This window comes from Pseudomonas sp. SB113, from assembly GCF_040754745.1.
Classification (GTDB): domain Bacteria; phylum Pseudomonadota; class Gammaproteobacteria; order Pseudomonadales; family Pseudomonadaceae; genus Aquipseudomonas; species Aquipseudomonas grimontii.
The window spans coordinates 57,672-115,342 of sequence record NZ_JBFMHW010000020.1; the positions used below are offsets into that span (position 1 = coordinate 57,672).

A 57,671-nucleotide genomic window follows, 5' to 3' on the forward strand; every position below is an offset into this window, starting at 1 on the left:
GGACCTGTTGCTCAGCGAAACCGGGTTACTGGCCGACCTGCCGCTGCCGCAAGGGCTGGCCCGCCTGGACTTCACCGCCTCCGGTACAGAGCTGGCCGGCTACCCTGCCAGCAACCCACTCACCCACGCTGCGGCTGCCGATCTGGCGTACGTGATCTACACCTCGGGTTCCACCGGCCAACCCAAGGGCGTGGCCATCGACCATGCGGCCCTCGGCCAATTCTGCGACAGCGCCGAGGTCTACAGCCAACTGTGTGCAGAGGACCGCGTGCTGCAGTTCGCGACCTTCAGTTTCGACGGCTTTGTCGAGCAGTGCTACCCGCCGCTGTGTGTAGGCGCCGCATTGATCATGCGTGGCGATGAACTGTGGGATGCCGGCCAATTGGCGCGGGAAATTGTCGAGCAGGGCGTGACCCTGGCTGACTTGCCGGCGGCCTACTGGTACCTGCTGGCCAAGGAGTGCGCGGCCGATGGTCGCGCCCTGGGCAACCTGCGCCAGGTGCATGTGGGCGGCGAGGCCATGTCGGTGGAAGGGCTGCGCGCCTGGCACGCAGCCGGCCTGGGCGGCGTGCGCCTGGTCAACACCTACGGGCCGACCGAGGCCACCGTGGTGTCCAGCGTGCATGACTGCCAACTGGCGGATGCCAGTGATGCGTTCGGCGTGCCGATTGGCCGGGCGATCGCTGGCCGCTCGCTGTACGTACTCGACAGCGGCTTCGAGCTGTTAGCCACCGAGGGCGTTGGCGAACTGTGCATCGGCGCCGAGTTCGGCCTGGCCCAGCGTTACTTCGACCGCCCGGCGTTGACCGCCGAGCGCTTCCTCCCGGACCCGTTTTCGGCGGTGCCCGGTGCGCGGCTCTACCGCAGTGGCGACCTGGCCCGTTACAACGAGGCGGGCGCCCTGGAGTACGTGGGGCGTATCGACCATCAGGTGAAGATCCGCGGGTTCCGTATCGAAATGGGCGAAATCGAGGCCAGCCTGCAAGCCCTGCCGGGGGTGCGCGAAGCTGCCGTCGTTGCGCAGCCGAGCGCCACCGGCACGCAGTTGGTGGCGTACGTGGTCGCGGCCCACGGCCAGCCACTGGATACCCAGGCGCTGGCGGCGGCCTTGCGCGAGTCCTTGCCGGACTACATGGTGCCGGGTCATTGGCTGGTGCTCGATGCCTTGCCGTTGAACAACAACGGCAAGCTTGACCGCCGCGCGCTGCCGCTGCCGGACCTGAGCCAGGCGCGGCAGGCCTACCGCGCTCCGCAAAGCCCGCTGCACATGCAGTTGGCGGCGATCTGGCAAGCGGTATTGCACGTCGAGCAGGTGGGGCTCGATGACCATTTCTTCGAGCGCGGCGGGCATTCGTTGCTGGCCACTCAGGTGATCTCCCGCGTGCGTCACGACCTCCAGCTGGAAGTGCCGTTGCGAGCGTTGTTCGAGCAACCGACGCTGGAAGCGTTCGCGGCGGCCTGCGCAGGTGTGCAGGCCGGCACTGCAAGGCCGATGGTGGCGGTGGGGCGTGATCGGCCACTGGTACTGTCCTTCGCCCAGGAACGCCAATGGTTCCTTTGGCAACTGGACCCCGGCAGCGCCGCCTATCACGTACCCACCGCATTGCACCTGCGCGGTGAGCTGGATATCCCGGCACTGGAGCACGCGTTCCAGGCCCTGGTGCAACGCCATGAACCATTGCGGACCACCTTCGTGGAAGAGGCTGAGCACACCTGGCAGGTCATCCAGCCAAGCCTGACGATGCTGATCCAACGCCAGCAGGTGCATGACTCGGCCATCGAGCAGGCGGTCGCGCAAGAAATCCAACGCCCGTTCGACCTGCTCAACGGCCCGCTGATGCGCGTCATGCTGCTGGAGATCACGGCCGCGCACCATGTGCTGGTGATCACCCAGCACCACATCATCTCCGACGGCTGGTCGATGCAAGTGATGGTCGATGAGTTGCTGGCGCTGTATCAAGGCCAGGCGCCGTTGCCGGCATTACCGATCCAGTACGCCGACTATGCCGTGTGGCAACGCGATTGGATGGCGGCCGGGGAGAAACAACGCCAACTCGATTACTGGCGTGCACGCCTGGGCACCGAACACGCGGTGCTGGAACTGCCCCTGGACCACCCGCGCCCGGCGGTGCAAAGCCATCGGGGTGCGCGTCGGCGGGTACACCTGGACAACGCCCTGGTGGCCGAACTCAAGGCGCTCGCCCAGCGCCAGGACGTGACTTTGTTCATGCTCCTGCTGGCGTCGTTCCTGACTTTGCTACACCGCTACAGCGGCCAGGCCGAGATCCGTGTCGGGGTGCCGATCGCCAACCGTAATCGCCTGGAAACCGAGCGTCTGGTTGGCTTCTTCGTCAACACCCAGGTGCTCCAGGCCGACCTGCACGGGCAGATGCCCTTCGAGCAGTTGCTGGCCCAGGTCAAGCAGCGTGCCCTGGAGGCCCAGGCCCATCAGGACTTGCCGTTCGAACAACTGGTGGAAGCGCTGCAACCGGAACGCAGCCTCAGCCATAACCCGTTGTTCCAGGTGATGTTCAATCACCAGGACAACCTGCGCGCCGGTCCGGTGCAACTGCCTGGCCTGGATCTGCAGCCGGTGGATTGGGCCGGTCACACGACCCAGTTCGACCTCAACCTGGAAACCGAGGAGTCCGTCGACGGCCTTTGGGCATCCCTGACCTACGCCACCGACCTGTTCGACGCCGCCACCCTGGAGCGCCTGGCCGTGCACTGGCAGAACCTGCTGCGCGCAGTGGTCAACGATGCCTCCCAGGCCCTGGACGAGCTGGCGATGCTCAGCACGACGCAATGGCAGCAGATGGTCGAAGACTGGAACCACACGACCGTCGATTACCCGCGCGAGTGCTGTGTTCACCAGTTGTTCGAAGCGCAAGCCCTGGTACAGCCGCACGCCATCGCGCTGCACTTCAACGGCGAGGTCGTGAGCTACAGCGAACTCAATCGCCGCGCCAACCGCCTGGCCCATCGCCTGATCGCGGCGGGCGTCGGCCCGGACGTGCGGGTGGCGGTGCATGTGGAGCGTTCCCTGCACATGGTGGTCGGCCTGCTTGCGACCCTCAAGGCCGGTGGCGCCTACGTGCCGCTGGACCCGCAATTCCCGGCGGATCGCCTGGCGTTCATGCTCGAAGACAGCCGCGCCCAGGTGCTGTTGACTCAGTCGCCGCTGATCGGGCGCCTGGTGCAACCGCAAGGCCTGCAGGTGCTTTTGGTCGAGGACACCGGCGGTGACGAACGCAATCCGCAGGTCAGCGTCACGCCACAACACCTGGCCTATGTGATCTACACCTCCGGCTCCACCGGCAAGCCCAAGGGCGTGATGGTGCCGCACCAGGCGCTGTGCAGCTTTACCTGCGGCATGGCCGGCACCCTGGACATCGGCGCGCAGGCGCGGGTGCTGTCGCTGACGACATTCTCGTTCGACATCTTTGCCCTGGAGCTGTACGTGCCGCTGACAGTTGGCGCCACGGTGCTGCTGAGCGGCCAGGAACTGGCGCTCGACCCGGAGGCGATAATCGACCTGGTCGTCGCCCAATCCGCCAGCGTGCTGCAAGCCACGCCGTCCACCTGGCGCATGCTGCTGGAAAGCCCGCGTGCCGACCTGCTGCGCGGCATCAAGTGCCTGTGTGGCGGCGAAGCGCTGCCAGCCGACCTGGCCCAGCGCATGCTCGACCTGCAAGGCCCGGTGTGGAACCTCTATGGTCCCACCGAAACCACCATTTGGTCGGCGGCTCATCGTCTGCTGGAGGCGCAACCTTTGGTCGGGCGACCGATCGCCAACACCGCGTTGTTCATCCTCAATGCCGGGCTCAGCCCATGCCCGTTGGGCGCGGCCGGTGAACTGCTGATCGGCGGCGTCGGCCTGGCGCGCGGCTACCATGCGCGTCCAGCCCTCACCGCCGAACGTTTCGTGCCCAACCCTTACGGCGCGCCGGGCGAGCGCCTGTACCGCAGCGGCGACTTGGCACGCTACCGTGCCGACGGCGTGGTGGAGTACATCGGCCGGGTCGACCATCAGGTCAAGGTGCGCGGTTTCCGTATCGAGCTGGGCGAAATCGAAGCCTGCCTGCGCGAGCATGAAGGCGTTCGCGAAGCCGTGGTGCTGGCCGACAACGACCGCTTGATCGCCTACCTGGTGACGTCTGCGGCACAGCCGGCGCAAGCCTACACAGCGGCCTTGCGTGAGCGTCTGCCGGACTACATGGTGCCGGCGCACCTGATGTTCCTCGATAGCCTGCCCTTGACCCCCAACGGCAAGCTCGACCGCAAGGCCTTGCCCAAGGTCGATACCCGCCTGTTGCTGAAAAGCCATGTGGCCGCCGTCACCCCGCGCGAACAACAGGTCGCGGCGATCTGGTCCGAGGTGCTGGGCGTACCCCAGGTCGGCCTCGACGACCACTTCTTCGAGCTGGGCGGGCATTCGCTGCTGGCCACGCGGGTGGTGTCGCGGGTACGCCAGGCACTGGCGCTTGAAGTGGCGCTCAAGACCCTGTTTGAACACCCGTTGCTGGGTGACTTCGTGGTGGCCCTGGGCGAGGAGGGCGTGGTCGCGCCGGCGCTGCTCAAGGCCGATCGCAGCCAGCCGTTGCCGCTGTCGTATGCCCAGGAACGCCAATGGTTCCTGTGGCAACTCGACCCGCAAAGCGCCGCGTACCACATCCCCAGCGCCCTGCGTTTGACAGGCCCGTTGGACCTGGCGGCGCTGCAGCGCAGCTTCGACACCTTGCTGGCACGCCATGAAAGCCTGCGCACCCATGTGCGCCAGGACGCCGCCGGTACGGTCCAAGTGATTGAAGACTCGGGCCTGATTGAAATCGATCTGGTCGACACCGATGAAGCCGGCCTCAAGGCACGGGTGGCTGACATCGTTGCGCAGCCATTCGACCTGCTGCGCGGGCCGTTGCTGCGCGCCCAGCTGCTGCGCCTGGCCGAGGATGAGCATGTGCTGGTGCTGGTGCAGCACCACATCGTCTCCGATGGCTGGTCGATGCAACTGATGGTCGAGGAGCTGGTGCAACTGTACGCCGCCTTCAGCCACGGGCAGACGCCAGCCCTGCCGGCCTTGCCGATCCAGTACGCCGACTATGCCGTGTGGCAGCGCCAATGGATGGAGGCGGGAGAGAAGGCCCGTCAACTGGCCTACTGGCGTGAACAGTTGGGTGGCGTGCAGCCGGTGCTGGAATTGCCGTTCGACTACCTGCGCCCGGCCCTGCAAAGCCATCGTGGCGCACGCCTGGGTATCGAGTTGCAACCGCAGCTCCTGGCCGGTTTGCGGCGCCTGGCGCAGGGCGCGGGAGTGACGTTGCCGATGGTACTGCTGGCGTCCTACCAGGCGTTGCTGCACCGCTACAGCGGCCAGGAAGACGTGCGCATCGGGGTGCCGATTGCCAACCGCAATCGCCTGGAAACCGAGGGGCTGATCGGTTTCTTCGTCAATACCCAGGTGCTCAAGGCCGATATCCATGGGCAGATGAGCGTTGTGCAACTGCTGCAACAGGTACGCCAACGTTCCCTGGAAGCCCAGGCCCACCAGGACCTGCCGTTCGAGCAACTGGTAGAAGCGTTGCAGCCCGAGCGCAGCATGAGCCTGAGCCCACTGTTCCAGGTGATGTTCAACCATCGCGTGACCTCGGCCGCCAATCACCTGCAGCGCCTCACCGAATTGGACGTCGAGGTGCTGAGCTGGGATGAAGGCGTGGCCCAGTTCGACCTGGCACTGGATGTGGAGGAAAGCCAGGCGACCCTGCGTGCATCCCTGGGCTACGCCACCGATCTGTTTGCCCCAGCCACTATTGAGCGCATGGCCGGCCACTGGCAAAACCTGTTGCAGGCGATGGTTGCCGACCAACAGCAACCCATCAGCCAACTCAACCTGCTGGGCCAGGATGAGCAACGACACATCCAGCAGCTGTGGAACCAGACCGATGCGGGCTTCTCGGCCGAGCGCCTGGTGCACGAGCGGGTCGCCGACCGTGCCCGGGAAAACCCGCATGCTGTGGCCGTTAAATTCGACGCGCAAACCCTCAGCTACGGCGAGCTGGACCGCCAGGCCAACCGCCTGGCCCATGCCCTGATCGCCCGTGGCGTCGGCCCGGAAGTGCGTGTGGCGATCGCCATGCCGCGCAGCGCCGAGAGCATGGTGGCGTTCCTGGCGGTGATGAAGGCCGGTGGCGTGTATGTGCCTCTGGATATCGAGTACCCGCGTGATCGCCTGCTGTACATGATGCAGGACAGCCGCGCGCAGTTGCTGCTGACCCACACCAGTGCCTTGCAGCAACTGCCGATCCCCGAAGGCCTGGACAGCCTGGCGATTGATCGCACCGAGCAATGGGCCGATTACGGCGACACTGCGCCGGATGTAAAACTGGACGGCGACAACCTCGCCTACGTGATCTACACCTCGGGCTCCACCGGCCTGCCCAAGGGCGTGGCCGTCTCTCACGGCCCGTTGGTGGCGCACATCATCGCCACCGGCGAGCGCTATGAAACGTCGCCGGCCGATTGCGAACTGCACTTCATGTCGTTCGCCTTCGACGGCGCCCACGAAGGCTGGATGCACCCGCTGATCAATGGCGCCAGTGTGCTGATCCGTGACGACAGCCTGTGGCTGCCCGAGTACACCTACGAACAGATGCACCGTCACAACGTGACCATGGCGGTGTTCCCTCCGGTGTACCTGCAACAGCTGGCCGAGCATGCCGAGCGTGACGGCAACCCGCCGAACGTGCGGGTGTACTGCTTTGGCGGCGATGCGGTGGCGCAAGCCAGCTACGACCTGGCCTGGCGCGCGCTCAAGCCGACCTACCTGTTCAACGGCTACGGCCCGACCGAAACCGTGGTCACGCCGCTGCTGTGGAAAGCCCGTCGAGGCGATCCCTGCGGTGCCGTCTACGCGCCAATCGGTACGTTGTTGGGCAACCGCAGCGGCTACGTGCTGGACGCGCAACTCAACCTGCAACCCATCGGCGTCGCCGGCGAGTTGTACTTGGGCGGCGAGGGCGTGGCCCGCGGTTACCTGGAACGCCCGGCACTGACCGCCGAACGCTTCGTGCCGGACCCGTTCGGTAAACCGGGCAGCCGCGTGTATCGCAGCGGCGACCTGACCCGTGGCCGCCCGGATGGCGTGGTGGATTACCTCGGTCGCGTCGACCATCAGGTGAAAATCCGTGGCTTCCGTATCGAACTGGGTGAGATCGAAGCGCGCTTGCGCGAGCAGGACAACGTCGGTGAAACCGTGGTGGTGGCCCAGGAAGGCCCGACCGGCAAGCAACTGGTGGCCTACGTGGTGCCGGCGGATGCGAGCCAGGTCAACGAAGCCGAGTTGCGCGACCACCTGCGCCGTGCCCTGAAAACCCGCCTGCCGGATTACATGGTGCCGACGTACTTCATGTTCCTCGCGCAAATGCCGCTGACCCCCAACGGCAAGCTCGACCGCAAGGGTCTGCCGCAACCGGACGCCAGCCTGCTGCAACAGGCCTATGTGGCCCCTGAAACCGAGCTTGAACAGAAGATTGCCGCGATCTGGGCCGAGGTATTGCGCCTGCCGCAAGTGGGCCTGAACGACAACTTCTTCGAAGTCGGCGGCCACTCGTTGCTGGCGATCCAGATCACCACGCGGGTCCAGGCCGAACTGGGCCTGGAAGTGCCGTTGGTGGAAGTGTTCCAGACCGAAACGCTGCGCGCCTATGTCCAGGCCGCTGCCACCTTCCGCGCAGGCACTGCGGAAGATTTTGATGACCTTCGTGACTTTTTGAGCGAACTAGAGGCGATTTGACCCATGCTTTCCAACCCTAATATCGATCTGGTTTCGCGCTTTCTTCGTCTGCCTCTGGAACAGCGCCAGCAGTTTTACCAGCGCCTGCAAAGCCGGGGCATGAGCTTCGCCCAGCTGCCGATTGCCTCGATCCGCGAGGACGGCCAGATGCTGCCGTTGTCCTACGCCCAGGAGCGCCAGTGGTTTCTCTGGCAACTGGACCCGGACAGTGCCGCCTATCACGTGCCGGGCGCCCTGCGCCTGAGCGGGCGCCTGGACAAGGTTGCCCTGCAAAAGAGCTTCGACACCCTCGCGGCGCGCCATGAAAGCCTGCGCACGCGCCTGCACCTGGATGATGAGCAGCGCTCCCAGGAAGTGCTGGCTCACGGCGTAATCGAGATCGCTGAAAGCTCGGTCGACGAAGCCCGGCTCAAGGCCCGCGTCGAAGCCGAAATCGCCCGTCCGTTCGACTTGCAGCAAGGCCCGCTACTGCGAGTCAGCCTGCTTACCCTCGGTGAAGACGAGCACGTGCTGGTGCTGGTGCAGCACCATATCGTCTCCGATGGCTGGTCGATGGGCGTGATGGTGCAGGAGCTGATGCAGCTCTACGCCGCCTACAGCCGGGGCCAGGACTGCGTGCTGGCACCTTTGCCGATCCAGTACGCTGACTACGCACTGTGGCAACGCAGATGGATGGAAGCGGGGGAGAAGGCCCGTCAACTGGACTACTGGCGTGAACTGCTCAGCGGCACGCAGCCGGTGCTGGAGCTGCCATTCGACCAGCCGCGCCCGGCGCAACAGAGCTACCGTGGCGCGCGCCGGGAGATCGTACTGGAGCCCGCACTGGTGAGCGGTTTGAAGGCTCTGGCCCAGCGCGAAGGCGTGACGATGTTCATGTTGCTGCTGGCCTCCTTCCAGGCATTTCTGTACCGCTACAGCGGCCAGCAGGATATTCGCGTCGGCGTGCCGATTGCCAACCGCAACCGCGTCGAGACCGAATCGCTGATCGGCTTCTTCGTCAATACACAAGTGCTCAAGGCTGACCTCGATGGCCAGATGAGCTTCGCCCACTTACTGCAGCAGACCAAGCGCCGTGCGCTGGAAGCCCAGGCCCATCAGGACTTGCCGTTCGAGCAGCTGGTCGAAGCGCTGCAACCGGAGCGCAGCCTGAGCCATAACCCGCTGTTCCAGGTGATGTTCAACCACCAGGCCAATTCCCCAGCCGCCGCGCCGCAATTGCCGGGCCTGCGCGTGGCCAATTTGGAATGGGACAGCCACAGCGCCCAGTTCGACCTGAGCCTGGACACCCAGGAAAGCGGCGACGCGATCTGGGCGTCCCTGACCTACGCCACCGACCTGTTTGGCGCCGCCACCGTCGCGCGCATGGCCGAACATTGGCTGAGCCTGTTGCGGGCGGCCGTGGCGAATCCTGCATTGCCCTTGCACGACCTGGCGACACTCAACGCCGCTGAGCGCGAGCAAATGCTCTCTCAATGGAACGCCACCGAACGCGACTACCCGCAAGGGCAGTGGGTGCATCATTTGATCGAAGCCCAGGCGCTGGCACAGCCGGATGCGCCGGCGCTGCGCTTCAACGAACTGTCCCTGAGCTATGCCGAACTGAACCGCCGCGCCAACCGCCTGGCCCATCGCCTGATCGAAGCCGGCGTAGGGCCGGACGTGCTGGTGGGCCTGGCGGTGGAGCGTTCCATCGAAATGGTCGTCGGCCTGCTCGCGGTGCTCAAGGCCGGTGGCGCCTATGTGCCGCTGGACCCGGAATACCCCCGCGAACGCCTGGCCTACATGCTGGACGACAGTGGGGTGAAACTGCTGCTGACCCAGGCGCATTTGCGTGAGCAGTTGCCGATTCCCCAGGGCCTGGAAACCCTGGTGCTGGGCGAGTCGGCCTTCGAAGGCTACAGCGACGCCAACCCAGGGATCGCCCTGGACGGCGAAAACCTCGCCTACGTGATCTACACCTCGGGTTCCACCGGTCAGCCCAAAGGCGCCGGCAACCGTCATTCGGCATTGCTGAACCGCCTGCAATGGATGCAGGAAGCTTACGCCCTGGACGGCAGCGACACGGTGCTGCAAAAGACCCCGTTCAGCTTCGACGTGTCAGTGTGGGAGTTCTTCTGGCCGCTGATGAGCGGTTCGCGCCTGGTGGTCGCCGCACCCGGTGATCACCGTGATCCGGTCAGGCTGATCAACCTGATCAATCAACAGCAGGTCACTACGCTGCACTTCGTGCCATCGATGTTGCAGGCGTTCTTGCAGGATCCGACGGTGTCGACCTGCCAAAGCCTGCAGCGCATCGTGTGCAGCGGCGAGGCCTTGCCGGTGGATGCCCAGCAACAGGTCTTCGCCAAGCTGCCCCAGGCCGGTCTCTACAACCTGTATGGCCCGACCGAAGCCGCTATCGACGTGACCCACTGGACCTGCGTGGACGAAGGCCGCGATGCGGTGCCGATTGGCCGCCCGATTGCCAACCTCGGCTGCTACATCCTCGACAGTAACTTCGAGCCGACCCCGGTTGGCGTCCTCGGCGAGCTGTACCTGGGCGGCGTGGGCCTGGCGCGTGGTTATCACCGCCGTCCGGCACTCACCGCCGAACGTTTTGTCGCCCATCCATTCATCCAGGGCGAGCGCCTGTACCGGAGCGGCGACCTGGCGCGCTACCGCGCAGACGGCGTGATCGAGTACGCGGGGCGTATCGACCATCAGGTCAAGCTGCGCGGCCTGCGCATCGAACTGGGGGAAATCGAAGCGCGCCTGCTGGAGCACGAATGGGTTCGCGAGACTGCCGTGCTGGCGGTCGACGGCAAATACCTGGCGGGCTACCTGGTGCTGCAAGACGCCGGCGACGATTGGCGCGATGTACTCAGCGCCCACCTGGCGCAACACCTGCCGGACTACATGGTCCCGGCACAGTGGATGCTGCTGGAACAGATGCCCCTGAGCCCTAACGGCAAGCTCGACCGCAAGGCGCTGCCCAAACCCGAAGCCACCCACCACTACGAAGCTCCGCAAAGTCTGCTGGAGCAGCAGATCGCGGCGATCTGGGCCGAGGTGCTGGGCGTCGAACAGGTGGGTTTGAATGACAACTTCTTCGAGCGCGGCGGTGACTCGATCATCTCCATTCAAGTGGTCAGCCGCGCCCGGGCCGCCGGTATCCATTTCACCGCCAAGGCGCTGTTCCAGCATCAGACCGTGCGCAGCCTCGCCCGTGTGGCGCAGTTGCAGACAGCGCAGGTGATCGACCAAGGCCCGGTGCAGGGCGAGACGCCGTTGCTGCCGTTCCAGCAGTTGTTCTTCGAGATGGACCTGCCGGACCGCCACCACTGGAACCAGTCCTTGCTGCTGGTGCCACGCGAGCCGGTCCGGGCAGGTCGACTGCAAGCGGCTTTGCACGCCATCGTCCAACACCACGATGTGCTGCGCCTGAGCTTCAGCCAGCACGCCGAAGGGTGGCAGGCTGAGCATGCAGTCGCCACCCCTGAAGTGCTGTGGCAAGCCACGGTGAAGGATGCCGACGAACTGGCCGTGCTGTGCGAAAAAGCCCAGCGCAGCCTCGACCTGCAACAGGGGCCCTTACTGCGTGCGGTCCTTGCCGAACTGGCCGATGGTTCCCAGCGCCTGCTGCTGGTCATGCACCACCTGGTGGTGGACGGCGTGTCCTGGCGGGTGTTCCTTGAGGACCTGCAACGCCTGTACCGCCAACAGCCGTTGCCGGCCAAGACCTCGTCGTTCAAGGCCTGGGCCGAGCGTTTGCAGGCCCATGCCCGCAGCGAAGCGGTACAGCCGCAGAAGCACTTCTGGCTGCAACAACTCCAGGGCGTGCCGACCGATCTGCCATGCCGTGATCCGCAAGGCGCGCGTCCTGTCCGCCTGGCGCAGACAGTGGTCAGCCAGCTGGACGCCGAGCACACCCGGCAATTACTGCAACAGGCGCCTGCGGCCTATCGCACCCAGATCAACGATCTACTGCTGACCGCCCTGGCGCGCGTCATCTGCCAGTGGACGGGGCAGGCTTCCAGCTTGATCCAGCTGGAAGGCCACGGCCGCGAAGACCTGTTCGACGATATCGACCTGACCCGCACCCTGGGTTGGTTCACCAGCCTGTTTCCGGTGCGCCTGACCCCGGCCGAATCCCTTGGCGCTTCTATCAAGCAGATCAAGGAGCAACTGCGCGCCGTGCCGGACAAGGGCCTGGGCTTCGGCGCGCTGCGCTACCTCGGCGACGAGGCCACGCGCCAGGCGTTCAGCGCATTGCCGGTGCCGCGTATCACCTTCAATTACCTGGGCCAGATCGACGGCAGCTTTGACCAGCCGGACGGTTTGTTCGCGCTGGCCGCAGAAAGCGCCGGTGCCGAGCAGAGCCCGGAGGCGCCGCTGGGCAACTGGTTGACACTCAACGGCCAAGTGTTCGGCGGTGAACTGCACCTGGGTTGGACTTTCAGCCCGCTGATGTTCGAGGCGTCGCAGGTCGAAGCCTTGAGCCAGGCCTTCAGTCGTGAACTGACGGCGTTGGTGGAACATTGCTGCACCCCTGGCAACCACGGCGTGACGGCGTCGGACTTCCCCTTGTCCCGCCTGAACCAGCAGCAGCTTGAATCCTTGCCGCTGGCGGCTGATGGGATTGAAGACATCTACACCTTGTCGCCCATGCAGCAGGGCATGCTGTTCCACACCCTGTACGAACAAGCCGTCGGCGACTACATCAACCAGATCCGCGTGACGGTCGAGGGCCTGGATGTGGCGCGGTTCCAGCAGGCCTGGGATGTCACCGTGCAAGCCCACGACGTGCTGCGCAGCGGCTTCTTCTGGGAAGGCCAGCTGGAATGGCCGTGCCAGGTGGTGTATCGCGAGGCCCGGTTGCCGATCGAACACCTCGATTGGCGCGCCATGCCGGAGCGTGATCTGGCGTTGCAAAACCTGCAGGAAACCCAGCGTCGCCAGGGCTTTGACCTGGCCAAGGCGCCCCTTGTCCGTCTGGTGCTGGTGCGCACCGACGAGCAGTGCCATGAGCTGATCTACACGCACCATCACATCCTGATGGACGGTTGGAGCAATTCGCGCCTGTTCGGCGAAGTGCTGCAACGTTACGCCGGTGTGGCGGTGCCTGAAGCGGCGGGTCGTTATCGCGATTACATCGGCTGGTTACAGCAGCGGGATGCCGGTGCGACCGAAACCTTCTGGCGCGAGCAGTTGAGTGCACTGCAAGCGCCGACCCGCCTGGGCAGCAGCCAGCCCAGCGCGGCGAATGGGCATGGCGAGCACCAACTGAGCCTGGATCGCTCGCTGACAGGGCGCCTTGAAGCCTTTGCGCGTAGCAATAAGGTCACGCTCAACACCCTGGTCCAGGCGGCGTGGCTGGTCCTGTTGCAGCGCCATAGCGGGCAGGCCGTGGTGTCGTTCGGCGCCACCGTGGCCGGGCGCCCGGCAGACCTCGTGGGGGTGGAGCAGCAGATCGGCCTGTTCATCAATACCTTACCGGTGATCTGCGCAGTGGATGGCCAGCAAACCGTGGCTGACTGGTTGCAAGCGGTGCAGGCGCAGAACCTGGCCTTGCGCGAGCATGAACATACCGGGCTGTACGATATCCAGCGTTGGGCCGGGCAGGGCGGTGAAGCCTTGTTCGATAACATCCTGGTGTTCGAAAACTACCCGGTGTCTAAGGCCCTGAAGCAGAGTGGCGGCAGCGGTATCCGTTTTGGCCTGCCGGATTCCCGCGAGCAAACCAGCTTCCCGCTGACGGTGCTGGTGGACGTGGGTGACACGCTGTCGGTGCAGTTCAGCTTTGCACGTGCGCATTTCGACGCACACACGGTACAAGCCTATGGCCGCCATCTGCTTAATCTGCTGCAAGCCATGCTTGAGAGCGGCCAGCAACGTCTGGGTGACCTGGCCATGCTCGATGTGGCTGAACGTCAGCAGGTGGTACAGGACTGGAACGCCACGGCGCGTGACTACCCGCAAGGGCAGTGGGTGCATCATTTGATCGAAGCCCAGGCGCTGGCACAGCCGGATGTGCCGGCGCTGCGCTTCAACGACCTGTCCCTGAGCTATGCCGAACTGAACCGCCGCGCCAACCGCCTGGCCTATCGCTTGATCGAGGCTGGCGTGGGGCCGGACGTGCTGGTGGGCCTGGCGGTGGAGCGCTCCATCGAAATGGTCGTCGGCCTGCTCGCGGTGCTCAAGGCCGGTGGCGCCTATGTGCCGCTGGACCCGGAATACCCGCGTGAGCGCCTGGCCTACATGCTGGACGACAGTGGGGTGAAACTGCTGCTGACCCAGGCGCATTTGCGTGAGCAGTTGCCGATTCCCCAGGGCCTGGAAACCCTGGTGCTGGGCGAGTCGGCCTTCGAAGGCTACAGCGACGCCAACCCAGGGATCGCCCTGGACGGCGAAAACCTCGCCTACGTGATCTACACCTCGGGTTCCACCGGTCAGCCCAAAGGTGCCGGCAACCGTCATTCGGCATTGTTGAACCGCCTGCAATGGATGCAGGAAGCCTATGGCCTGGACGCCAGCGACACGGTGCTGCAAAAGACCCCGTTCAGCTTCGACGTGTCGGTGTGGGAGTTCTTCTGGCCGTTGATGACCGGTGCGCGCCTGGTGGTCGCCGCACCCGGTGATCACCGTGATCCGGCCAGGCTGATCAACCTGATCAATCAACAGCAGGTCACTACGCTGCACTTCGTGCCATCGATGTTGCAGGCGTTCTTGCAGGATCCGACGGTGTCGACCTGCCAAAGCCTGCAGCGCATCGTGTGCAGCGGCGAGGCCTTGCCGGTGGATGCCCAGCAACAGGTCTTCGCCAAGCTGCCGCAAGCCGGGCTCTACAACCTGTATGGCCCGACCGAAGCCGCCATCGACGTGACCCACTGGACCTGCGTGGACGAAGGCCGCGACGCGGTGCCGATTGGCCGCCCGATTGCCAGCCTCGGCTGCTACATCCTCGACAGTAACTTCGAGCCGACCCCGGTTGGCGTCCTCGGCGAGCTGTACCTGGGTGGCATGGGCCTGGCGCGTGGTTATCACCGCCGTCCGGCACTCACCGCCGAACGTTTTGTCGCCCATCCATTCATCCAGGGCGAGCGCCTGTACCGGAGCGGCGACCTGGCGCGCTACCGCGCAGACGGCGTGATCGAGTACGCGGGGCGTATCGACCATCAGGTCAAGCTGCGCGGCCTGCGCATCGAACTGGGGGAAATCGAAGCGCGCCTGCTGGAGCACGAGTGGGTTCGCGAGACTGCCGTGCTGGCGGTCGACGGCAAATACCTGGCGGGCTACCTGGTGCTGCAAGACGCCGGCGACGATTGGCGCGATGTACTCAGCGCCCACCTGGCGCAACACCTGCCGAACTACATGGTCCCGGCACAGTGGATGCTGCTGGAACAGATGCCCCTGAGCCCTAACGGCAAGCTCGACCGCAAGGCGCTGCCCAAGGCGGACGCCAGCTTGCAAGCGCGGGAGTATGTCGCGCCGCAGAGCGAGCTGGAGCAGCAGATCGCCGCGATCTGGGCCGAAGTCCTGGAGGTACCGCGCGTGGGTTTGAACGACAACTTCTTCGAGCTGGGCGGGCACTCGCTGCTGGCAACCCAGGTGGTGGTGCGCCTGCGTGAGCAGTTGCACGCCGAATTCGACGTCAAATCGATCTTCACCACCCCGACCCTGGCCGACTTCAGCGCCTATGTGGCAGGCCAGCAGACAAATAATTCGCCGGTGCAGGACGCATTGGCTAAATCCTTGGAGGCCCTCAAACGTCTATCAGCAGAAGATTTGGATAAATTGATTTCCTGAGGGGCGTGGCGTGCAAGCATTAATCGAGTCGGTAGGGTCACTTTCAGCGCAACAAAAGAAAGCGTTGGCGGTAATGCTCAAGCAGCAAGGCATCAACCTGTTTGAGATTGCCCCGGTTTTCAAGCGCCAGGAAGGTGAGCCCCTTCGACTCTCTTATGCCCAGGAACGGCAGTGGTTCCTGTGGCAGTTGGAGCCGCAGAGCACTGCTTATCACGTGCCAAGGGCCCTGCGCCTGAGCGGCCACCTGGACGTGGCCGCGTTGCAGCGCAGCTTTGACACCCTGGTGATGCGCCATGAAAGCCTGCGCACGCATTTGCAGGAGGACGGCGACAGCGCCCTGCAGGTGATTGCCGATCAGGTACGGGTGGAGATCGCCCTGCTCGAGGCCGAGGAATCCGAACTCAAGGCGCTGGTGGAAGCCGAGATCGCCCAGCCGTTCGATTTGCAGCAAGGCCCGCTGTTGCGGGTCAAGCTGCTGCGCCTGGCGCCTCAGGAGCATGTGCTGGTGCTGGTGCAGCATCACATCGTCTCCGATGGCTGGTCGATGCAGGTGATGGTCGACGAGCTGGTGCAACTGTACGCCGCCTATGTGCAGGGCCAGGACCTGCAACTGCCGGCCTTGCCGATCCAGTACGCCGACTACGCGCTGTGGCAGCGCAGCTGGATGGAGGCGGGCGAGCGTGAGCGCCAGTTGGGTTATTGGAAAGGCATGCTCGGTGGCGAGCAGCCGGTACTCGAAATGCCCATGGACCGCCCACGGCCAGCAGTACAGAGCTACCGTGGGGCAAGGCTGGACCTGACCCTGGACGCCTCGCTGGTGGCGGGCCTCAAGACCTTGGCGCAGCGTGAAGGTGTGACCGTCTTCATGCTGTTGCTGGCGTCGTTCCAGGCCTTGTTGCATCGCTACAGCGGCCAGGCTGACATCCGCATCGGCGTGCCGGTGGCCAACCGTAATCGAGTGGAGACCGAGCGCCTGATCGGCTTTTTCGTCAACACGCAAATCCTTAAGGCCGATATCGACGGTCAGATGACCTTCCGTGAATTGCTGCAGCAAACCCGCCAACGCGCGGTCGAGGCCCAGGCCCATCAGGACTTGCCGTTCGAGCAGCTGGTGGAAGCGCTGCAGCCCGAGCGCAGCCTGAGCTACAACCCGTTGTTCCAGGTAATGTTCAACCACCAGACCGACACCCAGCGCGGCGGCGGCAGCGTGACGGGCCTGCAAGTACAAGGGCTGGAGTGGGAAAGCAAGACGTCGCAGTTTGACCTCAACCTCGATACCCAGGAATCGGCTGACGGTATCCAGGCGTCCCTGACTTATGCCACCGACCTGTTTGACGCGCCGGGCCTGGAGCGTTTCCTCGGCCACTGGCACCGTCTGCTGCACCTGGTGGTCCAGGATTGCAACGGCCGGGTCGGCGAGTTGCCGTTGCTGGACGATACGCAGTGGCAGCAACTGGTGCATACCTGGAATGACACGCACCAGGCGTTCCCGCGGGATGTGGGTGTACACCATTTGCTGGAAGCCCAGGCCCGGGCCCGCCCGGACGCGACCGCGCTGGTCTGCAATGGCCAGGCGCTGAGCTACGCAGAACTGAACCACCGTGCCAATCGCCTGGCCCACCGCCTGCGTGCCGCCGGTGTTGGCCCGGACGTGCTGGTGTCCATTGCCCTGGACCGTTCGGTGGACATGGTGCTGGCCTTGCTGGCAACCCTGAAGGCCGGTGGCGCCTATGTGCCGCTCGATCCGCAGTTCCCGGCGGATCGTCTGGCGTTCATGCTCGAAGACAGCCGCGCACGCGTATTACTGACTGCCGGCGACCTGCACGAACGCCTGCCACTGGCGGCTGATCAGCAATTGCTGCTCATGGATGCACAGGAAGATGCGCGCTACAGCCGCGCCAACCCCGACATCGAACTGACGGGCGAACACCTCGCCTATGTGATCTACACCTCCGGTTCCACCGGCAAGCCCAAGGGCGTGATGGTGCGTCATGGCGCACTGAGCAGCTTTACCCATGGCATGGCCAGCACCCTGGCCATTGGCGCTGACGCGCGGCTGTTGTCGTTGACCACGTTCTCGTTCGATATCTTTGCCCTGGAACTCTACGTGCCGCTGGCGACAGGTGCGACGGTGGTACTGGCCGACAAGGACGTGTCCCTGGACCCCGAGGCGATTCTGGATCTGGTACAGCGCGAAGCGATCAGTGTGGTGCAAGCCACGCCCTCGAGCTGGCGCATGCTTCTGGACAGCGAACGCCGCGCCTTGCTGCGCGGGGTCAAGTGCCTGTGCGGCGGCGAGGCGCTGCCGGCCGACCTGGCCCAGCGCATGCTGGCCCAAGAGGGCGCGGTGTGGAACCTGTATGGTCCGACCGAAACCACCATCTGGTCGGCAGCCCATGAGTTGGTCGAGCCGGTGCCCTTTGTCGGGCGGCCGATCGCCAACACCTCATTGTTCATTCTTAATGCCGACCTCGTGCCGTGCCCGGTAGGCGCTGCCGGCGAGCTGCTGATCGGCGGCGTCGGCCTGGCCCGGGGTTATCACGGCCGGGCCGCGATGACCGCCGAACGCTTCGTGCCCAATCCCTTTGCGCACAACGGCGAGCGGCTGTATCGCACAGGCGACCTGGCGCGCTATCGCGCAGATGGCGTGGTCGAGTACATCGGCCGCGTCGACCACCAGGTCAAGGTGCGCGGGTTCCGTATAGAACTGGGAGAGATCGAGGCGTGCCTGCGTGAGCAGCATGCGATCCGCGAAGCCGTGGTGGTGGCCGAGCATGACCAGTTGCTGGCCTATCTGGTGACCGACACCTCGACACCGGAAGCCGATCAGGGCGCCTTGCGCGAAGCGTTCAAGGCCGCGCTGCGCGAGGTGCTGCCGGACTATATGGTGCCGACGCACATGCTGTTCCTGGCACGCCTGCCGCTGACACCGAACGGTAAGCTGGATCGCAAGGCGCTGCCCAAGCCAAACGCCAGCCTGCTGCAAAAACGCTATGTGGCGCCGGTCGGTGAGAAAGCCCGGCAGGTGGCCGCGATCTGGGCCGAGGTACTGGGTGTGCCGCAGGTGGGCCTTGAAGACCATTTCTTCGAGCTGGGTGGTCATTCGCTGCTGGCGACCCGGATGGTGTCACGTGTGCGCCAGGCACTGGGTATCGAGGTGGCGCTCAAAAGCCTGTTTGAACAACCGGTGCTGGGCGCCTTCGTGGCGGCACTGGGGGATGCACGCGCCGAGGTCGCGCAGATCACCCGCGCGGATCGCGAACAGCCGTTGGCCCTGTCGTATGCCCAGGAGCGCCAGTGGTTCCTCTGGCAGTTGGAACCCGACAGCGCGGCCTATCACATTCCTGCCGCGCTACGCCTGTTGGGTGCGCTTGACCGTGTGGCCCTGCAACGTGCGTTCGACACTCTGGTGCAGCGTCATGAAACCTTGCGCACGGTGTTTTTTTCCGACGTAAGCCAGACCGTTCAGCGCGTGCTCGAACAGGCTGCGCCGGTGATTGAACACCAGGTCGTGGGCGCAGCCACCTCCGGCGAATTGCAGGGGTGGGTGGAGCGCGAAATCGCCCGACCATTCGACCTGCAGGCCGGCCCGTTACTGCGCATCAAGCTGCTGCAACTGAGCGAGCACGAACATGTGCTGATACTGGTCCAGCACCACATCGTGTCGGATGCCTGGTCGATGCAGGTCATGGTCGATGAGCTGGTGAGTTTGTATGCCGGTTACAGCCAGGGGCGCGAGCCAGTGCTGCCGCTGCTGTCGATTCAATACGCGGACTACGCCCAGTGGCAGCGTGGCTGGATGGAAGCGGGCGAAAAAGCCCGGCAATTGGCCTACTGGCGGGCCCGCCTGGGTGATGTGCAGCCGGTACTGGAGCTGCCGCTGGACCGCCCGCGCCCGGCGATGCAACGTTACGAAGGCGCGCGCCTGGATGTGCGGGTCGAGCCCGCCGTGGTCGAGGGCTTGCGCGCCCTGGCGCAGCGCGAAGGCGTGACCATGTTCATGCTGCTGCTCGCGACCTTCCAGTCGATGTTGTACCGCTACACCGGCCAGTCGGACATCCGTGTCGGCGTGCCTATCGCCAACCGTAACCGCCTGGAAACCGAGCAACTGATCGGCTTCTTCGTCAATACCCAGGTGCTCAAGGCCGAGATCGACGGGCACATGACCTTTGCCCAGCTGTTGCAGCAGGTCAAGGAGCACGCGTTGGGTGCGCAGGCCCATCAGGACCTGCCTTTCGAACAGTTGGTCGAGGACCTGCAACCCGAGCGCAGCCTGAGCCACAACCCTCTGTTCCAAGTGATGTTCAATCACCAGTCCGACGCCCATGCCAACCGTGGCAGCCAGCAGTTGCCGGGGCTGCAGGTGCAGGGGCTGGAGTGGGACAGCCATACGGCGCATTTCGACCTGAGCCTGGACACCCAGGAGTCTGCCGAGGGCCTGTACGCTTCGTTGACCTACGCGACCGCATTGTTCGACACCAGTACCCTGCAGCGCTTCGCCGCGCATTGGCAAAACCTGCTGAAGAGCGTGGTGGGCTCGGCCCGGCAGTGTGTCGCCGACTTGCCGATGTTGGGCCGCGATGAGCAAGCGCAGATGCTCTATGAGTGGAACCCGCCGCAGCCGGCGCGTGCCGCCCACGGCAGTGTGCTGGTTAAATTCGAGCAGCAGGTGACGAGCCGGCCCGACGCCGTCGCCCTGATCATGGATCAGCGGCGCATGAGCTACGCCGACCTCAACCAGCGCGCCAACCGCCTGGCCCACGCACTGATCGAGCAGGGCGTGGGCGCCGACAGCCTGGTCGGCGTGGCCGTGGACCGTTCGCTGGAAATGATCGTGGCCCTGCTGGCCGTGCTCAAGGCCGGCGGTGCCTATGTGCCGCTGGACCCGCAATACCCCCGCGACCGCCTGCAATGCATGATCGAAGACAGCGGCTTGCAGCTGTTGCTGACCCAGCAGCCCTTGCTGGAGCGCCTGCCGATCAGTGCCGACCTGGCGTTGATCTGCCTGGAGTCCGATCCACAGTGGTTGGCCGAGTACCCGTCGAGCAACCCCGAGGTGCGCGCGTTCCCGGCCAACCTGGCCTACCTGATGTTCACCTCGGGTTCGACCGGGCGGCCCAAGGGCGTGGGCATCGACCAGGCCTCGTTGGCACGCCACGTCGAGGTGTTTATCGAGGTGTTTGCGCTGACCGCCGCCGACTGCGTGCTGCAGTTCGGTACGTTCAACTTCGACGGTTTCGTCGAGCAGCTCTACCCGGCACTCTGCTGCGGGGCGGCGGTGGTGGTGCGTGGCGGCGAGCTGTGGGACAGCGACACCTTCTACACCCAACTGATCGAACATGAGATTTCGGTGGTCGACCTCACCACCGCCTACTGGCACCTGATTGCCCGGGACTTTGCCGAGCGCGGTGTGCGCGACTATGGGCGATTGCGCCAGGTGCATGCGGGCGGCGAAGCCATGCCGCCGGAAGGTTTGGCTTCCTGGCGCGAGGCCGGGCTGGGCCATGTGCGCCTGCTCAACACCTACGGCCCCACCGAGGCGACCGTCACGGTCACGGCCCTCGACTGTGCGGGTTATGTCGATGGCAGCGAAGCCGTCACGCAAATGATGCCGATTGGTCGCGTATTGGACGGCCGCGCCATCTACCTGCTGGATGCCAGCCTCAACCCGGTGCCTGTGGGCGTGGCCGGCGAACTGGTGATCGGCGGGCCATTGCTGGCGCGGGGGTACTTCAACCGCGCGGCGTTGACCGCCGAACGCTTTATTCCCGACCCTTTCGACCCCGCTGGCGGCGGTCGCCTGTACCGCACCGGCGACCTGGCGCGCTACCGCGCCGATGGCGTGATCGAGTACATCGGGCGTATCGACCATCAGGTCAAGGTGCGTGGCTTCCGTATCGAGCTGGGTGAAATCGAATCGCGCCTGCTGGCCCAGGATGCGGTCCGCGAAGCGCTGGTGATTGCTGCCGACCAGCAACTGATCGCCTACCTGGTCACCTCCACGGCCGAGTCCGAGCAGGACGCACTGCGTGAGCAGCTTCGCACGGCCTTGCGCGATGAGCTGCCGGACTACATGGTGCCGGCGCACTTCATGTTCCTGAAGGCACTGCCGTTGAGCCCCAATGGCAAGCTGGATCGCCATGCCTTGCCACGCCCGGATGCGAGCCAGGCGCTGCACAGTTGGGTGGCGCCGGTCAGTGTGCTGGAGCAGCAGGTTGCCGCGATCTGGGCGGATATCCTCGGTGCCGAACGTATTGGCCTGACCGATCATTTCTTTGAGCTGGGCGGCCATTCCTTGCTGGCCATGCAAGTGGCGTCGCGCCTGCGGCATAACCTGGGGATCGAGTTGCCGCTGCGCGTGCTGTTCGAACAACCGCGCCTCGACAGCTTTGTCGCGGCCGTGCATACCGAGGGCAAGCGGGGCGGTTCGACGGCGCCGGCGTTGGCGCCGTCTTCCCGTGATGTGCCCTTGGTGTTGTCGTACGCCCAGGAGCGTCAGTGGTTCCTTTGGCTGCTGGAGCCCGACAGCGCCGCCTACCATGTGCCCAGCGCGTTGCGCCTCAAGGGCCAGCTGGACCTGGACGCGCTGCAACGCAGTTTCGACACGCTGGTGGCGCGCCACGAAAGCCTGCGCACCCATTTGCATCAGGGCGATGAGCAGACCGTGCAGGTGATTGCGCCGCAGGCCACGGTCGACATCGTTTTGGTCGAGAGCGACCCGACCCGGCTCAAGGCCCAGGTGCAAGCCGAGATCGCCCGCCCGTTCGACCTGCAGGCCGGGCCATTGCTCAGGGCCACGTTGCTGCGCCAGGGCGAGGACGAGCATGTACTGGTGCTGGTCCTGCACCATATCGTCTCCGACGGCTGGTCGATGCAAATCATGGTCGATGAGCTGGTGCAGTTGTACAGCGCCTACAGCCAGGGCCAGAACCTGCAACTGCCGGCCTTGCCGATCCAGTACGCCGACTATGCCCGCTGGCAGCGCGAGTGGATGGACGCGGGCGAAAAAGCCCGGCAGCTGGCGTACTGGCAAGGTTTGCTGGGCGGCGAGCAACCGGTGCTGGAGTTGCCTTTCGACCACCAGCGTCCGGCCGAGCAAAGCCATCGTGGTGCGCGCCTGTTTGTCGAGCTGCCGCCCGCGCTGGTTGCCGACCTCAAGGGCCTGGCGCAACGCGAAGGCGTGACCCTGTTCATGCTGTTGCTGGCCTCGTTCCAGGCGCTGATGCACCGTTACAGCGGCCAGGAAGATGTGCGCGTCGGTGTGCCGATTGCCAACCGTAACCGGGTCGAGACCGAGCGGCTGATCGGCTTCTTCGTCAACACCCAGGTGCTCAAGGCCGATATCGATGAGCAGACGTCGGTCACGCAACTGTTGCAGCAGGTCCGCCAGCGTGCGCTGGAGGCCCAGGACCATCAGGACCTGCCGTTCGAGCAACTGGTGGAGGCGCTGCAACCCGAGCGCAGCTTGAGCCTCAACCCGTTGTTCCAAGTGATGTTCAACCACCAGACCGAAGCGCGCCTGGGCGCCGCCGAACACGCGCTGTCGACACTGCGCGTCGAAGGCCTGGAATGGGAGAGCCAGACCGCCCATTTCGACCTGGACCTGGATGTGCATGAAGGCACCGACAGCATCTGGGCCACCTTGGGTTACGCCACCGACCTGTTCAACGCCTCGACTATCGAGCGCATGGCGCGCCACTGGCAGAACCTGTTGCAGGGCATGGTTGCGCACCCACAGCACAGCATCGGCGAGTTGAACCTGCTGGACCCGGCCGAACGCCAGCAGATCCTGCAATTGTGGGATCAAACCGACGCCGGCTTCAGCGCCGAGCGGCTGGTGCATGAGCGGGTCGCCGACCGTGCCCGGGAAAACCCGCACGCGGTGGCGGTGAAGTTCGACGCGCAAACCCTCAGCTATGGCGAGCTGGATCGCCAGGCCAACCGCCTGGCCCATGCCCTGATCGCCCGTGGCGTCGGCCCGGAAGTGCGTGTGGCGATCGCCATGCCGCGCAGCGCCGAGAGCATGGTGGCGTTCCTGGCGGTGATGAAGGCCGGCGGCGTATATGTGCCGCTGGATATCGAGTACCCGCGTGATCGCCTGCTGTACATGATGCAGGACAGCCGCGCGCAGTTGCTGCTGACCCACACCAGTGCCTTGCAGCAACTGCCGATCCCCGAAGGCCTGGACAGCCTGGCGATTGATCGCACCGAGCAATGGGCCGATTACGGCGACACTGCGCCGGATGTAAAACTGGACGGCGACAACCTCGCCTACGTGATCTACACCTCGGGATCCACCGGCCTGCCCAAGGGCGTGGCCGTCTCTCACGGCCCGTTGGTGGCGCACATCATCGCCACCGGCGAGCGCTATGAAACATCGCCGGCCGATTGCGAACTGCACTTCATGTCCTTCGCCTTCGACGGTTCCCACGAAGGCTGGATGCACCCGCTGATCAATGGCGCCAGCGTGTTGATCCGAGACGACAGCCTGTGGCTGCCCGAGTACACCTACGAGCAGATGCACCGTCACAACGTGACCATGGCGGTGTTCCCTCCGGTGTACCTGCAACAGCTGGCCGAGCATGCCGAGCGTGACGGCAACCCGCCGAAGGTTCGGGTCTACTGCTTCGGTGGTGATGCTGTCGCCCAGGCCAGCTACGACCTGGCATGGCGCGCGCTCAAGCCGACCTACCTGTTCAACGGCTACGGCCCGACCGAAACCGTGGTCACGCCGCTGCTGTGGAAAGCCCGTCGAGGCGATCCCTGCGGTGCCGTCTACGCGCCAATCGGCACGTTGCTGGGCAACCGCAGCGGCTACGTGCTGGACGCGCAACTCAACCTGCAACCCATCGGCGTCGCCGGCGAGTTGTACTTGGGCGGCGAGGGCGTGGCCCGCGGTTACCTGGAGCGCCCGGCACTGACCGCCGAACGCTTCGTGCCGGACCCGTTCGGTAAACCGGGCAGCCGCGTGTATCGCAGCGGCGACCTGACCCGTGGCCGTCCGGATGGCGTGGTGGATTACCTCGGTCGCGTCGACCATCAGGTGAAAATCCGTGGCTTCCGTATCGAACTGGGTGAGATCGAAGCGCGCTTGCGTGAGCAGGACAACGTCGGTGAAACCGTGGTGGTGGCCCAGGAAGGCCCGACCGGCAAGCAACTGGTGGCCTACGTGGTGCCGGCGGATGCGAGCCAGGTCAACGAAGCCGAGTTGCGCGACCACCTGCGCCGTGCCCTGAAAACCCGCCTGCCGGATTACATGGTGCCGACGTACTTCATGTTCCTCGCGCAAATGCCGCTGACCCCCAACGGCAAGCTCGACCGCAAGGGCTTGCCGCAGCCGGACGCGAGTCTGTTGCAACAAGCCTATGTCGCCCCGCAGAGCGAGTTGGAGCAGCAGATTGCTACGATCTGGGCCGAGGTGCTGCGCCTGCCGCAAGTAGGCCTGAACGACAACTTCTTTGAGCTGGGTGGTGATTCGATCATCTCGATCCAGGTGGTCAGCCGTGCTCGCCAGGCGGGTATTCGGTTCACGCCCAAGGACCTGTTCCAGCACCAGACTGTACAAAGCCTGGCCGGTGTCGCGCGCCAAGGCGTCGAAGGCGTGACGATCAGCCAGGCCGCGCTCAGTGGCGAAACCTTGCTGCTGCCTATCCAGCAAGCGTTCTTCGCCGATGAAATCGCCGAGCGTCATCACTGGAACCAATCGGTGGTATTGCAACCCCATGAACACCTCGACGCCACGACACTGACCCAGGCCTTGCAGGCGTTGATCGTGCATCACGATGCGTTGCGTTCGCAGTTCGTTAACGGTGCGGGTGGCTGGCAGGGCGTCTATCGCGGTGCCGAACAGCACCAGGCCGATGCCGTGCTGTGGCACCGCACGCTGCAGGACATCGACGAACTCGCGGCCTTGGGTGAAGAGGCACAACGCAGCCTGGACTTGGGCCATGGCCCGCTGATACGGGCGGTGCTGGTCGAGTTGGAGGGTGGCGCACAGCGCTTGCTGTTGGTGATCCACCACCTAGTGGTGGATGGTGTGTCGTGGCGGATCCTGCTGGAGGACCTGCAAACGGCCTGCCGTCAGCTCGCCCGTGGCGTTGCCGTGGCATTGCCGGCCAAGACCAGCTCCACCCGCGACTGGGCACGCCGCCTGCAGCAGTACGCCCAGGGCGATGCGCTGACCGGCGAACTGGCATGGTGGCAAGCGCAGTTGCATGGCGCCGAGGTCGACCTGCCAGCTGCCAGGCCGGGCGCCAGCTTGAGCAACCGGCATGCCGGCAGTGCGACCACGCATCTGGATACCACCCACACCCGGCGCCTGTTGCAGGACGCACCGGCGGCCTATCGCACCCAGATCAACGATGTGTTGTTGACCGCCCTGGCCCGAGTGATCGGGCGCTGGACCGGGCACGCGTCGACCCTGATCCGTCTGGAGGGACATGGCCGCGAAGATCTGTTCGACGATATCGACCTGACGCGCACCGTGGGCTGGTTCACCAGTCTTTACCCGGTCAAGCTGACGCCGGCCCTGACTCTGACGGACTCGTTGAAGGCGATCAAGGAGCAACTGCGCGCCATTCCCGACAAAGGCATCGGCTTTGGTGCCTTGCGTTACCTGGGGCAACCGCAGGTTCGTGAAGCCCTGGCGCGCGTGCCGCAGCCTCGCATTACTTTCAACTACCTGGGCCAGTTCGATGCCAGTTTTGATGACAGCGAGGAGCCGGGCCTGTTTGCGCCTTCCGGTGACGCTGCCGGGGCCGATCAAAGCCCTGAGGCGTCCTTGGGTAACTGGCTGGAAATCAACGGCCAGGTGTATGGCGGCGAATTGAACCTGACCTGGAGCTTCAGCCAGCAGATGTTCGACCCGGCCAGCATCCAGCAATTGGCCGATGACTATGCCGAGGAACTCAAGGCACTCATCGCGCATTGCTGCCAGCCAGAAAACATCGGTGCCACGCCGTCGGACTTCCCATTGGTGCGCTTGAGCCAGGCGCAATTGGATGGGCTGTCGTTGCCGTTGAACCGGGTCGAGTACATCTACCCGTTGTCACCGATGCAACAGGGCATGCTGTTCCAATCCTTGTATGGCCAGGGTTCCGGCGACTACATCAACCAGATGCGCGTCGATGTGCAAGGGCTGGATGTAAGCAGATTCCAGGCGGCCTGGCAGGTTGCCGTGGAACACCACGATATCCTGCGCACGGCGTTCCTCTGGCAGACCGAGCTGGAGCAGCCGTTGCAAGTGGTCTACAAGACGGTGCGGGTACCGTTGCTCGAACACGACTGGCAGCACCGTGCGGACCGCGCCGAAGCACTCGACGCACTGGCCGAGGCCGCCCGGGCCGAAGGCTTTGTGCTTGAGCAGGCCCCATTGTTGAGCCTGGTGGTGGTGCGTACCGGTGCCGACAGCCATCATCTGATTTACACCAACCACCACATCCTGATGGATGGCTGGAGTTCATCGCAGTTGTTCGGCGAGGTGCTGCAGCAGTACGCCGGCGAGGCCTTGCGCGCGCCGAACGGGCGTTACCGTGACTACATCGCCTGGCTGCAGGCACAGGACCCGGTCACCAGCGAAACCTTCTGGAAGGCGCAGCTGGCGGGGCTGCAGGAACCGACCCGGCTGTCGCGCGGTGCCAGGCGCGAGCAGAGTGTGTCCCAGGTCAACGGCATTCACCGGCTGGTGCTGGAGCAGTCGGCTACCGAGCAGCTCAAGGCCTTTGCCCAGCGGCACAAGGTCACCCTCAATACCCTGGTGCAAAGTGCCTGGCTCCTGCTGTTGCAACGGCATACCGGCCTGGACACCGTAGCGTTCGGTGCGACGGTGGCGGGACGTCCGGCCGAGCTGCCGGGCATCGAGCAGCAGGTCGGTTTGTTTATCAACACCTTGCCAGTGGTGGCGACGCCGAGCCCGCAGTTGAGCGTGGACGCCTGGCTGCAACAGGTGCAGGGGCAAAACCTGCGTCTGCGCGAGCAAGAACACACGCCGTTGTTCGACATCCAGCGATGGGCCGGGCTCGGTGGCGAAGCGCTGTTCGACAGCATCCTGGTGTTCGAGAACTACCCGGTGTCGGCGGCGCTGGAGCAGGGCGCCCCGGCGGGCCTGCGTTTCGGCGCGATGGACAGCCTGGAACAGACGCACTATCCCTTGACCGTATTACTGGCCATGGGCGAACGCCTGGCCGTGGAGTTCAACTACGACCCGGCTGCGTTCGGCGAGCAGGACATCGTCCATCTGGCCGAGCACTTCGAGCAGGTATTGCAGGCACTCACTCTGCCGCAGGTGGAGCGCCTGGCGGACCTGCCATCCCTGCCGCAGGCACAGCGCAAGCTGATCGTCGAGGACTGGAATGCAACGGCGCGCGAGTACCCGCTGTCACGCGGTGTGCACCAATTGATCGAAGATCAGGTCGCCCTGACGCCGCAGGCTCCCGCCCTGGTATTTGGCGCGCAGCGCCTGAGCTACGCCGAGTTGAACCGCCGCGCCAACCGCCTGGCCCATCGTTTGATCGAAGCCGGCGTGGGGCCGGACGTGCTGGTCGGCCTGGCGGTGGAGCGTTCCATCGAAATGGTCGTCGGCCTGCTCGCGGTGCTCAAGGCCGGTGGCGCCTATGTGCCGCTGGACCCGGAATACCCGCGTGAGCGCCTGGCCTACATGCTGGACGACAGCGGCGTGAAACTGCTGCTGACCCAAGCCCATTTGCTTGAGCAATTACCTATTACCCAAGGCCTGGAAACCCTGGTGCTGGGCGACGCCGGGTGCGAAGGCTACAGCGACGCGAACCCGGGCATTGCCCTGGACGGCGAAAACCTCGCCTACGTGATCTATACCTCGGGTTCCACCGGGCAACCCAAAGGCGCGGGCAACCGCCATTGCGCACTGACCAACCGCCTGTGCTGGATGCAGGAGGCCTACGCGCTGGATGCCCGCGACACCGTGTTGCAGAAAACCCCGTTCAGTTTCGACGTCTCGGTGTGGGAGTTCTTCTGGCCGCTGATGACGGGCGCACGCCTGGTGGTCGCCGCACCGGGGGACCATCGCGACCCGGACAAATTGGTCGGCCTGATCACGCGTGAACAGGTCACCACGCTGCATTTTGTGCCGTCGATGCTGCAAGCGTTCCTGCAGGATTCGAACGTGTCTTCCTGCGCCAGCCTGCAGCGCCTTGTGTGCAGTGGCGAGGCGTTGCCGGTGGATGCGCAACAGCAAGTGTTCGCCAAACTGCCGCACGCCGCGCTTTACAACCTGTATGGCCCGACCGAAGCGGCCATCGACGTGACCCACTGGACGTGCGTGGATGAAGGCCGGGACGCGGTGCCGATCGGCAAGCCGATTGCCAACCTGGGCTGCTATGTCCTGGACAGCCATTTCGAGCCGGTACCGGCCGGCGTGCTGGGTGAGCTGTTCCTGGGCGGCGTGGGTCTGGCGCGCGGTTATCACCGGCGTCCGGGCTTGACCGCCGAGCGCTTTATCGCGCATCCGTTCATCAAGGGCGAGCGCCTCTACCGTACCGGTGACCTGGCGCGCTACCGCCCTGACGGTGTGATCGAATACGCCGGGCGTATCGACCATCAGGTCAAGCTGCGCGGCCTGCGTATCGAGTTGGGTGAAATCGAAGCACGCTTGCTGGAGCACGAGTCGGTGCGCGAGGCGGCGGTGCTGGCGGTGGACGGCAAGCACCTGGTGGGTTACCTGGTCTTGCAGGCGCAGGGCGAGGGCTGGCGTGAAACCCTCAGTGCACACTTGGCTGTGCAGTTGCCGGATTACATGGTACCGACGCAATGGTTGCTGCTGGAACAGATGCCCCTGAGCCCCAACGGCAAGCTGGACCGCAAGGCATTGCCGAAGCCGGACACGCAGTCGACCCAGCGGTTTGAAGCGCCACGCACCGAGCTTGAACAGAACGTCGCCGCGATCTGGGCGGATGTGCTCGGTGTGGAACATGTCGGGATGAATGACAACTTCTTTGAATTGGGCGGTCATTCGCTGTTGGTGCTGATGCTCAAGGAGCGGATTCGCAAGGCCAGCGGCATCGGCCTTTCGGTCAGCCAGTTGATGCTCAACCCAACCGTGCGTGCGCAGGTCGGCTGCCTCGAAGGCACCACTCGCCGCTCGTTGCTGGTGCCGCTCAACAGCCGCACCGAAGGCACGCCGCTCTACCTGTTCCACCCCAGCTACGGTTCGGTGCATTGCTACAAGGCCATCGCCCTGGCGTTGCGTGAGCAGCGGCCGGTGGTCGGGGTGATCTGCCGTGCGTTGGCCGAGGAGGGCGCCGAAGTACCGGCCTGGTCCAGCATGGTCGAGGACTACACCGCGCAATTGCTGGAGTCCCAGCCCGAAGGGGCCTTCCGCCTGGCGGGCTGGTCGTTGGGCGGCAACCTGGCGGTAGAGGTTGCTTATCACCTGGAACAGGCAGGCCGGCAGGTGGAGTTTGTCGGCTGGATCGATTCGTCTCCGCCGCGCTGGCTCACGCCGTACTGGGAAGCGGAAATCGTGACCGACGACAGCGAGATATCCGACAACGAACGGCGCGTGGACTTGCTCGGGGTGATGTTCCCGGCGTTTGCAGAGGCTGTCCATTCCAGCTGGCAGGACATGCAGGCCACCCACGCCGATGAAGACACGCAATGGGCACGCTTTGTCGAATGGGCCGAGGCCACCCTGGGTGGCGCCTTCCGCGACATCAGGCAAGCGCTGTTGGAGGGCAACGAAGCGCAGGTGTCCTGGGACGTCGACCGTACGTTGGTCAAGCGCATGGAGCAGGCTGACTTCAAGCCACTCAAGGCGCCTGTCAGTTGCTGGTGGGCCGCCATGAGCCGGGCCGGTCAGCACCGGGCGTTGATCGAAGCCAGCATGCAGCGGGTGATCGGCGAGGGCTGTGTGGTGCGATCGGTGGTGATTGAGGTGGACCATGAGCGCATCATCGACAACGCCGAATTTGTACGCAGCCTGGTGACGGCCATGGCGTAACCGTCGCTTGGACAGAAAGCCCCGGCTCACGTGGTGTGAGCCGGGGCTTTTTTGTGGGTGAGCTATGGCGGGAGGGGCGGCGAAGCATCGCCCATAAAAAACACCCTGGGCAGGCGGGCTGCGCAGGGTGTCTGGAGCTTGCCGGGGTTAGATCAGAAGTCCCAGCGGGTCGACAGCATCACGTTGCGCGGGTCGCCCGAGTAGGACGACGTGTAGAAGCCGATGTTGGTGTAGTAGCGCTTGTCGAACACGTTGTTGACGTTGATCGAGGCGGAGAGGTTCTTGCTGATCTGGTAGCGCGCCATGGCGTCGACCAGCCAGTACGGGTCTTGGGAGAACCGCTGAGTGACACTCTTGCCGCGGTTGTAGACATCCTGCCACGCCTCGCCTTGCCAGCGCGCACCGCCGCCGAGGGTGAGTTTGTCGAGGGCGCCGGTCAGCTTGTAGCTGGTGTAGAAATTGAGCTGGTCCTGAGGTTCCCAGGTGGAGAACTTCTTGCCATCGTCATCGCGGATCACCTTGTGGGTGTAGCCCGCCTGCACCTGCCAGCCTGGCAGCAGCTCACCGGAGATCTCGGCTTCATAGCCCTTGGTCTTGGCCTGGACGCCCATGTAGGCCCACTCGACAGGCGAGTTGGCCGGCATATTGTTGTTGTACTCGGTGTCTTCCTCGGCGCGATTGGACTCATGAATCTCGAAGTAGGCGAGGCTGGCATTCAAGCGGCCGTCATAGAACTCACCCTTCACACCCAGTTCATAGTTTTCCCCTTCGTCAGGCTCGACCATCTTGTTGTTGCGGTCGGGCCGCAGCTGCTGGGGCATGAAGATCGAGGTATAGCTGCCGTACACCGAGAAGTTTTTATTAAGGTCGTACACCACGCCCGCATACGGGATGAGTTTGCCGGTCTCGCGCGAGTCGTTGGTGCCGGTCAGCCGGTAGTCGGTCAGGCGCGAACCGAGCAACAGTGACAGGTCGTCAGTGAGGCTCAGGCGTGTCGAGAAGTAGACCGCTGCCTGACGTGTGATGTCGTCTTTCTCGGTAGCGGGGCCCCAATCCGGCTCCAGGCTGTCACCGTCCCATGAATAAAGAGGGAAGTCATTACTGTCCTTATAGGTCGCATTGAAATAGTCGTTGCCTTCCCAGTGCGAACGCGAGACCGATGCCCCCACCACCAACTGGTGCTCGCGACCGCCCAGGCTGAATGGCCCGGAGAGATAGAAGTCGCCGTTATTACTGATGGTCTTGCCGGTGTACTTGGCGGCATACACCGAGGCTCTGTCGGTGGAGTTTTGCTTTGGCGACGCGTAACCCAGCGGTGCGTTATAGCCATTGAGCTGGTTGCTGTAGTTGGCCTTGGCGATCCAGCCGTTATCCAGGGCGTGTTCCAGGGTGGCGAACACGCTGCGGCTGTATTGCCCCCAACTGCTCCACTTCGGGCCGTTGTTGTAGCCACGGTCAAAGCTGATCTCGTTGCCTGCACCATCGAACAACGAGCGGCTGCCGGACCAGCTCGAACCCTTGGGATCGCTGTCCTGATAGTCGGCACCGACGGTCAGCAGGGTGTCCGGCGACAGGTCGAATTCAAGGATGCCGTAGTAGACATTGGTCTTGCGTTCATAGTGGTCGATGAACGAATGCTTGTCCTGGTACACCGCCACGGCACGCCCGCGCACGTTGCCGCTGTCGGTCAGCGGGCCGCTCACGTCCAGCTCCGAGCGGTAGTTGTCCCACGAGCCGGCGCCCAGGCCCACATGCCCCTGGAACTCGGCGGTCGGCTTCTTGCGCACCAGGTTGATGGTGCCGCCCGGACCGCCGGCGCCCGTCATCAGGCCGGTGGTGCCCTTGAGGATTTCGACGCGGTCGTAGATCGCCATATCGCTCAGGGTCTGGCCGGCCGAGTAACCTTCGTTGCGGGTGGTCGGCACGCCGTCGTACTGGAAATTCTGGATCGGGAAGCCCCGGGAATAATAGTTGGTGCGCTCGCTGTCGAAGGTCGAGACGGTGATGCCCGGTGTGTGGCGCATCACGTCGTCGATGCCGTTCAGGCCGAAGTCGTCCATGGTCTGGCGGGTGACCACGGAAATCGACTGCGGCGTCTCGCGCGGTGTCAGCACCATCTTGGTGGCGGTGGCGATGGTGCCTGGAGTGTAGGAACCGGAGCCTTCAGTGATGGTGCCCAACTGGTTGGCGTTGATCTGGGTGGCGCCAAGTTCGAGGGCGCCGCTACCGGAGCTGGGCGCGTTGATGATCATCGAGCTGCCTTGCAGGCTGTAGCTGACGCCGGTCCCTCCCAGCAACTGCTCGATCGCCCGTACCGGGTCCATCTTGCCGCTGACTGCCTTGCTGTGCTTGTTTTGCACGGTTTCCGGGCTGTACAGGATTTGCAGGTTGGTCTGTTGGCCAAATACCTGCAGCGCAGTACTCAACGGCTGCGCGGGGATGTTCAATTCGAACTCTTGCGCCTGCACATAACCCGCCATCGACAGGCTGGCCGCCAGGGCCAGGCTATTGGGCAGAGCGTTGAATTTCAGGGCCCGCCGCATGGAAAGTGCGGTGCTCAATGGGCTGAGGGCAAGCCGTACTGGCATGGTGTTGTTTCTCTTTTTAAGTGTTGGCAGATGGGTACTTAATGCGGTTAATTCTCATTGCTGCATATGAGACGTTCGCACTCGCATAAACCGGAAAAAATTATGCGGGCTCCAACTCCGCAACGACTTTCCCTGCACTCAAGCGCACCAACTGGTCGGCAATATCGAAGTAGCGATCATCGTGGCTGATCACGATGATCGTCTTGCCCAGGCGCTTGAGGTCCGGCAACAGCTCGGTGTAGAACACGCGGCGGAAGGCCGGGTCCTGGTCGGCGGCCCATTCGTCGAACACCAGCACCGGGCGTTCTTCCAGCCATGCGTTGACCAGCGCCAGGCGCTTGCGTTGGCCGGTGGAGAGGTCGGTAGTACTGAATACACCGTCCTTGACGCTGACCTTGTGCGCGATTTCCAGGCGCTCCAGGTACTTGGCGGCGCTGTCCAGCGACTGGGTGGCGCTGCCCTGGACCAGGTCGTCGAACAGGTAGTAGTCGGCGAACACCGTGGTGAACAGCTGGCGATAGTCATCGCGCGCCGGGTCGGTCACCGTTTCGCCGTTGAGGCGGATTTCCCCGGCCTCGGGTTGGTACAGGCCCAGCAGCAGCTTGATCAGGGTGGTCTTGCCGCAGCCGTTCTCGCCGACGATAAACACGATATCGCCCTGCTTGATACTCAGGTTGATCGGCCCCAGGTGGAACGGCTGGCTGCCTTCCACCGGCGGCGGGCTGTAGCTCACGCCGCGTAACTCCAGGCTGTGCACCACCGGTGTCGGCGCTTCGCTGCCGTCCATCAGCAAGTGCGGTTCAGGGGAGGAGAAGCGCTCCGACAGTTCGGTGATGCGCGCAAACGCAATGCGCGCCTTGCCGATGATCGGCAGGTAACCCACAACGTGTTCCAGCGGGCCTTTCATGTACAGCAGCACCAGCACGAAACCGGTGATCACCGCCGGGTCCGGGTTCGGGTTGTAGGCCTGCATCGCCAGCGCCAGGCCGATGACCACGAAGAACAGCATTGAGCCGAAGGTCTTGGCGACGATATAGATGTTCACCGAGCGCACCTGGATATCGCTGATGCGGTCAGCGGTTTCCTGGATGCGGTGGGTGTTCATGCGGTAGCGCCGGGGCCGGTGGATACGCAGCTCCTTGGCGCCGGAGGCGATCGCCGAATAGTAGCGTTGCAGCTCATCTTCCTGGTCCCGGGCCTCGTCGAAGCCGCGAATGCCCTTGGCGCCGGCAATGAATTGCACGCTGCTGCCGATGATGATCGCCACCACCATCATCAGGAACATCGGCACCGACAGGTATGCCAGGTAGCCCAGGCAGCCCAGGGTCACCGTGGTTGCAATGGCCAGTGGGGTGAAGGCAAAGGAAAAGTCGCTGATGGTGTCGACGTCATGGGTCAGCACCGGGATCAGGCGGTGGGAGCGATACTGTTCGATCTGCTCGATGGGCGCCGACAGCACCTTTTCGCCGAGATCCTTGCGCAGGGCGGCGATGATCCGCTGGCCCACGTAGTTGGTGCCGATATCGGAGACGATCGAACTGGTCAGCGCCAGCACGCACAGCGCAGCGAAGCTCAGGATCACGCCCTGGGTCATGCCGGTGGAAGAGTGCAGCGCATTGTTGATCGTCGCCAGCAACAGCGTGATGGCCAGGCCACCCGCCATGCCCAGGGCGATGGAGACCGTCACGATGGTGCGAAACGGCCTGAGCAGTGCGAGCAAACCGTTGAAGGCGCCGCGCTTGGGGTCGGTCATAAGTACTTCCCGGAAAGTGAAAAAGAGGGGGCTGGGCACACAGACCCTTACCCATGACAAACGAAGTGTTGGCGCGACGATTTAGCTCGGTGTGCCCGGCGGTGCGGTTGGTGGATAAATTGACCGGCATCTGGTTCGTTCTTGTGGTGTAGGCGCACGCGTATTGGCGCGTGCCTGATCTATCCAGCGAGAGCGAAACAATGACGAAAAAGAATCTGGTGTACGTGTGGTCCCTGCGCAATGCCGCTGCCGATAAGGCCGGCCAGCCAGTGGCCTACAAGGACCACGAGCGCTACATGAAATCGGTGCTGGAGTTTCTGGTGGGATCGCTCAACGACACGTCCCTGGGCGACGCCTACAACCTGGTGGGCGTGGTGTATGACGACGATGAGCAGAGCCCGCGCGACCAGCAGTTGGTGGCCGACTATGGGTTTGCCTATAAACCGGGGCGCCAGTGGCTTTATCCGGCGGACTTGCAGGTGCAGGGCCACCTGGTCAACGACCTGCTGTTGAGCGTGCCGTCCACCTATCGCCGCCTGCCACGGGGCAGCGCCGAGCATATCGCCGGCAAGCAGGACTTCGAACGCCGCCTGCATGACACGCTGGTGGAGTTGAAGGCTGATATTGTGGTGCTGGACGGCCTGCTGGTGATCCTGGACGAGCTGGTGCGCCCCGGTGCGCCGTTTGCCCGTAGGATCATGAACATTCACCCCGGTATCACCCGTATCGAATCGCCTTACGAGCGCCGTGGGGCCTATGCGACCTGGAATGCGCTGTACGGTGCGCGTGGGTTGACGGTTACGGATTGGGTGACCAAGGCCACCACGCCATCCGAGCCCCTGTACCTGACCGGCGCCTCCTTCCACTACGTGGACAACGGCATCGACTCCGGCGAGGTGTTCCACGACGTACTCAAGACCGAGATCTCGCCGGACGACACCATCCTCGAACTGCGCTGGAACAACTTCAACAACAGCCTGTTCCCGGCGCTGCATGAAGGTTTGGAGTTGTTGGCGCAGAAGGGGGTCTAAGCCGCGCACGATTTGACTGTGGGAGGGGGCTTGCTCCCGATGACGGAGTATCAGTCAATGGCGATGTCGACTGCCGCACCCCATCGGGAGCAAGCCCCCTCCCACATTAAATCCCGTCAGCTTTAGAGATCGCGCACTACCCTGAAGCCAATCCAATCCCCCCGCGTTTGCGGGTAGATGTTGTTGCGGTTGCCCGAGCGTGAAAACACCGGCGCTTCGCCCCAGTCATTGCCACGAATCTGGTAGCCCTCGCAGTTCGGCTCCATCCACGCGCTGCCATCCGTCGGTGCGCCGACATAGTTGGGGTGCTCGCAGTCGGCCACCCGCTCATAGACATTGCCATGCATGTCGTACATGCCAAACGCATTCGGCGGGTAGCTGCCTACCGGCGAAGAATAGCTGTACCCGTCCGCCGGCCCGTAGGTGTTGGCATGCTCGGCGATGCTGTAGCCCTTGCCCTCGTCGAACGGGAACGGGAATGGCCCGGTGGAGCCGGCGCGCGCGGCGTATTCGCGCTGGGCTTCGCTGACCATGTGGTACTGCTGGCCGGTCTTTTTCGACAGCCATGCCACGTAGTTCTTGATGTCGTCCATGTCCATGCACACTGCCGGCTGGCGCGGGCCCTGGGGGTAGCGCGGCTTGCTGGCGATGCATTCGCGGCCGGGGCGGGTGTCGCCGTCGGCGATCTTCACGCCGGTCTGGCGGATATAGCTGTCCCATTCGCCGGCGGTGATCTGGAAGCGGCTCATGGCGAACGGCTTGGAGAAGGTCACGTCATGCATCGGGCCTTCGTCCGGCTCGCGGCCGACTTCATCTTCCGGCGTGCCCATGGTGAACGTGCCCGCTGGCAGTACCACCATTTCCGGGCAGTCCTTGCAGTCCTTGAACACTTTGCCCGGTTGCGGTGCGGCAGCCTGGGCCAGGCCTGGCAGCAGCGCGCCGCACAGGGCGGTCAACGCCAGGGCCGTCAGGGGTTTGAGTCGAAATGGAGTCATGTAGGCCTCGCGTGCAAAGGGGGAAGGAGGGTCACAACCGCTGGCTGAGCAGGGTCATGAAGCGCTGGATTTCGTCGGTGTTGTTGAGCAGGCCGGGTGCTGTGCGGATTACGGGGCCGACATCGCGGTCCACCGCGTCGATCACCACGCGGTTTTTCTGCAGGTAGGCCGCCACCGCATCACTGTCCTGGTCCTTGACCCGGAAGAAGGTAAAGCCTGCGGACAGTTCGCGGCTGCGCGGCGTGACCAGTTCGATCCGCGGATGCGCCAGCAACTGGTCCTTGAGTTCGGCGTTCAGCGCATGGATGCGCGCCTGCACCGGTGCCTTGCCCAGTTGCAAATGCAGCTTGAAGGCCTCATCCGCCGCCCAGCGATGCTCGAAGGCGTGATAGCCGCCGGGGGTCATGATGGTGGCGAAGTCCTTGTCTTCGGAGAAGGTCGGCACCATGGGTGTGACGTACTTGTTTTCGGGGTTGCGCGCGCAGACCAGCCCGGTGCCGCGCGGACCGAACATCCATTTGTGGGTGCCGGCGATAAAGAAGTCGCAGTGCATGTCGGGGAAGTCGAGGTTTTCCACGCCGAAACCATGCACGCCGTCCACCACATAGAGCATGCGGTCCTTGTCGTCGCGGTTGCGGTTGTGCTCATCCACCAGCTTGCCGATCTCGCCGATGGGCAGTTTCACACCGCTGCCGGACTGGACCCAGGTCATGCCCAGCACGCGGGTGTTGGGGCGGATATTGCGCTGGATGTTTCCCAAGACTTCGTCGGCAGAGACCTGGCTGGCACGCTCGAACAGTGTGATCCGGCGTACCTGGGTACCTTCCTTGAGCACGCGAAAATCCAGCACGTTCTGGGTGGCGTAATGCTCATGCACGGTGGTGAGGATTTCCTGGTCCGGGCGCACCTTGAGCCCGCCATAGATCATCGCCAAGCCTTCGGAGGTGCTGCCGGTGAGGGCGATCTGCGGCGGGGTGGCCTTGAGGTAGCGGCCGGCCCACTCGCGTACCTGGCCTTCGCGTTTCCAGGTTTCCTCCCGGTCCCAGTCCATGGCGAGCCCTGGGTTGCGGTCAATCTGCAGGCGGTAACGCTCAATGGCTTCGCGCACCGGCCTGGGGTGCGAAGCCACCAGGAAATTGGAGAAGTGCAGGTAATCCGGATCCTGGTTGAACAACTGCTTGAACCCCGTCCATGGGTCATCCGTTGTGTTGGCAGCCAGTGCTTGCGGGAGGCGTGCAGCGCCCAATGGCAGGCTGGCGGCGAATACCCCTGCCTGCTTGAGAAACGTACGACGGTCGGTCATGGACTTGCTTCTAGGTGATTAGCGGTTGGCCAAGGGTTTGGCGGCTTTTTGTACCTGGTCCCAGACCCGCAGGAAGTTGCCTCCCCACAGCTTGGCGATGTCGGCTTCGGAGTAGCCGCGCTGGATCAGTTCGGCGGTGACGTTGCGGATTTCGCCGACGTTGTTCCAGCCGTCGAGGCCGCCGCCGTCGTTGAAGTCCGAAGCGATGCCGACGTGATCGATACCGATCTTGCGCACGGTGTAGTCGACGGCGTCGCCCCAGTCCTTGAGCGTGGCCTTGGGCTCTTCTTCAAGAATGCCGTACAGCCCCTGGGCGTACTGGCCGAACTTCTGTTCCGGCCATGCCGCGATGATTGCGTCCCCCGGCATCAGGGCCATGGCCAGGTTGGGCAAGGGCGGCAGGTCGAAACGCGCCCGCAGGATATTGAGCTTGTCCTGGGTCGGCTGGCTCAGGGGGCGTATATAGGCGGGGAAGCCCACCACCTGCACCACGCCGCCGCTGTTCTTGATCAACTGCAGCTCCTTGTCGCTGAGGTTGCGCGGGATGTCGACCGATGCGCGCGGTGCCGAGTGGGACGCCACCATCGGCGTGCGACTCAGTTGCGCGACTTGCTCCAATGCCTTGGTCGACATCTGCGACACATCAATGATCACCCCCAGGTCATTGAGGCGATGCACGGCCTGCTTGCCGATGTCCGACAGGCCTTCGAGCGCGTCGGTGGAGTCATTGAAAAACGGCAGCGGGCGTGATGAGTCGGACCAGGCGTTATTGCCGATATAACTGAAGCCGAACATGCGCATGCCGCGTGCCGCCCACAGGTCCAGCTGATTCAGGTCATTGCCCAGTGGGTAGGCGTTGAGCATGCTGATAAAGATCGCGAACTTGCCTTCGCCATGCAGGCGCCGAAAGTCATCCGGCGTATAGGCGATCCCGACTTGGTTGGGGAAATCACGCACCATGCCGGAGATGATCTTGTAGCGCACTTCCTGCTCGTGGCGTGCTTCCTCGACAAAGCCGTCAGTGGGCTTGTGCGGCGCGTTGGGGCCATTCCAGATTTCCGGCCAGCCGAAAATCGTCAGGGCTGCGCCAGACAAGCGCCCGCGTGCCGCCTTGACCAGGTCGAACTGGCCGCTGCCGTCCTTATCCGCCTCGTTGCCGGCGGTGCCGAAGTCCATGGGGACGGTGATATGGCTGTCGAACGACAGCAGGCGGTCCTGCATTTCATTGGCCTGCTTGATCACTGCCAGCGGGTAGCCGGCATTGCCCTTGAACCAATGATCCCAGGCCAGGAAGCCTGCGCCGGCACCGATGGCCAGTGCCAGCGGCAAGCCGATGTACAGCGCCTTTTTCGAACGTGGTTTTGTCATTGCCATCTCAGTCAGTTGAGGCCTTCGCTATCAGGGAAGAACGAGTGATGGGCGGGGAAATTTAGGCGCCGATAGCGGTGCGGTAAATTTCCCCGGCCTGCAAACGTTCTAGCTCTGATAAAGCCGTTTCCTAAGGTAGACAATGACCATCTCTCGACGTGGGTTCATCGCAGGCCTGGCGCTGACCGGCGCGGCTGTACCGGCCGCCTTTTATGCCCATCGCGAGTTGACGCGAGAAGAAGAATTGCCCATCACCCCCGGCGAAGCCACGGTGGACCTGGCCGACACCGCCGGGCAGCATTTGGCCAACACCTTGCGCGGGGTGTGGAGCCTGCGCCTGGAAGGCCGCGACGCCGGCCTCAAGGGCTTGCCAGTGCAAGGCCTGGAGCTGCTGCTCGACATCGCCCCCCGTGGCCGTGGCCTGCGCGGCTACCTGGACACCGCTGCCAACCTGCGCGGCGAAGGCGAACCGCGCTACCGCGTGCTCGGTGACCTGCTGACGGGCGAGGGCGCCTTGCTCTACTGGCGCCTGATCGACCGCGACGCGCTCGACGGCAGGCCCGCCTATGAGTTCAAGATGACCCTCGATGAAGTCTGGGCCGACTTCGGCAATGCCGGCAGCGGCACCCTCAGCGGGCAAATCCTCGACCTGGATCGACCCCTGGCCCTGACCGAGCGCGACCACCGCTTCGTCGCCCACAAACAGCTGTTTCCCGAAGCCCGCCAACGCATCGGCCTCAACCCGACCCTGCTGGCCTGGCTGATTGCTCCTGAGCACCGCCTGTTTCACCAGCTATGGCACGCCACCCGTGACCAGTGGCACAAACTCTCCGAAGCAAAACGCGACGCCCTGCGCGGCATCGGCTGGCAACCCGGCCCGCGCGGCAAGGAGCGCGACGCCCGTGGCAAGCTCAAAGACCGCAACGGTTCGGGCATCGACTTCTTCTTCATGCACCGCCATATGCTCGGCACCGCGCGATCCATGCAGGACTTGCCCTCGTGGCCGGCATTCCCCGAACCGCAACCGGCGCTGGAACGCGATCGCCTGGGCTTCCTGCGTTACTTCGACAACCACGACGGCTTCGCGCTGCCGCCCACCTGGTCGGAGCCGGATGACAGCGAGTACACCCAGTGGGTCGCCGACATCAAGGCCGCCGAGACTTACCACAGCAACTTCCAGGTCTGGGAATCCCAATACCGCGACCCGCGCTACCTGGCCAAACGCACCCTGGGCCAACTGGGTTCGGAAATGGAACTGGGCCTGCACGACTGGTTGCACATGCGCTGGGCCTCGGTGCCCCGCGACCCGTCCAACGGCGCCCCGGTGCCCCTGGCCCGCGACCCGGCAGACTTTGCTGCGCGCTGGTACGCGGCCGAAAACGACTTCCTCGGCGACCCGTTTTCATCCCACGTAAACCCGGTGTTCTGGCACTTCCACGGCTGGATCGACGACCGCATAGAAGACTGGTACCGCGCCCACGAACGCTTCAACCCCGGCGAAGTCAGCCGCCTGGAAGTCAACGGCGTGGCCTGGTTCGCAACGGGACGCTGGGTCGAAGTCGGCGACCCCTGGCTGGGCCCGGACACCCATGGTTGCAGCACCACCCCGGGGTTGCAGATGGGCCGGTCGATGGAGATGGACCCGGAGACCATGAAGCTCGCATTGCGCATCACCTTCGGTGCCGAGGATGACGCGCTGCTGGGCTTGTTCAAGCGCGTGCCGAAGCGGCCTTGGTATGCGCGGCATTTGAAGGTGAAGGCGCGAGAGGCTTGAGCGTTTGGCGTGGCACGACGCCGGTGCACTTGGCCAACGCTTGCTGCACGTCCGCCAACAGGTCGGCAACGTCCTCAAGCCCGACCGATAAACGCACCAGCCCTTCGCTGATGCCGTGGTGCGCGCGTTCTTCAGGGGTGTAGGTGCTATGGGTCATGCTCGCCGGGTGCTGGGCCAGTGACTCGGCGTCGCCCAGGCTGACGGCGCGGGTGAACAGTTTGAGGGCATTCATGAAGCGTCGACCGGTGTCGATCCCGCCCTTGAGTTCGAAGGCGATCATGCCGCCGGCCTGGCTCATCTGCCGCGCCGCCAATTCGTATTGCGCGAAGCTGCGCAGCCCCGGATACGTCACCCACTCCACGGCCGCATGCGCCTGTAGGGCTTCAGCCACGGCCTGGGCGTTGCTGCAATGGCGGTCCATGCGCAGGGCCAGGGTCTTGAGGCCGCGCATCAACAGCGAAGCGTCCTGGGGCGACATCACCGCACCGGTCAAGTCCTTGAGGCCTTGCAGGCGAATGCGCTGGGCCAGGGCCTGGTTGCTGACGGCAATGCCGGCGGTGATGTCGCCATGACCGCTGAGGTATTTGGTGGCCGAGTGCACCACCACATCGGCGCCCAGTTCCAGGGGACGTTGCAGGTAAGGCGTGCAGTAGGTGTTATCGACCACCACGGTGACGTTCGGCTGTTGATGGGCGAGGGCGGCCACGGCGGCGATGTCCACCAGTTGCAGGTTGGGGTTGGCCGGGGTCTCGCAGTAGATCATGCGGGTGGCGGGGCTGAGCGCCGCTTGCAGGGCGGCCAGGTCGGTGAGGTCGACGTGGCGCACCTTGATGCCGAACTCGCCGATACCGTGATGCAGCAGGGCGAAGGTGCAGCCGTAGAGCGTCTGGCTGACGATCACCTCATCGCCTGGGCGCAGCAGGGTCCAGAATGTCGCGGCAATCGCGCCCATGCCGGAACTGAACGCTACCGCTGCCTCGCCGTTTTCCAGGGTGGCCATGCGTGATTCCAGGAGCGCCAGGGTCGGGTTGGAAATGCGCGTATAGAAATGACCGCTGGCCTCACCGGCAAAACAGGCGGCGCCGTATTCGGCAGTGGGGAACGCAAAGGTGGCCGACAGGTAGATCGGCGGCACGAGCGCGCCATGGTGGTCCTTGGGGTCGTAGCCGTGGTGGATGGCACGGGTGGAAAAGCCGAATGCAGTGTGTTTATTGTTCATGTCGGGCGCTCCTTATTTCCTACAATGCTATGCTTATAATCACGGCTGGATGTTCCAAACTTTGCCGACAAATTCCCTGTCCCGGGATGAAAAAACACTAAAAACAATGAATAGAGGCAAAACATGCCCGTCACGCTGGATCGCACCGACAAAGCGTTATTAAACGCCCTGCAAGGCAATGCCCGTTTAACCGTGGCCGAGCTGGCCGACCGCGTGTCCCTGACCACTTCACCGTGCTGGCGACGGGTCAGGAACCTGGAGGAAAGCGGGGTGATCAGCGGCTACCAGGCGATCCTCTCGCCCAAGGCGCTGGGGTATGGGGTGACGGCGTTTGTCAGCATCATGATGGAGAGCCACACCCAGGAAATCGCCCGGGCGTTCGAGCAACGCTTATTGGATATTCCGGAAATCGTGGCGTGTCATAACGTATCGGGGCGCTATGACTTTCTGCTGGAAGTGGTGGCGAAGGACCTGGAGTCGTTCGGCGAGTTTGCGCGGGAGGTGTTGCAGACGCTGCCGTGCGTCAAGGAGATCTATTCGAGTTTTTCCTATAAATCGGTGAGGCCGTTGCGGGTGATTCCATTGCCGGGTTGATCGCACACCGCTCCATTGGTCACCTGTTCTTCCCCGCAATTGGCTATTTCTCCCCTACGGCCCGGTGGCTAACCTAGCCACCACTTCCCACCGTTCCGGAGTTCCTCATGCAAGCCCGTACCGATTTCTACACTGCTTCCCCAGACGCCATGAAAGCCATGCTCGCCCTGGAAGCCGCCGTCGGCAAACTCTCCATCGAGCTGCCACTGCTGGAACTGATACGCCTGCGTGTGTCGCAGATCAACGGCTGTGCGTTCTGCCTGGACATGCATACCGCCGATGCCCGCAAGGGCGGCGAGACCGAGCGTCGCCTTTACACCCTGTCGGCCTGGCGCGAAACGCCGTTCTTCACCCCGCGTGAACGCGCGGCATTGGCCTGGGCCGAGAGCCTGACGCTGCTGAGCCAGACCCACGCGCCGGACGCAGACTTCACGGCGCTCGCCGCCGAGTTCAGCCCCCAGGAGCAAGTCGACCTGAGCGTGGCCATCGCCACCATCAACAGCTGGAATCGCCTCGCGGTAGGGTTTCGCAAGATGCCTAAATAAGAAGGTTGAAGACGGCTCTTTGTGGCGAGCGGGCTTGTCCCGCGTTGGGCTGCGCAGCAGCCCCAAAACCAGGCGCAGAGGAGTGCCTGATACACCCCTCATTCGTCTTTATCAGGGGCGCTTCGCACCCCAACGCGGGACAAGCCCGCTTGCCACAGAGGTCCCAGTTTGCTGCGCGACAGCGCTACTTCGAAGAGGTAGTGGGACCTCCCTCTCCACAGGGGTAAGTGTCAGAAGTTCACCGAAGCACTCAGGCGCGCCGTCAGTGGCGCGCCCTGGAACAGATAGTCATCGCCCATGTACTCGCCCGCGTCGCGCCAGTAGCGCTTGTCGAACAGGTTGTCGACGCTCAGGCGGAACACCGTCTCGTAGCCGTCGACCTTGGTGGTGTAGCGGCTGCCGACGTTGACCACCGCATAATCTCCCACCTCCACATTGCCGCTGCGGTTGGCGTACTTCTTGGCGCTGTATTGCACGCCGCCGAGCACGGCTAATCCATTCACCCACGGCAACGCATAATCGGCGTACACACTGGCGCGCAGCTTGGGCACGTTGATCGCCTGGTGCGCTTCGTATTCCGGCGTGCCGCTGCCGTTCACCCGTGCACGAATCGCCGCCACGCTGGTGGAAATCTGCAGGCGGTCGGTGGCCCAGCCGTTGGCCGACAGTTCCACGCCGGTGTTCTTCTGCTCGCCCTGTTGCACATAGGTGAAGGCACCGGGGCCCTCTGGCTTGGCGTACTGGTAGGCCTGGCGCGTCTGGAACACAGCGGCGGCGAAGCTGATGCGGCGCCAGTCGTATTTCACCCCGGCTTCGATTTGCCGCGAGGTGGTCGGGGCCAGGGTTTCATCGGCGTTGCTCGCAAACCACGGTGCGGTGCCGCCCAAGGACAGGCCTTTGCTGTAGCTGGTGTACAGCGAGATGTTTTCCACCGGTTTGTAGATCAATGCCGCCTGGGGCAGGAACACGTATTGCTGGGTATGGCGGGCCTGGTCGCCCGTGACGCCGTCGAAGGCTTTTTCATCCAGGCGCACTTCGCGACCGCCGAGGATGGTTTGCCATTGCTCGTTGAAGCGGATGCGGTCGGTGACGAACAGGCCGTACTGGCGGCTGTCGAGGGTGCGATGGCTGTCGTTCAACGGTTTGTCGGTGGGCGTGAACGTCGGCGCATCATCGTCGATATTGGTCGTACCGATGTACTCGTTGACGGCCTTGCGCTTGTCGATCACCCGGCGAAATGCGCTGGTGCCGAAGGTCAGTTCATGGCCGATGCCTGCGGTGTCGAACAAGCCGGTCATCGCCGCCTGGACTTCATCGTCACGTCGGGTGTCGTCGGGGCTGCGGTAGTCGTAGACGTCGTAGTTGCCTTCGGGGCTGAAGTAGTTCGGCACGCTGGAGGTGCAACTGGTCGAGCCATAGCAGCCCCAGGCAAACGAACTGTAGTCATCGATCACCACCTTGCTGCGCGCGGCGCTGACGCTGCCTTTCCACTGGTCGCTGAAGCGGTATTCGAACCGGCCGTTGAGGTTCAACGCGTCGATGCCGACTTGCTTGGAACCGCTCTGGTGGCCCAGCAGTTTTTTCGGCGAGGCGCCGTTGGGCACCTCGGTGCCGCCCAGCAACTGGTAGCCCGGCACCGAGCGTTGTTGCTTGTTCTGGTATTCCGCGTCGAGTTGCAGCACGGCGTCGGGGCTGATGTTCCAGTCGAAGGCCAGGGACACAAAATCGCGCTGGCCGTTGGCGTGCTCCACGTAGGAATTGAGGTCTTCGTGGGCGACGTTGGCGCGCAGGCCGAATTGCTGCTCGCTGCCAAACCAGCCGCCGACGTCGGTGGCGATATAGCCACTGCCGCGGTCATCGGTGGACACCGTCACCGAGCGCACATCCTCCGGGCGCTTGGTCACGTAGTTGATCACGCCGCTGGGCTCGGAAATCCCGCTCTGCAAACCGGCCAGGCCCTTGAGCACTTCCACTTGCTGCTTGTTTTCCAGGGCGACGTTCTGCTCGCCGGTGATGGTGCGCCCGTTGATCTTGTAGCTGCTCGCCGCATTCAGCGAGAAGCCGCGCACCACGAAATTTTCGTAGTAGCCGATGGGCGCGTAGCTGTCGCCCACCGAGGCGTCGTTGCGCAGCACTTCACTGAGCAGGCGTGCTTGCTGGTCCTTGAGCATGGCGGCGTTGATCACCGTGATCGAGGCCGGGGTGTCCAGCAGCGGCGCCTCATTGAAGCCGCCGACCGAGGCGGTGTCTGCGCGATAGCCGGACTCGTCCTGGCCCTGGACCTGCACCGCCGGCAGTTCGACCTGCGCCGCCCAACTGTTGCCGATACCGCCGCTGAGCAGCAGGCCGAGAGCGAAACGTGTACTGGCGACGGGACGAAAACGCAAAACCATGGGGCAGGGCCTTAAAGCGCAGGGCGAGGGGCGCATAAGCTAGGCATAACGGCCAGGTTTTACAAGCGTCCGGTACGGGGGCGTGCGCTGAGACAGGGCGTCTCAACGCCTACGCCAAACCCTTTGCGCCTCGACAGCCCGTGCAGGCACCTGCGATAGACAACGCTCTCTCATCGTTGCAGGAGATCATCATGAGTATCGCTGGAAAAGTTGCGCTGGTGACCGGCGCGGGGCAGGGCATTGGTCGGGCCATCGCCCTGCGCCTGGCACAGGACGGTGCCGACATCGCCCTGGTCGACATCAATGGCGCCAAGCTGGAAGCCGTGGCCGCCGAAGTCGTGGCCCTCGGGCGCAAGGCCTCGGTGTTTATCGCCGACGTGTCCAAGCGCGACCAGGTGGTGGCGGCGGTCGAGCATGCACATCAGACCCTTGGTGGCTTCGACATCATCGTCAACAACGCCGGGGTCGCGCAGATCGACTCGCTGCTGGACGTCAGCCCGGAACAGGTCGAGCGTACCCTGGGTATCAACGTGCAGGGCGTGTTGTGGGGCATCCAGGCCGCCGGCAATAAGTTCAAGGCGCTCAAGCAGAAGGGCAAGATCATCAATGCCTGCTCCATTGCCGGCCATGAAGGTTTTGCGCTGCTGGGCGTGTACTCGGCCACCAAGTTTGCCGTGCGGGCCTTGACCCAGGTGGCGGCCAAGGAACTGGCGAGTGCGGGGATCACGGTCAATGCCTACTGTCCGGGCGTGGTGGGCACCGACATGTGGGTGGAGATCGACAAGCGCATGGCCGAGATTACTGGCGCCGAAGTAGGGGCGACGTATAAGAAGTATGTGGATGGGATTGCCTTGGGGCGGGCGGAAACGCCGGAGGATGTGGCGGGGTTGGTGGCCTACCTGGCCGGGCCGGATGCGGATTATATGACCGGGCAGGCACCGTTGATCGATGGCGGGCTGGTTTATCGCTGATCCCTCAAGGCCTACGGTGTTAAATGTGGGAGGGGCGGTGCGACGATTCGACTTGCACCGCGTTATCCAACACCGCGCAAATCCGTAGCAGCTGCCGAGCGCAAGCGAGGCTGCGTCGGCCGCGCCTCGAGCCTGAATCGGTAGCGCGCCTGACGCAGCCTCGCCAAGGCTCGACAGCTGCGCACTATTCTATTGAAGTTGTGTAGATACCCGATGCTTATCGGGTGCAAGTCGAATCGTCGCACTGCCCCTCCCACATTGTTGACCCCCGTTGTGTCAGTGCTTGCCGGGCATGTCGATGCCCAGTTGGTTGACTCGGCGGTATAGGGTGGCTCGGGAAATGCCCAACGCCTGCGCCGTCGGCAACGGCTTCCAGCGATGTCGGATCAATGCGTCCAGCACCACCTGCCGCTCCGGGCTGACGCTGTGCTCGGTCAGCGCCTCGACCTGTTCGCCGCGTACTTCAATCGGCAAGTCCGCCAGCTGAATCGTGCCGCCTTCACACACCGCACAGGCATACGCCAGCGTGTGGTGTAGTTGGCGCACATTGCCCGGCCAGGCATAGCCCAGCAGCCGTTCCAGCGCGGCCTGGCCGATGCCCACTGGGACGCCGCTGCCGCGTGCTTGCTGCTCCACCAGCCGGTTGATCAACGCCAGCTTGTCGCTGCGCTCGCGCAGCGGCGGCAGGCAGAAGCGGGCGCAGCCGAGGCGGAAGTACAGGTCTTCGCGAAAGCGTCCGTCGCTGACCAGCGCGGCCAGGTCGCGGTGGCTGGCGCAGATCACCTGGATGTCCACCGTGCGGGTTTTGGCCCCGCCCAGGGGCGCGACCTCACCCTCCGCCATCACCCGCAGCAGGCGCGTCTGTAGCGCCAGCGGCATATCGCCGATTTCATCGAGGAACAACGTGCCGCCATCGGCCTGCACCAACAGCCCCGGCATGCCTTTGCTGGACGCACCGGTAAAGGCCCCGGCGACGTAGCCGAACAGCTCGCTTTCAATCAGGTTCTCGGGGATCGCCGCGCAGTTCACCGCGACAAAGGGCCCGGTTCGCCGCGCGCTGCGTTCGTGCAGTTGGCGGGCGAACACTTCCTTGCCAGCGCCGGTTTCGCCCTGCACCAGTACCGGCAGGTTGCGGTCCTTGACGCGCACGGCCAGGCGCAGGTGTTCTTCCACCCGAGGGTCGACCTGGGTGTGCGCAGCGGGCCGCGCCGGTTTGCGTTGCGGGGTGTTGACCCGCACGTGCAATACGCCAGGCTCGCCCAGCCATTGCAGGTGTTGGGTCGATTGATCCGTGGCCGAGCGCAACGCATCCAGGTCGAACACTTCGCCGATATGCTCCGGCACCTGGCCGAAACGCCGGCGCAGGGCCTGGCGCGCCTTGCTGTTCAGCGCGTGCAGGCGCCCGTCCTGGTCCCAGGCCAGCAGCAGGTCGGGCTGGCTGTCTACGTAACCCGGTGTGCTGTGGGCCTGGAGCACCCAGTGCTCGCGGGCGCTGTGCATGAAGAAGGCGTTTTCGATGGCTTGCGCACTCTGCGCCACCATCTGCCGCACCAAGTGCTGGCTGCGCCGGTCATCCGGGGATTTGAGCGCCGAGGCATCCATCACGCCCAGCAGGTTGCCCTGGGGGTCGAAGATCGGTGCGGCGGAGCAGGTCAGGCTGATAAAGGCGGCGCGGAAGTGGTCGCGCTTGTGTACGGTCACCGCGGCCTTGCTGGTCAGTACCGTGGCCACGCCGCAGGTGCCTTCCTCGGCTTCCGACCAACAGGTGCCGAGGTACAGGCCGGCTTTGCGGCAGTCGTTGCGAATGGCGGTGTCGACGCGGTGGTCGATGGTCTGGCCCTGGGCGTCGGTGAGCATTACGCAGTAGTCGGCGTGGCGCACCCGGTGGTGCAGTTGCCCGACTTCCTCGCTGGCGATGCGCATGAACAGTTCGGCGCGCTCGCGGCATTCCTTGAGCAAGGGTTCGGTGAGGATGCGGGGCCCCTGCAGCGAGCCGGGGTCGAGGTGGTGTTGCTCCATGGAGCGCCGCCATGAATCGAAAATCAGCGACGGCACCGGCGCCTGGGGCAGGCGATCGGCATTGCGGACCACGCGACTGACGCAGTCGACGTGTTCCCTGGAGTTCGCGGCGAACATAAGGCCTCCGGTTCTCGATCTTTGTTGTTATGCCCGCCATTAAGCGCCCATGGGCGTCGACGGACAAGGCTGGCCTGACCAACTGCCGGGGCTGAGACGCAGCGTCTCAATTTGCCTGAGACGCCGCCTGCACAGTGCAATGCCGGGTCTCATTCTGCGCTGGCATCGCGCAGCGGCACAACGGTGCGGCACTGCTCTGGGTCAAGGCTTTGCCAGGTTTTTGTGCGCCTTGGCACAGCCTGTGCTGAAGCGCTTACAGCTGGCCGCAGCCAGCCTTTTGTGTGTCGAGACAACCTGGAGAACAACAAGATGTCCACTCACCTGTCCACCGATCAATTGCTGCATGCCTACACCGTGATGCGCACCATCCGTGATTTCGAAGAACGCCTGCATGTGGAGTTCGCCACCGGCGAGATCCCCGGTTTCGTGCACCTGTATGCCGGCCAGGAAGCCAGCGCAGCGGGGGTGATGGCCCACCTCAACGATGAGGATTGCATCGCCTCCAACCACCGTGGTCATGGCCATTGCATCGCCAAGGGCGTGGATGTGTTCGGCATGATGGCCGAGATCTACGGCAAGAAAACCGGCGTGTGCGGCGGCAAGGGCGGCTCCATGCACATCGCCGACCAGGAGAAGGGCATGCTCGGCGCCAATGGCATTGTCGGTGCCGGTGCGCCGTTGGCGGCAGGCGCTGCGCTGGCCTCCAAGCTCAAAGGCAGCCAGGGCGTGGCCGTGGCGTTCTTCGGCGACGGTGGTTCCAACGAGGGCGCGGTGTTCGAGGCGATGAACCTGGCGTCGATCATGAAGCTGCCGTGCCTGTTCGTCGCCGAAAACAACGGCTATGCCGAGGCCACCGGTTCCGGCTGGTCGGTGGCGTGCAAGGACATTGCCGAACGGGCGGTGGGCTTTGGCATGCCGGGGGTGATTGTCGATGGCAATGATTTCTTCGCCGTGCACGCCGCGCTGGGCGTGGCCGTGGAGCGTGCGCGCAAAGGCGACGGACCGACCTTGGTGGAAGTCAAGCTGAGTCGCTTCTACGGCCACTTCGAAGGCGATGCACAAACCTATCGCGGCCCGGATGAAGTGAAGAACCTGCGCGAGTCCCACGACTGCCTCGCGCTGTTCCGCCAGCGCTGCAATGCCGAAGGCTGGCTCGATGCCGCGCAGTTCGAACGTATCGACGGCGAGGTCGCGCAGTTGATCGACGACGCCGTGCGCCTGGCCAAGTCCGATCCCAAGCCCCAGGCCGCCGACCTGCTCAGTGATGTCTACGTCGCCTACCGCTAATAACAACAAGACTCGGAGAGAATCTCATGGCTCGCAAAATCAGCTATCAGCAGGCAATCAACGAAGCCCTGGCCCAGGAAATGCGTCGGGACCAGAGTGTGTTCATCATCGGCCAGGACGTCTCCGGCGGCACCGGTTCGCCCGGCGAGCAGGACGCCTGGGGCGGTGTGCTCGGCGTGACCAAGGGCCTGTACCCGGAGTTTCCAGACCGGGTACTCGATGCGCCTTTGTCCGAAGTCGGCTATGTCGGCATGGCCGTCGGCGCCGCCACCCGTGGCATGCGCCCGGTGTGCGAATTGATGTTCGTCGACTTTATCGGCTGCTGCCTCGACCAGTTGCTCAACCAGGCCGCCAAGTTTCGCTACATGTTCGGCGGCAAGACCACCACGCCGCTGGTGGTGCGCGCCATGTACGGCGCCGGTCTGCGCGCGGCGGCCCAGCATTCGCAGATGCTCACCTCGATGTGGACGCACATTCCCGGCCTCAAGGTGGTGTGCCCGGCCACGCCGTATGACGCCAAGGGCATGTTGATCCAGGCGATCCGCGACAACGACCCGGTGATCTTCCTCGAACACAAGATGCTCTACAGCCTGCAGGGCGAAGTGCCGGAAGAGCTGTACACCGTGCCGTTCGGCGAAGCCAACTTTGTGCGCGAAGGCCGCGACGTGACCCTGGTGACCTACGGGCGCATGGTGCATATCGCCCTGGAAGCCGCCGCCAACCTGGCGCGCCAGGGCATCGACTGCGAGGTGCTGGACCTGCGCACCACCAGCCCACTGGATGAAGACAGCATCCTCGAGAGCGTAGAGAAAACCGGGCGCCTGGTGGTGATCGATGAGTCCAACCCGCGTTGTTCCATCGCCACCGACATCAGTGCGTTGGTGGCCCAACAGGGCTTCTCGTTCCTGCGCGCGCCGATCGAGATGGTCACCGCGCCGCACACGCCGGTGCCGTTTTCCGATGCCCTGGAAGACCTGTACATCCCCAACGCCGCGAAGATCGAGGCCGCCGTGCTGAAGATCGCCGACAAGAGGAACGCCGCATGATCCATACCTTGACCATGCCCAAGTGGGGGCTGTCGATGACCGAAGGTCGCATCGATGTCTGGCTCAAGCAGCCCGGCGACCGGGTGGAGAAGGGCGAGGAAGTGCTGGACGTGGAGACCGACAAGATCTCCAGCAGTGTCGAGGCGCCCTTCAGCGGCGTGTTGCGCCGCGTGCTGGCGCTGAGCGATGAGACCTTGCCGGTGGGCGCGTTGCTGGGGGTCGTGGTGGACGGTGAGGCCAGCGAAGAAGAGATCGATGCGGTGATCGAAAGCTTCAACGCCGGGTTCGTCTCCAGCAGCGCCGAAGCCGAAGCCAGCGGGCCGAGTGCGCAGAAGGTCGAGGTGGGCGGGCGTTTGTTGCGTTATCTAGACCTGGGCGAGGGCGGTACGCCGCTGGTGCTGGTGCATGGTTTTGGCGGCGACTTGAACAACTGGCTGTTCAACCAACCGGCCCTGGCCGCCGAGCGCCGGGTGATCGCCCTGGACCTGCCTGGGCATGGCGAGTCGGGCAAGCACCTGCAAACGGGTGACGCCGAGGAACTGAGCCAGGCCGTGCTGGCCTTTCTCGATCACCTCAAGCTCGACCGCGTGCACCTGGCCGGGCACTCCATGGGCGGGTTGGTCAGCCTGACGGTCGCCCGTCAGGCACCGGCGCGCGTTGCCTCGCTGACCCTGATCGCCAGCGCCGGTCTGGGGGCGGACATCAATGGCGATTACCTGCATGGCTTTGCCGAGGCCAATAACCGTAACGCGCTCAAGCCGCAACTGGTGCAACTGTTCAGCGACCCGGCGCTGGTGACGCGGCAGATGCTTGAGGACATGCTCAAGTTCAAGCGGTTGGAAGGGGTGGACCAGGCGCTTCGTCAGCTCAATGCCCAGTTGTTTGAAGGTGGGCGCCAGCGCCTGGATTTGCGCAACGTAGTAGGCCAGCAACCGAGTCTGGTGATTTGGGGCAGTGACGATGCCATCATCCCGGTGCGGCATGCCCAGGGGTTGGAGGCCCAGGTGGAGATATTGCCGGGGCAGGGGCATATGGTGCAGTTGGAAGCGGCGGAGCGGGTTAACCAACTCATGGCAGCCTTCCTCAAATCCCAGCCTTGAAATGCAATTCAATGTGGGAGGGGGCTTGCCCCCGATTGCAGTGTGTCAGTCCCAGGACATTGACTGAACCAACGCTATCGGGGGCAAGCCCCCTCCCACAGTTTTGAATGCATTTCAGAGTGAGTGCTTCAGGGTTTCGCTGGGCAGTTCCTTGAACAATGCTCGATAGCTGTTAGAGAACCGCCCCAAATGCCAGAACGACCAGTTCATCGCCACTTCGGCCACGGTCGTTCCGGTACTGCCCAGCAACTCACGCCGTGCGCCGTTCAAGCGGCGCATGCGCAACCACTGCGCCGGGCTCATCCCGGTGTAGGTCTTGAAGCCTTGCTGTAACTGACGCAACGGCACACCGGCGATCCGGGCCAGTTCCAACAGGTTGACGGTTTCGTCCGGCGCATCCGCCGCCCACTCGCCTATGCGTGCCATCAACAAGCGCTCTTCGCTGCGCCGCTGCAATGAACTGCGGTCCAGGCACACGCAGGCGTTGTCGAGGATGAACAGGCAATCGTCGAGCAACTGCTGGGTCAGGGCGTCGCGGCTGATCGGATCGGTCAAGGTCGACAAGCGCGTCAGCGTGCCACTCAGCCAGCGGCTGAACAGCGCGTTCTGCTGGCAGGTCAGCGGCGCCATGAACAGGCCTTCCAGCGTCTGCACATCCAGGCCGTGGCGCTGCACGAATTGCGGCCCGAACACCACCGCCACCTCGCGATAGTTTTCCGGTGTGATCCAGGTGTTGCGGCTTTCGCCATTGAGCAGGTACAGCGCGTTGTCGCTGCCATCGAAACAGAACGCCAGCGCGCCCGGCGGTGCGTTGAAGTGCTGCTCCACGCGGGTGTTCATGCTCTCTTCGTAGACCTCGACACCTTGCAGGTCGAGGTAGCGGATGCGCCCGGCGAAATGCCCGGGGGACATCTGCTGGTACTGCTGCACCCAACCGGGTGTCGCACTGCATTGGGCGGCCACATCACCGGTGGTGAAGGCCTGTACGCGCAAAGCGGTTGCCTGTGTCATGGGTGATCCGTGCGCACTCTATTGGTGCGTTGTGCTGCGTGCAAAGTGGATAGATGCCTCGGTGAGGCTGGCCCAAGATAGACCTCAATGCGCCGCAAGTACAAGGCGGCGCAGTACCCAACCCATGACGAGGTCCTTATGAACGCCCCCTTCGATCAGCTGTCCGCCTGGCTGAAAGAACACAAGATTACCGAAGTCGAATGCGTGATCAGTGATTTGACTGGCATCGCACGCGGCAAGATTGCGCCCACCAACAAGTTCCTGCATGAGCGAGGCATGCGCCTGCCGGAAAGTGTGTTGCTGCAAACGGTAACCGGGGACTTTGTCGACGACGAGATCTACTACGACCTGCTGGACCCGGCCGACATCGACATGATCTGCCGTCCAGTGGCCAACGCGACCTACGTGGTGCCGTGGGCCATCGAGCCCACCGCGATTGTGATCCACGACACCTTCGACAAGCACGGCAACCCCATCGAACTGTCGCCGCGCAACGTGCTGAAGAAAGTCCTGCAGCTCTACACCGATCAAGGCTGGCAGCCGATTGTCGCGCCGGAAATGGAGTTCTACCTGACCCAGCGCTGCGAAGACCCGGACCTGCCGCTGAAAACCCCGATTGGCCGCTCCGGGCGTGCCGAAACCGGGCGCCAGTCATTCTCCATCGATGCCGCCAACGAGTTCGACCCGCTGTTCGAAGACGTCTATGACTGGTGCGAAGCCCAGGGCCTGGACCTCGACACGCTGATCCATGAAGACGGCCCGGCGCAGATGGAAATCAACTTCCGTCACGGCGATGCCCTCGACCTGGCCGACCAGATCACCGTGTTCAAGCGCACCCTGCGCGAAGCCGCGCTCAAGCACAACGTGGCCGCCACCTTCATGGCCAAGCCGGTGGCCGACGAGCCCGGCAGCGCCATGCACCTGCACCAGAGCGTGGTGGAGATCGCCACGGGCAAGCCGGTGTTTGTCGACGCCGACGGCAAGATGAGCCCGCTGTTCCTGCACCATATCGGCGGCCTGCAGAAGTACATCCCCAAGCTGCTGCCGATGTTCGCGCCCAACGTGAATTCGTTCCGCCGCTTCCTGCCGGACACCTCGGCGCCGGTCAACGTGGAGTGGGGCGAAGAAAACCGCACGGTCGGCCTGCGCGTGCCCACCTCGAGCCCGGATGCGATGCGCGTGGAAAACCGCCTGCCGGGCGCCGATGCCAATCCTTACCTGGCGATTGCCGCTAGTCTGCTGTGTGGCTACCTGGGCATGATCGAGCAGATCGAACCCAGCGCCCCGGTAGAAGGACGCGCGTATGAGCGCCGCAACCTGCGCCTGCCGTTCACCCTCGAAGACGCCCTGGCGCGGATGGAGGATTGCGACACGGTCAAGCAGTACCTGGGCGACAAGTTCGTGCGCGGCTACGTCGCGGTCAAGCGCGCCGAGCATGAAAATTTCAAGCGGGTCATCAGTTCCTGGGAGCGTGAGTTCCTGCTGTTGAGCGTCTAAAAAAACCAAAGGGGTGTCGATATGCGTCTTGTGAACAAGCTTTTACCGCTGGCCCTGGTGGCCGCGTTCAGCAGTGCCGGCCAAGCCGCGCCGACGGTGAGCGTCTACAACTGGACCGACTACATCGGTGAGACCACCCTGGCGGATTTCCAGGCCGCAACCTCGATCAAGGTGATCTATGACGTGTTCGACTCCAACGAAACCCTGGAGGGCAAGTTGCTCGCCGGCCGCACCGGTTATGACGTGGTGGTGCCGTCCAATCACTTCCTGGCGCGTCAGGTAAAGGCCGGCGCATTCCTCAAGCTCGACCGCGCGCAGTTGCCCAACTTCAAGAACCTCGACCCCAAGCTGCTCAAGCTGTTGGAGAAAAACGACCCCGGCAATGCGCACTCGGTGCCGTACCTGTGGGGTACCAACGGCATCGGTTATAACGTCGACAAGGTCAAGCAAGTGTTGGGCATCGACCATATCGATTCATGGGCGGTGCTGTTCGAGCCGGAGAACATCAAGAAGCTCAACCAGTGCGGCGTGGCCTTCCTCGACTCGGCGGATGAGCTGTTCCCGGCGATCCTCAACTACATGGGCAAGGACCCGCGCAGCGAGAACCCCAAGGACTACCAGGAAGCTGAAGCCAAGCTGCTGACCCTGCGGCCGTACATCACCTACTTCCATTCCTCCAAGTACATTTCGGACCTGGCCAACGGCAATATTTGCGTGGCGTTCGGCTATTCCGGCGATGTGTTCCAGGCCGCCAACCGTGCCAAGGAAGCCGAGAACGGCGTGAACATCGCTTACTCGATTCCCAAGGAAGGCTCCAACCTGTGGTTCGACCTGCTGGCCATTCCGGCTGATGCGAGTAACCCGAAAGAGGCCCATGCCTTTATCAACTACCTGCTCGACCCTGAAGTGATCGCCAAGGTCAGCGCCTCGGTCGGTTACGCCAACGCCAACCCGGCGGCCCAGGCGTTCATGGACCCGGAACTGGTGAACAACCCTGAGGTGTATCCATCCCAGGCCGTGCTCGACAAACTCTATATTTCCACCACGCCCACCCCGGCGACCATGCGCCTGATGACGCGCGCCTGGAGCAAAGTGAAGACCAACAAATGATCCAGGCCAGTGACCACACGCGTTCCTACTACCTCGCGTCCGCGAATGCCCTGCCGGAGCGTCCGTCACTGGGCGCCGACCTGAGCGCCGATGTGTGTGTGATCGGCGGTGGTTTTACCGGCGTTAACACCGCTATCGAACTGGCCCAGCGCGGGCTCTCGGTGATCCTGCTGGAGGCCCGGCGTATCGGCTGGGGCGCCAGTGGGCGCAACGGTGGGCAGTTGATTCGTGGCATTGGCCACAATGTGTCGGGGTTTGCCAAATACGTCGGCGAGGAGGGCGTGCGTTATCTGGAGCGCGCGGGTATCGAGTCGGTGGCACTGGTGGGCGAACGCATTCGCGAGCACCGGATCGACTGCGACTTGCGCTGGGGGTTTGCCGAGCTGGCCAACACCCCGGCGCAGTTCGCCGCCTTCAAGGGCGAGCAGGACAGCCTGGCGCGCTTGGGTTATGCCCATGAGACTCGCCTGGTGGGCCCGCAAGACATCCGCGAAGTGGTGGATTCGACGCAGTATGCCGGCGCGTTGGTGGACATGGGCTCCGGGCATTTGCACCCGCTGAACCTGGTACTTGGCGAGGCACGGCTAGCCGAGTCCCTGGGGGTGCGGATCTTTGAACACACCCAGGTGCTGGAGCTGGTTCACGGCGACACGGTGCAGGTGCGTTGCGCTGGCGGCACGGTGCGGGCCGCCAATCTGGTGCTGGCCTGCAATGCCCATCTGGAAGAACTGGAGCCGCGCCTGAGCGGCAAGGTCCTCCCGGCGGGCAGCTACATCATCGCCACCGAGCCGCTGCCTGAAGACGTCGCCCACGCGTTGATCCCGCAGAACCTGGCGCTGTGCGACCAGAAAGTCGGCCTGGATTACTACCGGCTGTCCGCCGACCGCCGCCTGCTGTTCGGTGGCGCCTGCCATTACTCGGGGCGCGATCCCCAAGACATCGCCGCCTATATGCAGCCGAAGATGCTCAAGGTGTTCCCGCAACTGGCCGACACCGCCATCGAGTTCCAGTGGGGCGGCAAGATCGGCATCACCGCCAACCGTTTTCCGCAGGTCGGGCGGCTGCAGCAGTACCCCAATGTGTACTACGCCCAGGGCTATTCCGGGCATGGATTAAACGTCACTCACTGGTGCGCGCGGCTGCTGGCTGAAGGTATTCATGCGGGTCACAGCAAGGGGCTGGATATTTTCAGCCAGGTGCCGCACATGACCTTTCCGGGCGGCAAGGCGCTGCGGTCGCCGCTGTTGGCGTTGGGGATGTTGTGGTATCGCCTGCGGGAGTTGGTTTAGCCGACTAAGATCTACCTGATACACCACGATCTAAATGTGGGAGCGGGCTTGCTCGCGAAGGCGTCATGTCAGTCAGCTCATGAGTAGCTGATACACCGCATTCGCGAGCAAGCCCG

At 63.9% G+C, this 57,671-nt stretch carries 23 protein-coding genes (1 of these 23 only partly in view); 14 read left to right on the forward strand and 9 right to left on the reverse strand.

Annotation, left to right across the window (positions count from 1 at the left end):
• The 3 genes in view from AB1462_RS23350 to AB1462_RS23360 are tightly spaced (at most 10 nt apart) and all read left to right on the forward strand, a layout consistent with a single transcriptional unit that may run on beyond the window.
• Positions 1 to 7,789, forward strand: partial view of a non-ribosomal peptide synthase/polyketide synthase gene (locus AB1462_RS23350; RefSeq protein ID WP_367248015.1) — the 3' portion only. It extends 6,245 nt beyond the left edge of the window; only the last 7,789 of its 14,034 coding nucleotides appear in the window; its start codon lies off the left edge, out of view; its stop codon occupies positions 7,787 to 7,789.
• A gap of 3 nt (positions 7,790 to 7,792) precedes the next feature.
• Positions 7,793 to 15,574 (forward strand): amino acid adenylation domain-containing protein, encoded by a 7,782-nt coding sequence (locus AB1462_RS23355; RefSeq protein ID WP_367248016.1) that lies wholly within the window; start codon positions 7,793 to 7,795, stop codon positions 15,572 to 15,574.
• Positions 15,575 to 15,584: 10 nt separating this feature from the next.
• A complete protein-coding gene (locus tag AB1462_RS23360; RefSeq protein WP_367248017.1) occupies positions 15,585 to 30,545 on the forward strand; it encodes a non-ribosomal peptide synthase/polyketide synthase in 14,961 nt (4,986 codons plus the stop codon).
• 152 nt (positions 30,546 to 30,697) lie between these two features.
• Here AB1462_RS23360 and AB1462_RS23365 read toward each other — a convergent pair whose 3' ends face one another.
• The gene (locus AB1462_RS23365; protein WP_259193894.1) at positions 30,698 to 33,133 is read right to left on the reverse strand and encodes a TonB-dependent siderophore receptor; all 2,436 of its coding nucleotides are present in this window, start codon (positions 33,131 to 33,133) and stop codon (positions 30,698 to 30,700) included.
• A gap of 100 nt (positions 33,134 to 33,233) precedes the next feature.
• The gene (locus AB1462_RS23370; RefSeq protein WP_259193893.1) at positions 33,234 to 34,886 is read right to left on the reverse strand and encodes a cyclic peptide export ABC transporter; all 1,653 of its coding nucleotides are present in this window, start codon (positions 34,884 to 34,886) and stop codon (positions 33,234 to 33,236) included.
• 200 nt (positions 34,887 to 35,086) lie between these two features.
• Here AB1462_RS23370 and AB1462_RS23375 point away from each other — a divergent pair, with 200 nt between their 5' ends.
• Positions 35,087 to 35,917, forward strand: coding sequence for a N(5)-hydroxyornithine transformylase PvdF (locus AB1462_RS23375; protein WP_259193892.1), 831 nt, complete (start codon positions 35,087 to 35,089; stop codon positions 35,915 to 35,917).
• Between the two features lie 122 nt (positions 35,918 to 36,039).
• Here AB1462_RS23375 and AB1462_RS23380 read toward each other — a convergent pair whose 3' ends face one another.
• Genes AB1462_RS23380 through pvdM form a run of 3 tightly spaced genes read right to left on the reverse strand, consistent with a single transcriptional unit; the run spans position 36,040 to position 39,583 of the window.
• Complete coding sequence (locus tag AB1462_RS23380) at positions 36,040 to 36,912, reverse strand: formylglycine-generating enzyme family protein (RefSeq protein ID WP_367248018.1); 873 nt, start codon at positions 36,910 to 36,912, stop codon at positions 36,040 to 36,042.
• A gap of 31 nt (positions 36,913 to 36,943) precedes the next feature.
• Positions 36,944 to 38,215, reverse strand: coding sequence for an aminotransferase class V-fold PLP-dependent enzyme (locus AB1462_RS23385; protein WP_315339234.1), 1,272 nt, complete (start codon positions 38,213 to 38,215; stop codon positions 36,944 to 36,946).
• 18 nt (positions 38,216 to 38,233) lie between these two features.
• The gene (pvdM, locus tag AB1462_RS23390; protein ID WP_367248019.1) at positions 38,234 to 39,583 is read right to left on the reverse strand and encodes a pyoverdine-tailoring dipeptidase-like protein PvdM; all 1,350 of its coding nucleotides are present in this window, start codon (positions 39,581 to 39,583) and stop codon (positions 38,234 to 38,236) included.
• Positions 39,584 to 39,725: 142 nt separating this feature from the next.
• Between pvdM and AB1462_RS23395 the strand changes: the two genes are divergently transcribed.
• A complete protein-coding gene (locus AB1462_RS23395; RefSeq protein ID WP_259193888.1) occupies positions 39,726 to 41,357 on the forward strand; it encodes a PvdJ/PvdD/PvdP-like protein in 1,632 nt (543 codons plus the stop codon).
• Here the strand turns inward: AB1462_RS23395 and AB1462_RS23400 are convergent.
• Positions 41,293 to 42,576, reverse strand: coding sequence for a methionine gamma-lyase (locus AB1462_RS23400; protein WP_367248020.1), 1,284 nt, complete (start codon positions 42,574 to 42,576; stop codon positions 41,293 to 41,295). The genes AB1462_RS23395 and AB1462_RS23400 overlap by 65 nt on opposite strands.
• Before the next feature lie 123 nt (positions 42,577 to 42,699).
• Here AB1462_RS23400 and AB1462_RS23405 point away from each other — a divergent pair, with 123 nt between their 5' ends.
• Entirely contained in the window at positions 42,700 to 43,170 is a 471-nt protein-coding gene (locus AB1462_RS23405; protein WP_090405514.1) for an Lrp/AsnC family transcriptional regulator, read from the forward strand.
• Positions 43,171 to 43,277: 107 nt separating this feature from the next.
• The gene (locus AB1462_RS23410; RefSeq protein WP_053133396.1) at positions 43,278 to 43,715 is read left to right on the forward strand and encodes a carboxymuconolactone decarboxylase family protein; all 438 of its coding nucleotides are present in this window, start codon (positions 43,278 to 43,280) and stop codon (positions 43,713 to 43,715) included.
• Positions 43,716 to 43,945: 230 nt separating this feature from the next.
• On the opposite strand, the gene AB1462_RS23415 is transcribed toward AB1462_RS23410, so the two are convergent.
• Entirely contained in the window at positions 43,946 to 46,108 is a 2,163-nt protein-coding gene (locus AB1462_RS23415; protein WP_367248021.1) for a TonB-dependent siderophore receptor, read from the reverse strand.
• 191 nt (positions 46,109 to 46,299) lie between these two features.
• Between AB1462_RS23415 and AB1462_RS23420 the strand changes: the two genes are divergently transcribed.
• Positions 46,300 to 47,079, forward strand: coding sequence for an acetoin reductase (locus tag AB1462_RS23420; protein ID WP_259193885.1), 780 nt, complete (start codon positions 46,300 to 46,302; stop codon positions 47,077 to 47,079).
• A gap of 276 nt (positions 47,080 to 47,355) precedes the next feature.
• Here AB1462_RS23420 and AB1462_RS23425 read toward each other — a convergent pair whose 3' ends face one another.
• Positions 47,356 to 49,215, reverse strand: a complete 1,860-nt coding sequence (locus AB1462_RS23425) for a sigma-54-dependent Fis family transcriptional regulator (protein ID WP_367248022.1) — start codon at positions 49,213 to 49,215, stop codon at positions 47,356 to 47,358.
• Positions 49,216 to 49,524: 309 nt separating this feature from the next.
• On the opposite strand from AB1462_RS23425, the gene AB1462_RS23430 reads away from it, so the two are divergent.
• The 3 genes from AB1462_RS23430 to AB1462_RS23440 are packed head-to-tail and all read left to right on the forward strand — an operon-like array spanning position 49,525 to position 52,648.
• Positions 49,525 to 50,502, forward strand: a complete 978-nt coding sequence (locus AB1462_RS23430) for a thiamine pyrophosphate-dependent dehydrogenase E1 component subunit alpha (protein WP_065927960.1) — start codon at positions 49,525 to 49,527, stop codon at positions 50,500 to 50,502.
• Positions 50,503 to 50,528: 26 nt separating this feature from the next.
• Positions 50,529 to 51,548, forward strand: a complete 1,020-nt coding sequence (locus AB1462_RS23435) for an alpha-ketoacid dehydrogenase subunit beta (protein ID WP_027606544.1) — start codon at positions 50,529 to 50,531, stop codon at positions 51,546 to 51,548.
• The gene (locus AB1462_RS23440; RefSeq protein ID WP_367248023.1) at positions 51,545 to 52,648 is read left to right on the forward strand and encodes an acetoin dehydrogenase dihydrolipoyllysine-residue acetyltransferase subunit; all 1,104 of its coding nucleotides are present in this window, start codon (positions 51,545 to 51,547) and stop codon (positions 52,646 to 52,648) included. Before AB1462_RS23435 ends, AB1462_RS23440 begins: the two co-directional genes overlap by 4 nt.
• A gap of 114 nt (positions 52,649 to 52,762) precedes the next feature.
• Here the strand turns inward: AB1462_RS23440 and AB1462_RS23445 are convergent, their stop codons facing one another.
• On the reverse strand, positions 52,763 to 53,659 hold the full coding sequence (locus tag AB1462_RS23445; RefSeq protein ID WP_090405494.1) for a helix-turn-helix domain-containing protein: 897 nt from the start codon (positions 53,657 to 53,659) through the stop codon (positions 52,763 to 52,765).
• A gap of 138 nt (positions 53,660 to 53,797) precedes the next feature.
• Here AB1462_RS23445 and AB1462_RS23450 point away from each other — a divergent pair, with 138 nt between their 5' ends.
• Genes AB1462_RS23450 through AB1462_RS23460 form a run of 3 tightly spaced genes read left to right on the forward strand, consistent with a single transcriptional unit; the run spans position 53,798 to position 57,555 of the window.
• A complete protein-coding gene (locus tag AB1462_RS23450; RefSeq protein WP_090410033.1) occupies positions 53,798 to 55,156 on the forward strand; it encodes a glutamine synthetase family protein in 1,359 nt (452 codons plus the stop codon).
• Positions 55,157 to 55,177: 21 nt separating this feature from the next.
• A complete protein-coding gene (locus AB1462_RS23455; RefSeq protein WP_367248024.1) occupies positions 55,178 to 56,266 on the forward strand; it encodes a polyamine ABC transporter substrate-binding protein in 1,089 nt (362 codons plus the stop codon).
• Positions 56,263 to 57,555: an NAD(P)/FAD-dependent oxidoreductase gene (locus AB1462_RS23460; RefSeq protein ID WP_367248025.1), complete on the forward strand. Its 1,293-nt coding sequence runs from the start codon at positions 56,263 to 56,265 to the stop codon at positions 57,553 to 57,555. The genes AB1462_RS23455 and AB1462_RS23460 overlap by 4 nt, the downstream gene beginning before the upstream one ends.
• The last annotated feature ends 116 nt before the right edge of the window (positions 57,556 to 57,671 follow it).

Bases quoted from the DNA above. Each gene is read 5' to 3' on its own strand.
- AB1462_RS23355 (WP_367248016.1), top strand. From the start codon at position 7,793: ATGCTTTCCAACCCTAATATCGATCTGGTTTCGCGCTTTCTTCGTCTG.
- AB1462_RS23365 (WP_259193894.1), bottom strand. From the start codon at position 33,133: ATGCCAGTACGGCTTGCCCTCAGCCCATTGAGCACCGCACTTTCCATG.
- AB1462_RS23370 (WP_259193893.1), bottom strand. From the start codon at position 34,886: ATGACCGACCCCAAGCGCGGCGCCTTCAACGGTTTGCTCGCACTGCTC.
- AB1462_RS23375 (WP_259193892.1), top strand. From the start codon at position 35,087: ATGACGAAAAAGAATCTGGTGTACGTGTGGTCCCTGCGCAATGCCGCT.
- AB1462_RS23380 (WP_367248018.1), bottom strand. From the start codon at position 36,912: ATGACTCCATTTCGACTCAAACCCCTGACGGCCCTGGCGTTGACCGCC.
- AB1462_RS23385 (WP_315339234.1), bottom strand. From the start codon at position 38,215: ATGACCGACCGTCGTACGTTTCTCAAGCAGGCAGGGGTATTCGCCGCC.
- pvdM (WP_367248019.1), bottom strand. From the start codon at position 39,583: ATGACAAAACCACGTTCGAAAAAGGCGCTGTACATCGGCTTGCCGCTG.
- AB1462_RS23395 (WP_259193888.1), top strand. From the start codon at position 39,726: ATGACCATCTCTCGACGTGGGTTCATCGCAGGCCTGGCGCTGACCGGC.
- AB1462_RS23400 (WP_367248020.1), bottom strand. From the start codon at position 42,576: ATGAACAATAAACACACTGCATTCGGCTTTTCCACCCGTGCCATCCAC.
- AB1462_RS23405 (WP_090405514.1), top strand. From the start codon at position 42,700: ATGCCCGTCACGCTGGATCGCACCGACAAAGCGTTATTAAACGCCCTG.
- AB1462_RS23410 (WP_053133396.1), top strand. From the start codon at position 43,278: ATGCAAGCCCGTACCGATTTCTACACTGCTTCCCCAGACGCCATGAAA.
- AB1462_RS23415 (WP_367248021.1), bottom strand. From the start codon at position 46,108: ATGGTTTTGCGTTTTCGTCCCGTCGCCAGTACACGTTTCGCTCTCGGC.
- AB1462_RS23420 (WP_259193885.1), top strand. From the start codon at position 46,300: ATGAGTATCGCTGGAAAAGTTGCGCTGGTGACCGGCGCGGGGCAGGGC.
- AB1462_RS23425 (WP_367248022.1), bottom strand. From the start codon at position 49,215: ATGTTCGCCGCGAACTCCAGGGAACACGTCGACTGCGTCAGTCGCGTG.
- AB1462_RS23430 (WP_065927960.1), top strand. From the start codon at position 49,525: ATGTCCACTCACCTGTCCACCGATCAATTGCTGCATGCCTACACCGTG.
- AB1462_RS23435 (WP_027606544.1), top strand. From the start codon at position 50,529: ATGGCTCGCAAAATCAGCTATCAGCAGGCAATCAACGAAGCCCTGGCC.
- AB1462_RS23440 (WP_367248023.1), top strand. From the start codon at position 51,545: ATGATCCATACCTTGACCATGCCCAAGTGGGGGCTGTCGATGACCGAA.
- AB1462_RS23445 (WP_090405494.1), bottom strand. From the start codon at position 53,659: ATGACACAGGCAACCGCTTTGCGCGTACAGGCCTTCACCACCGGTGAT.
- AB1462_RS23450 (WP_090410033.1), top strand. From the start codon at position 53,798: ATGAACGCCCCCTTCGATCAGCTGTCCGCCTGGCTGAAAGAACACAAG.
- AB1462_RS23455 (WP_367248024.1), top strand. From the start codon at position 55,178: ATGCGTCTTGTGAACAAGCTTTTACCGCTGGCCCTGGTGGCCGCGTTC.
- AB1462_RS23460 (WP_367248025.1), top strand. From the start codon at position 56,263: ATGATCCAGGCCAGTGACCACACGCGTTCCTACTACCTCGCGTCCGCG.